Consider the following 55,956-nt stretch of genomic DNA (forward strand, 5'->3'; position numbering starts at 1 on the left):
GTGATTCTTCATCCTGCTCAACGGCCTCGTCGTTAAAGAACGCCAGCGCGCGGCTGGCATCCAGCCCTTCATAATTCAGCAGGCTGCGGCTGCTGTCCACGACCCCGGCCAGCACAAATTCAAAGCCGGTCCTCGCGGAGAGGATTTCCTGCTCGCGGGCAAACAGCTCAAGCCAGCGAGAGCCAATGTTGCCTTTTCCGAACAGCATCAGGCCAATGCGCTTCTCGGCGCGGAACAGCGACTTGTGCAGCCCCTGAATCAGGCTTTCGGTCGGGCCAACCCGCAGCACCGCTACCAGGCTGATGCCGTCTTCGGACTGCCAGATAAACTCAACCGGATGATCTTTTAACTGCTGCCAGAAACGGTGGCTGTGCAGCGGATTGCGGCAAACACCTGCCCCGACCATCGCTACCAGCGCCAGCCCTTCCCGCAGACGCAGTTCGCCCTGTAAAGCCGCATCCTGCAGAATGTGCAGCGCACTTCCGGCTACTTCCGAGGTATAGCAAAGCTGGAGCAGGTTACGGTCAGGATGCACGCCAATAGAGAGCGGCCGCACCTGAGCGCGTTTTAGAATCAGATCCAGCTCTTTTTGCGCCAGCTTGAAGTCCTGATGCGACGGCACCTGGTACTCAATCAGGCAAACGTCGTCGTGGCTGGTAACAATACGTGCGCCGGTACCGGAAGCGAGTACACGCTCAATGCGTGTGGAACCCTGTTCCGGGGAATAACTGCAGCGCAATTGAAGATCGATATCGCTGCCGGAGACCGGCTGCAAAGTACGGGCATGCAGCACCGGAGCGGCAAGGCGAGCCAGCTCGCTGGCTTCATCAAGGCGCAGCAGCGGCAGCAGGCAGGCATCTTTCACTTTGCGCGGATCCGCGCTGTAAACGCCGGCTACGTCGCTCCAGATGGTCACGCGGGAAACCCCGGCCAGCGCGCCAATTTGCGTTGCGGAATAGTCGGAGCCGTTACGGCCCAGCAGCACGGTTTCACCGGCTTCGTTGCTACAGATAAAGCCGGTAACCACCAGGCGTTTATTCGGATGCTGGGCAAGCAGGTTTTGCAGCAGCGGCCAGGAGCGCCCTTCATCGACCTGCGGCTGCGCAGCACGCTCGGCACGCATAAAATCGCGCGCATCCAGCCATGCGGCTTCTACGCCCTGTAAATTCAACACCGCCGACATCAGGCGTGCAGACCAGACTTCGCCGTGCCCAACCACTTCGGCGTAGACCGCATCGGTCATTTTGCCATCCAGCAGGCCAGCGAGGCGCTCCAGATCGTGGACAAAATCGCTAATCAGGCCGTCGGCAATATCCGGCGGCAGCAGTCCGCCGATAAGGTCGCTCTGATAGCGACGCAGCGTCTGCTGAACCTGATGGGCGGAAAGCCTGTCGCTCTGGCTCAACTTGAGCCAGTTAATCAACTGGTTAGTAGTACTACCGGCGGCCGAAACCACCATCATGTCACCCGGTCTGGAATACTCGGTCATGATACCCGCCACGCGCAGGTAACACTTCACATCGGCGAGACTGCTGCCACCAAACTTGTGCAGTTGACGAACCGGCGTCCCTGCTGGTGCTGAAACACTCATGCTTACCCCTCGGCAGCGACCCGGAAGGCATTTTCCAGATCGGCAATTAAATCTTCACTATCTTCTATACCCGTTGAAACACGTAGCAGCGTCTCAGAAATACCGGCGGCGGCACGCGCCTCCGGAGCCATGCCCGCATGGGTCATGGTTGCGGCGTGAGAAATCAGGCTCTCAACGCCCCCCAGCGATTCCGCCAGGGTAAACAGCGACAGGCCGCTCAGGAAACGACGTAGCGTTTGCTCATCGCCGTCCAGTTCAAAACTCAGCATCGCCCCAAAGCCTTTTTGCTGGCGAGCGGCAATCTCGTGGCCCTGGTTTTCCGGCAGGGAAGGATGATACAGCTTTTTCACCAGCGACTGCTGCTTAAGGAACTCAACAATCGCCTGGGCGTTACGCTGGGCCACTTCCATACGCGGCGACAGGGTACGCAGGCCGCGCAGCAGCAAATAGCTGTCAAACGCGCTACCGGTTACGCCGATATTATTCGCCCACCATGCCAGTTCGGTGACGGTTTCAGGATCCTTCGCAATCACTACGCCAGCAACCACATCCGAGTGGCCGTTAAGGTATTTGGTGCAGGAATGCAGCACCAGGTCGGCTCCCAGCTCCAGCGGATTTTGCAGCGCCGGACTCAGGAACGTGTTATCCACCACGCTAACCGCACCCGCTTCGCGAGCGGCGGCGCAGATTTTCGCAATATCTACGACGCGCAACAATGGATTACTTGGACTTTCTACCAGTACCAGCCTGGGTTTTTCCGCCAGCGCAGATTTTAAAGCTTCTTCGTTACCCTGATCGACGAATAAAACGCGATAAGCCCCACGTTTTGCAAGACTATCAAACAGGCGATAGCTGCCGCCATAGCAGTCATGAGGCGCTACCAGCAGATCGCCGGGCTTGAGGAACACCGTCGTCACCAGGTGAATCGCAGACATGCCGGTATTGGTCATTACCGCACCCGCGCCACCTTCCAGTTCCGCCAGCGCGCGCTGCACTACATCACGCGTCGGGTTGCCACGGCGCGAATAGTCATGGGCACGCGGCTCGTTAAAGCCGGTGAAATTATAGGTGCTGGACAAATGGATAGGCGGAACGACGCAGCCGTACTGCTCGTCATCATTCAAACCGCTACGTACTGCTATAGTTGCCTGTTTACGCGTCATGGTGTTCCCGATCCTTGCTGGTCGAATAAAAGTCAGGCCTCAGAGTAAACAACCCCGATATAGACGTCAATACATCTGGACATCTAAACCTCTTTGCGTATAGATTGAGCAAAAGACAAATAGCCGTTAAAATTATGCGTTTTAGAGTGTATGTGTCTGAGTTTCGCGCTCGGTAAAGGGTTATCCTACGCTGTACACTAAAAGAGATAATCGTCAGCGCCGCGGGTATGCCCGGCTTTGGCACATTTTCATAGATTAAGAGGATTAGGTATCTCATGGCTGAATGGAGCGGCGAATATATCAGCCCCTACGCTGAGCACGGTAAGAAGAGTGAGCAAGTAAAGAAAATTACGGTTTCCATTCCTCTGAAAGTGTTGAAGATCCTCACCGACGAGCGCACTCGTCGCCAGGTGAATAACCTGCGTCATGCGACCAACAGTGAACTGCTGTGCGAAGCTTTTCTGCACGCATTCACCGGCCAGCCGCTGCCGAACGATGCTGACCTGCGTAAAGAACGCAGCGATGAGATCCCGGAAGATGCCAAGGTCATTATGCGTGAACTGGGTATCGATCCGGATACGTGGGAATATTAAGCTCGATGGTTAAGGCGCCGAAAGGCGCCTTTTCTTTATCCGTTTGCCGGATTGCGGGCACAAAAAAGGCACCCTTGGGTGCCTTTCTCTTTCCAGCTCGCGAAACTTATTTTTTCGCGCCTGGTACGCTGAAGCGCTTGTTGAAGCGATCAACACGGCCGCCGGTAGCAACATCACGTTGTTTACCAGTGTAGAACGGGTGGCATTCGCCACATACGTCCAGGTTCAGGTCGTGACCCGCGGTAGAGCGGATTTTGATAACGTTACCGCAAGAGCAGTTTGCAGTAATTTCTTCGTATTTAGGATGGATATCTTTTTTCATGGTAAACCTCGGTAAAGGCCGCGTCGCTCTTCCAGCCCTAACGCCAGACACCACGCGATGTTAATAATTAGGTTTTTTCGATACCAAAACTGCGCATCAAAGGCGGCGAATCATACAGAGATTAACCTGCCGGTGCAAACTGATCCGCATTTTTGCAAGCACACAGTGTACACTAATACGTCATTTTTTTCAGCCTGGACGCTTTCATGCCCGTAGCCCATGTCGCCCTGCCGGTTCCTCTGGCCCGCACCTTCGATTATCTGCTTCCCGCGGGCATGCAGGTCAATGTCGGCTGCCGCGTGCAGGTGCCATTTGGCAAGCAGCGCCAGGCTGTCGGCATAGTTATGGCCGTCAGCGATAACAGCGATCTTCCTCTTGAGAAGCTCAAGCCGGTCGCCGATGTACTCGACGGCGTTTCGCTGTTCACCTCTTCTCTGTGGCGCGTTCTGCTGTGGTCGGCGGAGTATTATCATCACCCGATTGGCGAAGTGCTGTTTCACGCTCTGCCGATATTGCTTCGCCAGGGCAAACCCGCTCACCACGCTCCGCTCTGGTATTGGTTTGCGACCGAAGAAGGAAAAGCAGTCGATCTCAATAGCCTGAAACGTGCGCCCAAACAGCAGCAGGCGCTGGCGGCGCTGCGTCACAATATCATCTGGCGGCATCAAATTGGCGAGCTGGAGATAAACGAACCCGGCCTGCAGGCGCTACGGACCAAAGGGCTGTGCGACCTGAAAAGCGCGGCCCCGGAAGAAGAGGACTGGCGTAAAAACTATTCCGTTGCCGGAGAGCGTTTAAGGCTGAATACCGAGCAGGCCACCGCCGTTGGAGCCATCCACAGCGAGTCCGACCATTTTTCCGCCTGGCTGCTGGCAGGTATCACCGGCTCGGGGAAAACCGAGGTTTACCTTAGCGTACTGGAGAACGTGCTGGCCCAGGGCAAGCAGGCGCTGGTTCTGGTTCCCGAAATTGGCCTGACGCCGCAAACTATTGCCCGCTTCCGCGAGCGTTTTAACGCCCCGGTTGAAGTGCTGCATTCCGGGCTAAATGACAGCGAAAGATTAAACGTCTGGCTGAAAGCACGCAGCGGCGAGGCGGCAATCATTATTGGTACGCGCTCTTCGCTGTTTACCCCTTTCTGCCGCCTCGGCGTTATCGTTATCGATGAAGAGCACGACAGCTCCTACAAGCAGCAGGAAGGCTGGCGCTATCACGCTCGCGATCTCGCCGTCTATCGCGCTCACGCAGAAGATATCCCCATCATCCTCGGTTCCGCTACGCCAGCGCTGGAAACGTTACATAACGTCGAGTTGGGGAAATATCGCCAGCTGCGGCTCACCAAACGAGCCGGAAACGCGCGGCCTGCACATCAGCAGGTGGTTGACCTGAAAGGCCAGCAGCTGAAATCAGGGCTGGCTCCGGCGCTGATCAAAAAGATAGGTGAGCACCTGGCCGCAGACAACCAGGTGATTCTGTTTCTTAACCGCCGGGGCTTTGCTCCTGCGCTGCTGTGCCATGAGTGCGGGTGGATAGCAGAATGCACGCGCTGCGATCACTATTACACGCTGCACCAGGGGCAGCGGCATCTGCGCTGCCACCACTGCGATAGCCAGCGGGCCATTCCGCACCAGTGTCCTCAGTGCGGTTCAACGAACCTGGTCCCCGTGGGGATGGGTACGGAACAGCTTGAGCATAGCCTTGAGCCGCTGTTTCCGAACGTACCAATTTCCCGTATCGATCGCGATACCACCAGCCGCAAAGGGGCGCTCGAGCAGCAGCTTGCAGAAGTGCATCGCGGCGGGGCGCGTATCTTAATCGGCACCCAGATGCTGGCCAAAGGGCACCACTTTCCTGACGTCACGCTGGTTGCGTTGCTGGACGTAGACGGAGCGCTGTTTTCGGCTGACTTCCGCGCCGCCGAGCGTTTTGCTCAGCTTTACGTTCAGGTTTCCGGCCGCGCCGGGCGCGCGGGAAAACAGGGTGAGGTGCTGCTGCAAACGCATCACCCCGACCACCCTCTGCTACAAACGCTGCTCACAAAAGGTTATGACGCTTTCTCCAGCCAGGCGCTCGGCGAACGTAAGACGGTGTTCTTACCGCCGTACACCAGCCATGTGCTCATCCGCGCTGAGGATCAGAATAACCAGCAGGCACCGCTGTTTTTACAGCAGCTTCGCAACCTGCTGGAAGCCAGCCCGCTGCGGGATGAACAGCTCTGGATTATGGGACCCGTTCCGTCGTTGCAGGCTAAACGAGGCGGTCGCTTCCGCTGGCAAATTTTGCTCCAGCATCCTTCCCGAGCGCGCCTGCAAAAGCTGATTAGCCACTCGCTGGCTTTGGTTAATACGCTGCCCGAGGCGCGCAAGGTGAAATGGATGCTGGATGTCGACCCTATCGACGGCTAGTTATGAGAAGCGGATCGAAAAATCTAATGCTCATCACATTTCTTGTGAAAAAATTGTAACCGCTTACAGCCAACTTCTGCTAAGAATGTGATGACTGTCAGATACGCAGGATGCGTTGACGACGGCGGTGTGCATGTGAGGAGAAGAAGTGAAGCCGAAGAAACAGGTGGCCAATGCCACCATGAAAGATGTGGCCGTGCAGGCGAAAGTGTCTACTGCGACGGTGTCCCGCGCCTTAATGAACCCTGATAAAGTCTCTCAAAGCACCCGTAACCGCGTGGAGCAGGCGGCGATTGAAGTGGGCTATTTGCCCAGCTCTTTAGGCCGCAGTATCAAACGCAGTGAGTCGCGCACTATCCTCGTCATCGTGCCTGATATCTGCGATCCGTTTTTTAGCGAAATCATACGCGGCATTGAAGTGACCGCCGCTTCGCAGGGTTATCTGGTGCTGATTGGCGACTGCGCCCACCAGAATCAGCAAGAAAAAACCTTTATCGACCTGATTATCACCAAACAGATTGATGGCATGCTGCTGCTCGGATCCCGCCTGCCGTTTGATGCCAGCAAGGAAGAGCAGCGCAACCTGCCGCCGATGGTAATGGCGAACGAATTTGCCCCGGAGCTGGAATTGCCGACGGTGCATATCGACAACCTCACCGCAGCCTTCAACGCCGTTTATTACCTCCAGGAGCTGGGCCACAAACGCATCGCCTGCATTGCCGGTCCCGAAGAGATGCCGCTGTGCCACTATCGCCTACAGGGCTATGTCCAGGCGCTGCGCCGCAACGGGCTTGTGGTCGATCCTCACTATATTGCGCGCGGCGACTTCACCTTTGAAGCGGGCGCCGCGGCTCTGGCGCAGCTAATTGAACTCCCGGAACCGCCAACCGCCATTTTCTGCCACAGCGACGTCATGGCGCTGGGCGCGCTTTCTCAGGCTAAGCGTAGCGGCCTGAAAGTACCGGAAGATTTATCGATCATGGGCTTCGACGATATCGCGCTATCGCAGTTTTGTGACCCGCCCCTCACCACAGTGGCACAACCCCGCTTCGATATAGGCAGGGAAGCTATGCTGCTACTGCTGGACAACATGAACGGCGAAGATGTTAACAGCGGATCCCGGCTGCTGGACTGTGACCTTATTGAGCGCGGCAGCACCGCTGCTCCCGGCAGCAGAAAATGAGCCGTTTTAGGACTCCATAAACTGGTCAAAGCCCCGCCCCTTAAGTAACATGGCGGACTGATAAACGAATAAAGACAGCGAAACGATAGTGGCACAACGAGATTATGTAAGCCGCGGGCAGTCGGCAGGGACGCGGCGCAAGAAAAGTACATCCCGCAAAAAGCAACGTAGTCTGCCATCCGTCTCTCCGACAATGGTAGCCATTGCGGCGGCTGTCGTGGTGGCCTTCGTCGGCGCCCTTTACTTTATTACTCACCATAAAAAAGAAGAGAGCGACACGCTTCCCGGCCATAAAGTGACCGGAAACGGCCTGCCGCCAAAACCGGAAGAACGCTGGCGTTATATTAAAGAGCTGGAGAACCGCCAGCCGGGCGTGCGCACGCCTACGGAACCGACCGCCGGTGGCGAAGTGCAAAACCAGAGCCAGTTAACCAACGAACAACGTCAGTTGCTTGAGCAGATGCAGGCGGATATGCGCCAGCAGCCAACGCAGCTGAATGAAGTGCCGTGGAACGAGCAGACGCCTGCCCAACGCCAGCAAACGCTGCAGCGCCAAAAGCAGCAGATACAGCAAACTCAGCCGGTACAGCAGCAGTGGAATACGCAAACGCAGCAGCAACCGCGCGTTCAGCAACGCGTAGCCGAGCAGCCTTACCAGCAGCCACGCAGCGCGCAGCAAACTACCCAGCCTTACCAACAGCCGCGTACCGTGCAGCAGCAACAGCCGAAGGCCACCGCCAGCAGCAATCAGCAGCCTTACCAGGATCTGTTGCAAACGCCGCCGCACAGCCAGCAAAAGCAGCCTCAGCAGCCAAAACCGGCCCAGCGTGAGACGCAGCAAGCCGCACCAATAACGCGCGAGCCGGAAGTGGCGAAGCAGGCCGCTCCTGCGACCCAGGAGAAGAAGGATGAGAAGCGCTGGATGGTTCAGTGCGGCTCATTCAAAGGCAGCGAGCAGGCGGAAACCGTTCGTGCGCAGCTGGCGTTTGAAGGCTTTGACTCCCGCATTACCACCAATAACGGCTGGAACCGCGTAGTGATTGGCCCAATCAAAGGTAAAGATAATGCCGATATCACTATCAACCGCCTGAAGATGGCCGGCCACACCAGCTGCATTCGTCTTGCTTCCGGGGGTTGAAACCCCAAAATTGCCCCCCATTTATATTGGCATTAGGCCCTGCGTAACGCGCAGGGCTCGTGTTTAGCTGATGCAAAAGGGGTCTGCCCGTGACAACAATAGTAAGCGTACGCCGTAACGGCCAGGTGGTGATTGCCGGTGATGGCCAGGCCACACTGGGTAACACCGTAATGAAGGGCAACGTCAAAAAAGTCCGCCGCCTGTACAACGACAAAGTGATCGCCGGTTTTGCCGGGGGTACGGCGGATGCCTTCACGCTGTTCGAGCTGTTTGAACGTAAGCTTGAGATGCACCAGGGCCATCTGGTGAAAGCGGCCGTTGAGCTGGCGAAAGACTGGCGTACCGACCGAATGTTGCGCAAGCTCGAAGCGCTGCTGGCGGTGGCCGACGAAAACGCCTCTCTGATTATCACCGGCAACGGCGACGTCGTTCAGCCGGAAAACGACCTGATTGCTATCGGCTCCGGCGGCCCGTACGCCCAGGCCGCAGCCCGCGCCATGCTGGAAAACACCGACATGAACGCGCGCGATATCGCTGTCAAGGCGTTGGATATTGCAGGCGATATCTGCATTTATACCAACCACTTCCATACCATCGAAGAATTACCGTCTAAAGCGTAAGGATCTCCCATGTCTGAAATGACCCCACGCGAAATTGTCAGCGAACTGAACAAACACATTATCGGCCAGGATAACGCCAAACGTTCCGTTGCAATCGCCCTGCGTAACCGCTGGCGCCGCATGCAGCTTGATGAAGAGCTGCGTCACGAAGTGACTCCAAAAAATATTCTGATGATTGGCCCAACCGGCGTAGGTAAAACCGAAATCGCCCGTCGCCTAGCAAAACTGGCTAATGCGCCGTTCATCAAAGTTGAAGCGACTAAGTTCACCGAAGTTGGCTATGTTGGTAAAGAAGTGGATTCTATCATCCGCGATTTGACCGATTCGGCCATAAAAATGGTGCGCATGCAGTCCATCGAGAAAAACCGTTATCGCGCCGAAGAAATGGCCGAGGAACGCATTCTCGACGTGCTGATCCCGCCGGCGAAGAATAACTGGGGCCAATCCGAAACCCAGCCAGAGCCGTCTGCGGCACGCCAGTCATTCCGTAAAAAGCTGCGCGAAGGCCAGCTGGATGACAAAGAGATTGAAATCGATCTCGCCGCTGCGCCAATGGGCGTAGAGATTATGGCGCCTCCGGGTATGGAAGAGATGACCAGCCAGTTGCAGTCCATGTTCCAGAACCTCGGCGGCCAGAAGCAGAAGCCGCGTAAGCTGAAAATCAAAGATGCACTGAAGCTGCTGGTGGAAGAAGAAGCCGCGAAGCTGGTGAATCCGGAAGAGCTGAAGCAGGACGCTATCGATGCGGTTGAGCAGCACGGTATCGTGTTCATCGACGAAATCGACAAAATCTGTAAGCGCGGCGGCAACAGCTCTGGCCCGGACGTGTCCCGCGAGGGCGTACAGCGTGACCTGCTGCCGCTGGTGGAAGGCTGCACCGTTTCGACCAAGCACGGGATGGTGAAAACCGACCACATTCTGTTTATCGCTTCCGGTGCATTCCAGGTCGCCAGCCCGTCAGACTTGATCCCTGAGCTGCAGGGTCGCCTGCCGATCCGCGTAGAGCTGCAGGCGCTGACGGTTGACGATTTTGAGCGCATCCTGACCGAGCCAAATGCCTCCGTGACCGTCCAGTACAAAGCGCTGATGGCGACCGAAGGCGTGAATATCGACTTCACCGAAGACGGTATTCGCCGTATTGCCCAGGCCGCATGGCAGGTGAACGAGTCTACCGAAAATATCGGTGCCCGCCGTCTGCACACCGTACTTGAGCGCCTGATGGAAGATATCTCCTATGACGCCAGCGATTTGAACGGCCAGTCTATCGTGATTGATGCGGAATATGTTGGTAAGCATCTGGATGAGTTGGTTGCAGATGAAGACCTGAGCCGTTTTATCCTATAATCCGGCTAACGCATTTTCTTCATTTGAAATGGAGGGCTTATGCCCTCCATTTTTTTATCTAAACTGGCAACCAAAACTATGAGCAATTCGCAACCTATTAGTGTCACCCAGGCCTGGCTGGAAAGCCTGCGCCCACGCACGCTGCCTCTGGCATTTGCTTCAATAGTCTGTGGCTCTGCGCTGACCTGGTGGCAGGGCGTATTCGATCCCGCCGTTGCGCTGCTGGCATTGTTAACCGCCGGGCTGCTGCAAATCCTGTCAAACCTCGCCAACGACTATGGCGATGCCGTTAAGGGTAGCGACACCGAAGACCGCATCGGGCCTCTGCGCGGCATGCAGAAAGGAGTGATTACCCAGGCCCAGATGAAACGCGCGCTGGTGATAACGGTGGTGCTTATTTGCCTCTCCGGTCTGTCTCTGGTGGCGCTTGCCTGCAACACCTTTGCTGATTTTATGGGCTTCTTGCTGCTCGGCGTGCTGTCTATCGTTGCCGCCATCAGCTACACCGTTGGCACCCGCCCTTATGGCTATATGGGCCTGGGGGATATTTCAGTGCTGGTATTCTTCGGCTGGATTAGCGTGGCCGGGACCTGGTATTTGCAGGCTCATTCGCTGGCACCTTTAGTTATTCTGCCCGCAACCGCGTGCGGCCTGCTGGCAACAGCGGTGCTGAATATTAATAACCTGCGCGATATCGACAGCGACCGTGAGAACGGTAAAAACACGCTGGCGGTTCGCCTTGGTCCGGTTATCGCCCGCCGCTACCATGCCTGCCTGCTGGTTGGCGCGCTGGTCTGCCTCGCGTTGTTTAACCTCATCTGGCTCAAAAGCCTGTGGGGCTGGCTGTTTGTGCTGGCGGCACCGCTGCTGATAAAACAAGTCGCCTACGTGCTGCGCGAGCGGGAACCCGTTGCAATGCGCCCGATGCTGGAACGTACCGTCAAAGCGGCGCTGCTGACTAACCTGCTGTTCGCGCTTGGCGTGGTGCTCAGCACCTTTGGCTGATGACTGACAAATATCAATTAACAATTGATGATTTTGCCAACAGTTAACAGAACGCGATATACTGACAGCTCCTGCAGCAAAAGAACCTTAATCCTATGAAATACGATACTTCTGAGCTTTGTGACATCTACCAGGAAGAGGTCAACGTCGTTGAGCCGTTGTTCTCCAATTTTGGTGGCCGCTCGTCATTCGGTGGGCAAATCATCACGGTGAAATGTTTCGAGGACAACGGGTTGCTGTACGATCTGCTCGAAGAGAATGGCCGTGGACGCGTATTGCTGGTAGACGGCGGCGGATCAGTACGTCGCGCGCTGATCGATGCTGAACTGGCTCGCCTTGCCCTGCAAAACGAGTGGGAAGGCATTGTGGTTTACGGCGCGGTACGCCAGGTGGACGACCTTGAAGAGCTGGATATTGGCATTCAGGCCATTGCGGCTATTCCGGCGGGTTCCGCTGGCGAAGGCATCGGCGAGAGTGACGTACGCGTTAATTTCGGCGGCGTAACCTTCTTCTCCGGCGACCATCTGTATGCCGACAACACCGGAATTATTCTCTCCGAAGATCCGCTGGATATCGAATAGTCCAGCTGATGCATAGCAAAACGGGCGCCTGAGGCGCCCGTTCTTTTTTACCCGCAGGGAGTAATTACACTTCTTCCATTTTGCCCAGCAGCGCATGCAAACGCTCCTGCCAGACGTGCTGTTGTTCTTTCAGGCTGCCGTTTTCACGCACCAGCTCTTCCTGATTGCTCTGCGCCTGCTGTACTTCCTGAGCCAGGCTGTTATTTTTCTCTTTCAGCTCTTCGATTTCCATCTGTAACAGCGTAATCGTGTCAACCGCCTGCTGAACTTTTGCTTCCAGTTTCTCAAACACTTCAAATGACATTTCGAACTCTCCTGAATTGCAAGGCGTAGATGGATGGCTATCCTCGTCCCGATTCTTCGGCGACGCCTTTATGAACGTATGCGCACACGTAGCGTAACTCGATTGTAAGTAGCGCGGATGCCCGTGTCCAGCGGCTTACGGCGCTCTTTGCGTAACATGACGTTTTTCAGTCTATGCCGAAAGCATGGGCGGGTTACTCGTCTGAATTGTTAAAAAAATCGTTGTGCTCACGGGGCATTTCGGCCCGTTACACGTGAGGATGTGCTCACTTTTTAGCGCGAAAACGCTCATTTTCTTGACGCACCACGCACATTTTAAGTTCGATATTTCTCGTTTGTGTTCGTTAACGATAAATTAACACCGTGCCTACATGGCATAAAGGGTGGCAAGGACGCTCGACTAACAATAATCATCAATTTGCCTTCAGGACCCGACTATGAGTCAGACAGCTACAACAACCTTAAAAGGCCAGTGCATCGCCGAATTCATGGGTACCGCGTTGTTGATTTTCTTCGGTGTGGGATGTGTTGCTGCATTGAAAGTGGCAGGAGCCACCTTCGGGCAGTGGGAAATCAGTATCATCTGGGGCTTAGGGGTAGCGATGGCTATCTATATGACCGCAGGGGTATCTGGCGCACATCTTAACCCGGCGGTGACGATTGCACTATGGCTGTTCGCCTGTTTTGACGGACGCAAAGTCGTGCCGTTTATTATTTCACAATTCCTTGGCGCGTTTTGCGCCGCAGCGTTGGTTTATGGCTTGTATTACAATCTGTTCTTCGATTATGAGCAGACGCATCATATGGTTCGCGGCAGCGTAGAAAGCCTGGATTTAGCCGGTATCTTCTCCACCTATCCTAACCCGCACATTAACTTTGTGCAGGCGTTTGCCGTAGAGATGGTGATTACCGCTATTCTGATGGGCGTGATCCTCGCCCTGACCGATGACGGCAACGGCGTGCCGCGTGGCCCGCTGGCTCCGCTGCTGATTGGCCTGCTGATTGCGGTTATCGGCGCCTCTATGGGGCCACTGACGGGGTTTGCGATGAACCCGGCTCGTGACCTTGGGCCGAAAACCTTCGCATGGCTGGCAGGCTGGGGCGACGTAGCCTTCACCGGCGGGAAAGATATTCCTTACTTCCTGGTGCCGCTGTTCGCTCCAATCGTCGGCGCGTCGCTTGGCGCATTCGGTTACCGTAAATTGATTGGCCGCCACCTTCCTTGCGATGTCTGCGTTGTCGAAGAAGATAAACCGGACAGCAAGGCGACCACTCAGCAAAAAGCACTGTAATACTGACTTCAGGACATGATTATGACTACAGAGAAAAAATACATCGTCGCTCTCGACCAGGGAACCACCAGCTCGCGTGCCGTTGTCCTGGATCATGACGCCAACATCATCAGCGTTGCGCAGCGTGAATTTGAGCAAATCTATCCTAAGCCAGGCTGGGTAGAGCATGACCCGATGGAAATCTGGGCCACCCAAAGCTCCACGCTGGTAGAAGTGTTGGCCAAAGCCGATATTAACTCTGACGAAATTGCCGCTATCGGTATCACTAACCAGCGCGAAACGACCGTGGTCTGGGAGCGTGAAACAGGTAAGCCGATTTACAATGCGATTGTCTGGCAGTGCCGCCGTACCGCAGATATCTGTGAAGAGCTGAAGCGCAACGGCATGGAAGAGTATGTTCGCCACAATACCGGCCTGGTCGTTGACCCGTATTTCTCCGGCACCAAGGTGAAGTGGATCCTCGACCACGTAGAAGGTTCACGCGAGCGCGCTCGCCGCGGCGAACTGCTGTTCGGTACCGTGGATACCTGGCTTATCTGGAAAATGACCCAGGGACGCGTTCACGTTACCGACTACACGAATGCCTCTCGTACTATGCTGTTCAACATTCACGAGCTGGACTGGGACGACCGTATGCTGGAAGCGCTGGATATCCCGCGCGAAATGCTGCCTGAAGTCCGTAAGTCGTCAGAAGTTTATGGCCAGACCAACATCGGCGGTAAAGGCGGCACGCGTATTCCTATCGCCGGTATCGCCGGTGACCAGCAGGCGGCCCTGTTTGGCCAGCTGTGCGTCAAAGAAGGTATGGCGAAGAACACCTACGGCACCGGCTGCTTCATGCTGATGAACACCGGTGAAAAAGCGGTAGCCTCCACCAACGGCCTGCTGACTACCATCGCCTGCGGCCCTAAAGGCGAAGTGAACTATGCGCTGGAAGGCGCGGTGTTTATGGCCGGGGCGTCAATTCAGTGGCTGCGTGATGAGATGAAACTGATTGGCGATGCATTTGACTCCGAATATTTCGCTAACAAGGTGAAAGATACTAACGGCGTGTACGTGGTTCCCGCGTTTACCGGCCTCGGCGCACCTTACTGGGACCCGTATGCCCGCGGCGCGATTTTCGGCCTGACCCGTGGCGTGAACTCCAACCACATCATTCGCGCAACGCTTGAGTCTATCGCTTACCAAACCCGCGATGTGCTGGAGGCCATGCAGGCCGACTCCGGTATTCGTCTGCACGCCCTGCGCGTGGACGGCGGTGCGGTAGCAAACAACTTCCTGATGCAGTTCCAGTCCGATATTCTCGGCACGCGCGTTGAGCGCCCTGAAGTACGCGAAGTTACCGCCCTGGGTGCGGCCTACCTCGCCGGTCTGGCAGTCGGTTTCTGGCAGAATCTCGACGAACTGCAGGAAAAATCGGTCATCGAGAAAGAGTTCCGTCCGGGGATTGAAACTACCGAGCGTAACTATCGCTATGCTGGCTGGAAAAAAGCGGTTAAACGCGCCCTTGCCTGGGAAGATCACGAAGAACAGTAATCTCTCAAAAGGCCCCTCTCAGGGGCCTTTTTCATTAGCTGCCCTGCCCGGCGGTTTCCCGCCCCCTTCCCCGCCTGTGCTAAACTCCCCGGCAATTCTGTTTGCTAAATGAGTCTGCTATGAAACGAGAACTTGCCATCGAATTTTCCCGCGTGACCGAAGCCGCAGCGCTTGCTGGCTACAAATGGCTTGGCCGGGGCGATAAAAACGTCGCCGACGGCGCGGCCGTAAATGCAATGCGTATCGTGTTAAACCAAATCAATATCGACGGTGAGATTGTCATCGGCGAAGGGGAAATCGACGAAGCGCCAATGCTCTACATTGGCGAGAAAGTCGGCACCGGAAAAGGCGACGCGGTAGATATTGCCGTAGACCCAATTGAAGGCACACGCATGACGGCAATGGGCCAGGCCAACGCTCTGGCCGTACTAGCCGTCGGCGATAAGGGCACCTTCCTCAACGCGCCCGATATGTATATGGAAAAGCTGATTGTCGGCCCGGGAGCCAAAGGCGCTATCGACCTTAATCTCAGCCTTAGCGACAACCTGCGCAATATTGCCACCGCGCTGAACAAGCCGCTCAGCGAACTGACGGTCACCATTCTGGCTAAACCTCGCCACGATGCGACGATTAAAGAAATGCAGCAGCTTGGCGTGCGCGTATTTGCCATTCCCGACGGTGACGTAGCCGCATCCATTTTGACCTGCATGCCGGATAGCGAAGTGGACGTGCTGTATGGCGTCGGCGGCGCACCGGAAGGTGTTGTTTCCGCGGCGGTGATCCGCGCGCTGGACGGCGACATGCAGGGCCGCCTGCTGGCTCGCCATCACGTAAAAGGCGACAGCGAAGAGAATCGCCGCATCGGCGAACAGGAGCTGGCGCGCTGCAAAGCAATGGGCATTGAGGCCGGACGGGTATTAGCGCTCGACGAAATGGCTCGCAATGACAACGTTATCTTCTCCGCCACCGGTATCACCAAAGGCGACCTGCTTGACGGGATCACCCGCAAAGGCAACATGGCAACCACCGAAACCCTGCTGATCCGCGGCAAATCCCGTACCATCCGCCGCATTCAGTCGATTCATTATCTCGATCGTAAAGATACCGAAGTACAGAAGCATATTCTGTAACGCTTCTCATTTGTTGGTTCGAGCTTTCCGGCTCGTTTGGGCTGGAAATGTCTCTGCAACCTGGTGAAGATAGGCAAAAAGCAACGACTGGAGAGCAACATGGCGGATTGGGTTACAGGTAAAGTCACCCGGGTTCAAAACTGGACAGATTCTCTCTTTAGCCTGACGGTTCACGCCCCGGTCCCCCCGTTTACGGCCGGGCAGTTTACCAAGCTTGGGTTAGAGATAGACGGCGAGCGCGTGCAGCGTGCCTACTCCTACGTCAACGCCCCGAGTAATCCCGACCTCGAATTCTATCTGGTCACCGTGCCGGAGGGTAAACTCAGCCCACGCCTGCATGCCCTGCGGCCCGGCGATGAAGTTCAGCTGGTAAGCGAGGCCGCCGGGTTCTTCGTCCTCGAAGAAATTCCCGACTGCAAAACGCTGTGGATGCTGGCGACCGGCACCGCGCTCGGCCCCTATCTGTCTATTCTCCAGGAAGGCAAAGACCTTGAGCGCTTTGAAAATATCGTGCTGCTTCACGCCGTGCGCTACGCCAGCGATTTAAGCTATCTGCCGCTAATGCTGGAGTTGCAGGAACGTTATCAGGGCAAAGTACGTGTTCAGACCGTGGTTAGCCGCGAAACGGTATCCGGCTCTCTCACCGGACGCGTACCGGCGCTGATTGAAAGCGGGGAGCTTGAAAAGGCTGTCGGCCTGCCGATGGATACCGAAACCAGCCATGTGATGCTGTGCGGTAACCCGCAGATGGTGCGTGATACCCAGCAACTACTGAAAGATACCCGGCAGATGAGCAAACATCTGCGTCGCCGACCGGGCCATATGACTGCGGAGCATTACTGGTAATTCAGCGGAATTTAACTTCGCTGGTCTCTTTACCAAAGCGATTCTCGCCCTGGGTGCCAATAAACGCGCCCAGGTCCATGATGACCATCACCAGAATCAACGTCGGGATGAAGCGCCCAAGCCCCCACTGCCACAAAGTACCAAAGGTCTCCCAGTTCCCTGCCAGCAGCAGCCACGCAGGAATGAACAGCAGCGCCCACCAGCCTTTTTTATCCCTGTCGTGCAGCCGCTTGACGATAACCGCGGCAGTCGGAATAAGCGAACCGGTGAGGAAGAAGCCCGCCGTGGAGTAAGGCATGATTTCCGCCCCTGCCAGGGTAAACAGAATAATCAGGCCGATAATCCAGGCTCCAATCCAGATCCAAAAATCGCGGCGCCCAATGCGCCCTTTAAAAGAGAACAACCATTGCTGTATGGTCATGGGTAAGGTCCTTATTATTTTATCGCGGCGTAGTGTACCCTGGTCGCGACCCGTTTTGACAAGCCAACGGATTGCCGATTTAATCGGGAAGACAAATTACAGGAGAAGTGTGTCGATGAAATATCTGCTACCTGCCCTCGTGCTGCTGGCGCTGCCTCTGGCGGTGAGCCGGGCGGATCCTCCGTCAGATACGGCTTCTCAGCTCCCGGCCGCGCCTTACCTGCTGCCGGGCGCCCCAACGTTCGATCTGACCATTACCCAGTTTCGCGGCAAATTCAATATCGATAATCCTTCGTTGCCGTTAAACGAGTTTCGCGCCGTTGAAAACAGCCGCGATAAAGCTAACCTGACGCGAGCCGCGACCAAGATCAACGAAAACCTCTACGCCTCGGCGGCGCTGGAGCGCGGAACGCTTAAGGTTAAATCGATACAGATAACCTGGCTGCCGATTCAGGGCCCGGAACAAAAGGCCGCTCGCGGCAAAGCGCTGGAGTATATGGCCGCGATTATTCGTAGCTTCACGCCTTCGCTTTCAAAAGCACAGAGCCAGCAAAAACTGACCAAATTACTGAGCGACGGCAAGAATAAACGCTATTTTTCGCAGAACGACGGCGCCATTCGCTATGTTGTAGCGGATAACGGCGAAAAGGGGCTTACCTTCGCGGTTGAACCGATTAAGCTGGCGCTATCTGAGGCGCTAAACAACGGCGAATAAATGCTCTATACTGTTTCACAGACCAAGCTGCCCATAGGGCAGTGATTCTTTTTATTGCTTACCGCGTGGAGAATTAAAATGCGACATCCTTTAGTGATGGGTAACTGGAAACTGAACGGCAGCAAACACATGGTTCACGAGCTTATCGCCAACCTGCGTAAAGAGCTGTCCGGCGTTGACGGCTGTGGCGTAGCTATTGCCCCACCAACTATGTATCTGGACCTGGCAAAACACGCTGCTTCCGGTAGCCACATCATTCTTGGCGCGCAGAACGTTGACGTGAACCTGTCCGGCGCGTTCACCGGTGAAGTTTCCGCAGAAATGCTGAAAGATATCGGCGCTAAATACATCATCATCGGCCACTCCGAGCGTCGTACTTACCACGCAGAGTCTGATGAGTTCATCGCGAAGAAATTCGCCGTGCTGAAAGAAGCTGGCCTGACTCCGGTTCTGTGCATCGGTGAAACCGAAGCAGAAAACGAAGCTGGCAAAACTGAAGAAGTTTGTGCTCGCCAGATTGACGCCGTTCTGAAGACTCAGGGCGCGGCTGCTTTCGAAGGCGCGGTTATCGCTTACGAACCAATTTGGGCAATCGGTACCGGCAAATCTGCTACCCCAGCTCAGGCTCAGGCAGTACACAAATTCATTCGTGACCACATTGCTAAAGCTGACGCTAAAGTGGCTGAGCAAGTGATCATCCAGTACGGCGGTTCCGTTAACGATAAAAACGCAGCCGAGCTGTTCGCTCAGCCGGATATCGACGGCGCGCTGGTTGGCGGTGCTTCTCTGAAAGCCGACGCCTTCGCCGTTATCGTTAAAGCTGCGGCTGAAGCGAAAAAAGCGTAATCCCGCACTCGATTAAACGAAACGGCTCCGCTTGCGGAGCCGTTTTTTTATAGCTTATGCAACAGCCGGAACCAACCGTAGTCCAGCGGCAAAAGCAGCAGAAAAGTCACGACGGCCAGCGCCAGGCAAAGCTTCATTCCCTCTTTCGCAGGAACCTTCCCCAGCCCCATCGCCACCACAATCGGCGAGGCCATATACGGCAGCAGCGGCGTGGAATATCCCAGAACCTGAATCATAATGACCGACAGCAGCGGGAACCCGGTTGCCTGAGAGAAACTTTCGGCAAAAGTGGTGTACAGCGCAGGCACCCCGTTGGCGGTAACGATAAAGTTGAGCAGGCTGGTAATGCCGGTCAGCGCGGCAAAACTGGTAAAAGGTTTATCCGCATCCAGCGGCATTATCGCCATCAGTTTTTCACCTACGATAGCGCCAAGCCCGATATGCGTAACCGTAGTTGCCAGAGCCAGAATGCCCGCCACATAGAAACAGGTCCGCACATTTACCCCGCTGGCAAACTCCTCGCTTGTAATAAACCCGATACGCGGCAGCAGCGTAATACAGGCGGCCACCAGCCCTATCCATGCCGGACCAATGCCGTGCCAGCTTTCCGTTACCCACAGACCAAGAACTACCGCGAGCAGCCACGCCAGACGCTTCTCATCAAAGCTCATCGGCTCCGGATGCTCAATATGCTGCGGCGGCTGAGGCCTGCCGGGAAATAGCCAGCAGATAAGGCCAATCAGTATTAGTCCTTTAAGAATGCCCAGCACCGGCGTATGCAGCAGCAGGTATGGCAGATAATTGAGATGCAGACCGTAAGAGCCCTCTGCGGCGCCGCTCATTACCAGATTAGGGACGTTGGCGGGCAAAATCGTTGCTGAAAGCTGGAATGTCCCAAACCCCACGGCCAGCGCCAGACCGTACCAGGCTCGGGTCCCCTCACCAATAGCGGCTCGCCTGGCCATGGCGGCAACAATCGGCATCAGCAGGGCAATCCGCCCCATATTAGAAGGCATGACAAAAGCCAGCGCGTAGCTAAGCAAGACCACGCTGCCAACCATATGGAGCCAGGAGTCGGTAAGCCGGGCGGAAAGCGCACGGGCGACCCTGTCGGCAAGGCCGGTTTTACGAATCGCAATTCCCAACACAAAACCGCTGAATACCAGCCAGAAAGCGGAAGAGGCAAAGCCGCTAAAGATAACCCCGGCAGGAGCAATCTTTGCCACCATCGCGGCGGCAAAAAACAGCAGAGCAGTGAGGTATTCAGGCAGGGCCGATGTCGCCCAAAGGATGATAGTCACCAGCACAATCATTCCGGGCAGGAAAAGTGGGTCTGAAAACCAGAGTGACATACCTGTCTCCTGTAGAGTTTTTCAGCACTCTACGGGAAGATATTCAGCGAGTAAATGTAAGACGATGGAAACAAAAATGGCCCCGCAGGGCCATTCTGATTAACGTTTACTGATTTGGTCGAAGCTGCCGCCGTTGGAGAAGTGTTCCTGCTGGGCCTTAGTCCAGCCGCCGAACTCTTCGTCGATGGTATACAGCTTGAGTTTAGGGAACGCTTTTTCGTATTTCTTCGCTACATCAGGATCGCGCGGGCGATAGTAGTTTTTCGCGGCAATTTCCTGCCCTTCCGGAGAGTAGAGATACTTCAGGTAGGCTTCCGCCACCGCCTGAGTGCCTTTCTTCTCCACGACTTTATCAACGACCGATACGGTCGGCTCCGCCAGAATCGATTCACTTGGCGTCACGATTTCGAATTTATCTTTGCCCAGTTCATTGGTCGCCAACAACGCTTCGTTTTCCCACGCAATCAGCACGTCGCCAATCCCGCGCTCTACAAAGGTATTGGTTGAGCCACGAGCGCCGGAGTCCAGCACCTCAACGTTCTTAAACAGCGCTTTTACGAAGTCCTGAGCTTTTGCCTGATCGTTATTGTTGTGATGCAGCGCGTAACCCCATGCGGCTAAATAGTTCCAGCGTGCGCCGCCGGAGCTTTTCGGGTTAGGCGTAATAACCGAGACGCCCGGTTTTATCAGGTCGTTCCAGTCATGGATTTGTTTCGGGTTGCCTTTACGCACCAGGAAAACGATGGTGGAAGTGTACGGCGCGGAGTTGTCCGGCAGCCGCTTGATCCAATTTTTGTCGATACGGCCACGCTCGGCAATCGCATCAACATCATAGGCCAGCGCGAGGGTGACAACGTCCGCCTCAATGCCGTTGATAACCGAAGTCGCCTGCTTGCCGGAGCCGCCGTGAGACTGGCGCACGGTCACGGTATCGCCGGTCTGCTGCTTCCAGTGAGCGCTAAACGCTTTGTTATATTCTTCATACAGTTCACGAGTCGGATCGTAAGACACGTTAAGTAGCTGAATATCCTTTGCCAGCACGCCGCCAGAAGCCAAAAGTAATGTTAAACCCACGCCCCACTTATTCATCGCTCGTTCTCTTTATGAAGTTTGATGAACCCAGCGTGCCAGAAACTATTTCTGACATTAAAGAATAAAAAAAGATTGGCTATAACTTTTGGAGATATAACAACCCATAAAAAAACCGGGCCAGGCCCGGTTTCTGAGAAAAATACTCTTAGTACAGCTTCTTAGCGCAGTCCAGCCAGTCACCTTTGAACGGACGCTTCATGTTTTCGATGGCGTCAATAATGTCATGGTGAACCAGTTTTTCATTCTGGATGCCGACGCAACGGCCACCGAAGCCTTGCAAAAGCAGCTCGATAGAGTAAGCGCCCATGCGGGAAGCCAGAATGCGATCGTAAGCTACCGGAGAACCGCCGCGCTGAATGTGGCCCAGAACGGTCGCGCGGGTTTCACGCTTGGTTTCGGTTTCGATATATTTCGCCAGCTCGTCCACGTCGCAGATGTGCTCGGTGATAGCCACTATCGCGTGTTTCTTACCTTTGGCAATCCCGGCTTTAATTTCTGCCACCAGATCTTCACGGCTGAATTCTACTTCTGGCAGTACCACAAACTCGCAGCCACCGGCGATAGCCGCAGCCAGAGTCAGGTCGCCACAATAGCGGCCCATCACTTCCACAATGGAGATACGCTGGTGGGAAGAAGAGGTGTCACGCAGGCGGTCAATGGCTTCAACGACGGTTTCCAGCGCGGTGAAATAGCCGATGGTGTAGTCGGTGCCTTTGATATCGTTATCAATGGTGCCAGGCAAGCCGATGCACGGGAAGCCCATTTCGGTCAGGCGCATCGCGCCCAGGTAGGAACCGTCGCCGCCGATAACAACCAACGCATCGATACCGCGCTTTTTCAGGTTATCGATAGCCACTGCACGAACATTTTCGTCGCGGAATTCCGGGAAGCGAGCTGAACCCAGGAATGTGCCGCCACGGTTGATCATGTCGGACACGCTATAGCGGTCCAGCTGCACCATACGGTCTTCATACAGGCCCAGGTAGCCGTCATAGACGCCCATGACTTCCAGACCTTCTGACAATGCCGCACGCACTACGCCGCGAATTGCCGCATTCATGCCCGGCGCATCACCGCCACTCGTCAACACACCAATTTTTTTGATCATGACTACCTCTGAACTTTGAAAGCAAAATTAATCCTGGTGCCGGAAACCGCTGCGGGCAATCCGAAGCCTCGACTCTGCAGCAAATAGTATAACAACGGCTTCCTGCTGAATTGATTCAGGTCAGGCCAACTGGCGGTACTTTGTGCAAAAACTGCCCGTTAGCACCAACCTTCCAACGTAAAACTAAAGCTCGAAATGTCCCTGTCGCCCGGTCGGTACAACCGAGCAAGGATCCTGGTGGATAATGACATCCGACCCCGGAAAATGATGAAGGATCGCCTGTTCCACCTGTTCGGCGATAATATGCGCCTGAACCAGCGGCAAATTATCTTCCATTTCAATATGAAGCTGTATAAAGCGGGTCGGCCCTGACTGCCGCGTTCGAAGATCGTGTGCCCCTCTTACCCCGGGCCACGTATTCACGATATCGATAATAGCCTGGCGCTCCTCATCCGGTAACGCCCGATCAAGCAGCGATTGCACGGCTTCATAACCCATTTGCAGCGCGCTATATAAAATGTAGACGCCAATGCCCAATGCAAACAGCGAATCCGCGCGGTGCCAGCCGTACCAGGACAGAGCCAGCGCAATAAGAATTGCGCCATTCATCATAACATCAGACTGATAATGAAGCATATCTGCCCGGACGGCCTGGCTTTGAGTTTTTCGCACCACCCAGCGCTGAAAGGTCACCAGAATTAAGGTACTTAACAGCGCAACGACCGTCACGGCGATGCCGATACCGGGATCCTTCATTGGGGAAGGGTCGGCAAGATGCTGAATACCTGTCAAAAACAGGAATAATGCCGACCCTGAGATAAACATGCTTTGCGCAAGCGCGGCAAGCGACTCTGCTTTGCCATGGCCGAAGGTGTGTTCTTCATCTGCCGGTTGCAGTGAATAGCGCACCACCAGCAGATTGGTCAGCGAGGCGGCAATATCGACCAGCGAGTCCACCAGCGCCGCCAGAATACTGACCGAACCGGTGTACCACCAGGCAAAAATTTTAATGATCAGCAGCAGCAAGGCCATGGCGGTCGCTGCTATTGCGGCCCGGCTAACCAGCTGCCCATATTGTTGATTCATGGAGGCTCCCGCAGGTGAATGCGGCTAGTATAGCGGATCCCGCTCTGAGCTTTGGGCAAAAAAAACCCGCCTGGGTAGGCGGGGAAGACAGGGATGGTGTCTATGGCAAGGAAAACAGGGTTTGTTACTGGTTACTACGGTTACTGCTACTACTCATTGCCTGCAGCGAAATGCTCTGCTGCTGGTCCGACAGTTCACGGAGATTATCCATGCGCTGCTGGTGTTTCTCATTTAAAGCGGACTGCTGTTCCGGGCTTAACAAGTGGTACATTTGGTTGCGTACTTTTGCCATCTCTACCTGGCGGGCAACCTGTTCTTGTGCCATTTTTTCAGCCTGGGCTTTTACTGCCGCTTCATCAAATTTATCTGCGGTGATCAGCCTATGCATGATCTCCATTTCGCTAACATTAACGGGTGGGCTATCATGCCTTGCCCGTTGCATAAGATCGCGCATCTGTTGGCGCTGCTGTTCGGTCAAACTTATGCCGTCAAACATATGATTCTGAGCGTTACTGCGCTTTGCCAGATTGTCGCTTTGCGGCCAGTTAACGCCGGTCTGTAAATCAGCGGCCTGGCTGGCTAAAGAGATAAACGCCAGCGTTGAGGCCATGACGGCAGCGGTAACATTGCGCATCACTTGCTCCCAAAATCTTTTGTGCTGCGATTCAACGAGAGCCAGTCTACGATTCCCGCTGCAAACTAGCGTCAGGGGGTGTAAAACAACGTAAAGTCATGGATTAGCGCCGCTTGATGACGTAATTTCTGCCTCGGAGGTAATTTCACAATGAATAAAATCCTGTTAGTTGATGATGACCGAGAGCTGACTTCCCTGCTAAAGGAATTGCTCGACATGGAAGGTTTTGACGTAACTGTCGCCCACGACGGCGAGCAAGCGTTGGCCCTTCTGGACGACAGCATCGACCTGTTATTGCTCGACGTAATGATGCCGAAGAAAAACGGTATCGATACCTTGAAAGAGCTTCGCCAGACACACCAGACACCAGTCATTATGCTTACCGCACGCGGGAGCGAACTTGACCGCGTACTCGGCCTTGAGCTGGGTGCCGATGACTATTTGCCAAAACCCTTTAACGACCGCGAGCTGGTTGCGCGTATTCGCGCCATCCTGCGTCGCTCACACTGGAGCGAGCAACAACAAAACAGCGACAGCAGTTCTCCAACGGTAGAGGTGGACGGGCTGAGCCTGAACCCGGGCCGTCAGGAAGCGAGCTTCGATGGCCAGGCGCTGGATTTAACCGGCACCGAGTTCACCCTGCTCTATCTTCTGGCCCAGCATCTTGGTCAGGTAGTTTCACGTGAACATCTTAGCCAGGAAGTCCTCGGTAAACGCCTGACGCCATTCGATCGCGCAATCGATATGCATATTTCCAACCTGCGCCGCAAATTGCCGGATCGCAAAGACGGTCACCCGTGGTTTAAAACATTACGTGGTCGCGGCTATCTGATGGTTTCCGCTTCATGATAAGTAGCCTTACCGCGCGCATTTTTGCCATCTTCTGGCTGACGCTGGCTCTGGTACTGATGTTAGTTTTAATGCTGCCAAAGCTGGATTCACGCCAGATGACCGAGCTGATGGAGAATGAGCAACGTCAGGGCTACATGATTGAGCAGCACGTCGAAGCCGAGCTGGCGACCGATCCGCCCAATGATTTAATGTGGTGGCGGCGTCTGTTTCGCGCCATCGACAAATGGGCACCTCCTGGCCAGCGCCTGCTGCTGGTCACCAGCGAAGGGCGAGTCATTGGCGCCCAACGCAACGAAATGCAGATCATCCGTAACTTTATCGGCCAGTCCGATAACGCCGATCATCCCCAGAAAAAGAAATATGGCCGGGTTGAGCTTGTTGGCCCATTTTCGGTACGAGATGGCGAAGATAACTACCAACTTTATCTAATTCGCCCCGCCAGCAGCTCACAGTCCGACTTTATCAACCTGCTGTTCGACCGGCCTCTGCTGTTGCTGATTGTCACCATGCTGGTGAGCTCTCCGCTGCTGCTGTGGCTCGCATGGAGCCTGGCAAAACCGGCTCGTAAGCTGAAAAACGCGGCGGATGAGGTTGCGCAGGGGAATTTGCGTCAGCATCCTGAGCTGGAAGCCGGGCCGCAGGAGTTCCAGGCCGCAGGCGCCAGCTTTAACCAGATGGTGACCGCGCTGGAAAGAATGATGACGGCGCAGCAGCGGCTGCTGTCCGACATCTCTCATGAGCTTCGTACTCCGCTCACTCGACTGCAGCTTGGTACTGCCCTGCTTCGCCGCCGCAGCGGTGAGAGTAAGGAGCTGGGGCGTATAGAAACCGAAGCTCAGCGGCTGGATGGCATGATCAACGATTTACTGGTTATGTCGCGTAATCAGCAGAAAAACGCGCTGGTTAGCGAAACCATGAAGGCAAATCAGATCTGGACGGAAATGCTGGATAACGCCGCTTTCGAAGCCGAACAGATGGGTAAATCTCTGGAAATTACCTATCCACCCGGTCCGTGGCTGATGTACGGCAACCCAAATGCGCTGGAAAGTGCGCTTGAGAATATCATTCGCAACGCGCTGCGCTACTCGCATACTAAAATTGCCGTTAACTTCTCCGTGGATAACCAGGGCATTACGGTGACGGTTGACGATGATGGCCCGGGCGTTAGTCCGGAAGATCGCGAGCAAATTTTCCGCCCGTTCTACCGCACCGATGAAGCACGCGACCGCGAATCCGGCGGCACCGGCCTTGGCCTCGCTATCGTTGAGACTGCGGTACAGCAGCATCGCGGCTGGGTCAAAGCAGATGACAGCCCGCTAGGCGGCCTGCGCCTGACGCTCTGGCTGCCGCTTTATCACCGTTAACAAGCAGGCTCTACGGAGCCTGTTTTCATTTCTGCTTAGCAGCAATTTTGCTATTCTGCGCCCCTTGTCGATGGGGGTTGTATGTTAAATATCGTTTTGTTTGAGCCAGAAATTCCGCCCAATACCGGGAACATTATTCGCCTGTGCGCAAATACCGGGTTTCGGTTGCACATCATTGAGCCAATGGGATTTCCCTGGGATGATAAGCGCCTGCGTCGCGCCGGACTGGATTACCACGAATTTACTACCGTTCTGCGCCATCGCGACTACAGCGCGTTTCTGGAGGCAGAAAAGCCCCAGCGCCTGTTTGCTTTAACCACCAAGGGAACGCCAGCCCACAGCGCGGTGAGTTATCAAGAAGGGGATTATCTGATGTTTGGCCCGGAAACCCGCGGGCTACCTGCCGAGATCCTGAATGCGATGCCGCCGGAGCAAAAAATTCGCATCCCGATGATGCCCGACAGCCGCAGCATGAACCTGTCGAACTCGGTTTCTGTTGTAGTGTATGAAGCCTGGCGCCAGCTGGGATACCGCGGTGCCGTTCTCAGAAGCTAGATACCATCTCCGAACTCGAAGCCGATGCTGTTGAAGTGCTGATCCATATCCATCGACGGCTTGTCGCTTTCCGGTGTGCCGACGATTCTTGCCGGTACGCCAGCGGCAGTGGTATGCGGTGGAACCGGCTGTAACACGACGGAACCCGCGCCAATTTTAGCGCCCGTTCCCACTTCAATATTGCCGAGGATCTTCGCCCCGGCGCCAATCATCACGCCTTCACGGATCTTCGGATGGCGGTCGCCGCTGGTTTTCCCGGTGCCGCCCAGCGTCACAGATTGCAGAATCGAGACGTCATTTTCTACTACCGCCGTTTCACCGATCACAATGCCGGTAGCGTGGTCGAGCATAATCCCGCAGCCAATTTTTGCCGCCGGATGAATATCCACCTGGAAAGAGACGGAAACCTGATTCTGCAAGAAAATCGCCAGCGCCTGGCGCCCTTCGAGCCAGAGCCAGTGCCCGATGCGGTAAGCCTGCAGCGCATGGAAGCCTTTGAGGTAAAGCAGCGGCGTGGAGTATTTATCCACCGCCGGGTCTCGGGTGCGCACCGCCTGAATATCACAGGCCGCAGAGGCTATCATTTGCGGGTCGGCCGCATAAGCCTCTTCAACAACTTCACGAATCGCAATCGCCGGCATGATGGGCGAAGCCAGTTTGTTGGCAAGCATATAGCTCAGCGCATTCCCGAGGTTTTCATGCTTGAGCAGCGTCGCGTGATAAAAACTGGCCAACATGGGTTCACAATCCGCTAGCGCGCGCGCTTCGGCTTTAATATTGCTCCACACCAAATCCAGTTCTTCAGATGACATTGCTCTCTCCAGACAGAAAAACAACGCCCGACACCAGGGTCGGGACGTTTCAGTTATTGCGGTGAATTAAACGATCCGTCAGTTGCCGCTTCGTTCATCCTTACGGGTACGACCAAGCAACGTTAATGCTGCCTCGCGCGCGTTTTTTCCGCAATACAATACCTGATAAATTTCCTCGGTTATTGGCATTTCAACACCTACCCGCGCTGCCAGCTCGCGAACTTCTTTGGTGTTGCGATACCCTTCAACCACCTGGCCGATTTTCTGCTGCGCACCGTCCACATCCATACCCTGACCCAGCATCATGCCAAAGCGACGGTTGCGGGATTGGTTATCGGTACAGGTCAGCACCAGGTCACCCAGGCCCGCCATCCCCATAAAGGTTTCAGGCGAAGCGCCAAGCGCGCTGCCCAGACGCGTCATCTCTGCAAGACCACGGGTAATGAGCGCGGTACGAGCGTTAGCGCCAAAACCGATGCCGTCAGACATCCCTGCGCCGATGGCAATAACGTTCTTCACCGCCCCGCCCAGCTGTACGCCGATAAAATCGGGATTGCTGTAGACGCGGAAGCTTTTACCACAGTGCAACAGATGCTGGAGGTCGTCCGCAAACTGGTCGTCTGTCGCCGCCAGAGCAATAGCCGTCGGCAAACCTGCGGCCAGCTCTTTAGCAAAAGTCGGCCCGGAGATAACGGCCAGTGGCACATCATCGCCCAGCGCTTCGCGAGCAACATCCTGCAATAAGCGGCCCGTTTCTGCCTCAAGGCCTTTAGTTGCCCAGACAATACGCGCATCGTGGCGCATCAGAGGTTTGATTTGGCGCAGCACCTGCCCGAACACATGACTCGGGACAACAACCAGAATATTGCGGCTGGCCGCCAGGGCAGTGGCTAAATCACTCTCCAGATGGAGCGTATCGGGGAAAGGAACATCCGGCAGGAACGCAACATTACAGCGATCGGCCTGCAGCGTTGCGATATGTTGAGCATCGTGCCCCCACAACACAACGTGGTGGCCGTTTCTCGCCAGGGTGATGGCGAGAGCGGTGCCGTAAGAACCGGCACCGATCACAGTCATTGAAGCATTAAGGCTGTTCATCAGGCATCCTGATGGTTTTCAGCACCTTCGCCAGCTTGCTGCTGCAGATAGCTCATGAACAGCGCATCGAAGTTAACCGGTGCAAGGTTCAGCTGAGGGAAAGTACCGCGAGAAACCAGGCTAGTGATACATTCACGCGCATACGGGAACAGAATGTTCGGGCAGTATGCACCCAGGCAATGCGCCAGCTGAGAACCATCGATACCTTCAACGGAGAAAATACCGGCCTGCTGCACTTCGCACAGGAAAGCGGTGTCTTCGCCAAGCGTTGCGGTCACGGTTACGCGCAGCACCACTTCATACACGTTATCAGCCAGCTGGCTGGACGCGGTATCGAGATCCAGTTTAACTTCCGGCTGCCAGTCTTTTTGGAAAACGTGCGGCGCATTTGGTGCTTCAAAAGAAACATCCTTGGTGTAAACGCGCTGAATCTGGAAAGCCATTTCTGCATTATTTTGTTCTGACATTGTTAACCCTTAAAATTTAAACGTCCTTAATCTGCGATACACGGCAGACAAACCGCACTAGCTCAGCAGGGGATCGAGTCCACCACGCGCATCCAGTGCGTACAAGTCATCGCAACCGCCAATGTGCTGTGCATCAATAAAAATCTGCGGAACCGTGGTGCGGCCACTGCGCTTGATCATCTCTTCACGCTTAGCAGCATCGCCGTCGATAGGCAATTCCTGGAACGTCACCCCTTTGCTATTGAGCAGAGCTTTTGCGCGGTGGCAAAACGGGCAGGTCGCTTTAGTGTAGAGTTCAATATTCGCCATGGTTTACCTCAGTCTGTTCCAGATTATTTACCGCGAACCAGCGGCAGGTTTTCCCCGCTCCAGCCGGCGATGCCTTCTTTCAGCAGTGATACCTGCTCAAAACCTGCTTTATTTAACAGTGCGGCAGACTCTTGTGAAGAGACGCCGTTGGCGCACACCACAATCACCGGCTTCGCTTTGTGTTTTTCCAGCTCACCGAAGTTGCCGCTTTTGATTTCAGTTGGCAGCACGTTCAGCGAGTTAGCAATGTGGCCTTTACGGAAATCGTCACGCTGGCGCACATCAACAACTACCGCGTCTTCTTTGTTAATTAAGCGGGTAGCTTCACCACGGGTAATGACTTTAACTTTGGAGGTTAACCCCTTAAAGGTCATGAAAAGTACCGCGGCCAGCAAACCGACCCACGCCAGACTAAGTATGGGGTGACGGCCAACGAATTGCATAATTTCTTGCATGGGGGGTAGTAACTCCCGACTAAGTAATGATGAGAAAACCAGGTGGGGAGTATACCTTCGCGTTGTGGCAATTACAGCCAGTCTGAATAATGTTATGTGGATTCTGCGTGCTGTTACGGAAAAAAAGAACCGGACTGAAGCAATCCGATCGCCATCCAACCCCTTTCTTTGATCTTCTGCGGCTATTTGCCGGGATCGCCTGTAGTAAAATTACGCAAATTTTTTGTCTTTGACTCAGAGGTTGTTGCAATGTCGGTTACTAAAAAACCTATGGTTCTGGTGATTCTCGATGGCTACGGCCACCGTGAAGAGCAGCAGGATAATGCCATTCTTAATGCTAAAACTCCGGTGATGGATAGCCTGTGGGCTCAACGCCCGCATACCCTGATCAACGCTTCAGGGCTTGAAGTTGGCCTGCCTGACGGGCAAATGGGTAACTCCGAAGTTGGCCACGTAAACCTGGGCGCAGGGCGTATTGTTTACCAGGACCTGACTCGCCTGGACGTTGAAATTAAAGAACGTACTTTCTTTGCTAATCCGGTGCTTACCGCTGCCGTTGACAAAGCAGTTGCCGCAGGAAAAGCCGTTCACATTATGGGGCTGGCTTCCGCAGGCGGCGTTCATAGCCACGAAGATCACATCCTTGCGATGATCGAGCTGGCGGCCGAGCGCGGGGCCGAAGCTATCTATCTGCACGCTTTTCTCGACGGCCGCGATACGCCGCCGCGCAGCGCTGAATCTTCGCTGAAAAAATTTGCTGATAAATTTGCCGCTCTGGGCAAAGGCCGTGTCGCCACCGTGATTGGCCGCTACTACGCGATGGACAGGGATAACCGCTGGGATCGCGTTGAACTGGCTTATGACCTGATGACTCAGGCCAAAGGTGAATACCAGGCCGAAACGGCGGTCGCCGCTCTGGAAGCCGCCTACGCGCGTGATGAGAATGACGAATTCGTCAAACCAACCGTTATCCGCGCCGCCGGTGAAGCCGAGTCCATCATGAACGACGGCGATGCGCTGATCTTCATGAACTTCCGTGCCGACCGCGCCCGCCAGATTACCCGCGCCTTCGTTAACGCCGATTTTGACGGCTTCAGACGTAAAAAAGTCGTTCAGTTTGGTGATTTCGTGATGCTGACTGAATACGCTGCGGATATTAAAACTGCCTGTGCTTATCCACCAGCTTCCCTGAGCAATACCTTCGGCGAGTGGATGGCGAAGCACAACAAAACCCAGCTGCGTATTTCCGAAACCGAGAAATATGCTCACGTTACCTTCTTCTATAACGGCGGTGTGGAAGAGCCGTTTGCCGGTGAAGACCGCGTGCTGGTGAACTCACCGAAAGTAGCAACCTACGATTTGCAGCCGGAAATGAGCTCGGTAGAACTGACCGACAAGCTGCTTAGCGCCATCAACAGCGGTAAGTACGATACCATCATCTGTAACTACCCGAATGGCGATATGGTTGGCCACACCGGCGTTTATGAAGCGGCTATTTCTGCGGTCGAAGCGCTGGATAACTGCGTTGCTCAGGTGGTTAAAGCCGTTGAAGCCGTTGGCGGCCAGTTGCTGATCACCGCAGACCACGGCAACGCCGAACAAATGCGCGATCCGGCTACCGGCCAGGCGCACACCGCCCACACCAGCCTGCCGGTTCCGCTGATTTATATTGGCGAGAAAAATCTGAAAGCGGTAGAAGGCGGCAAGCTGTCCGACATCGCGCCAACCATGCTGAGCCTGATGGGCATGGAAATCCCGCAAGAGATGACTGGCAAGCCGCTGTTCATCGTGGAATAATCCCTCCCCATGAGGGGAAAGGCGATTTTTTCAAACACCTGGGCTGTGAAGCCCGTTATCTACGCCAGCGTGCTCAGCGCTGGCGTCTTGTTATGCTCTTTTTCCAGTCACGCCGATGACAAACAGCAGCTACAGTCTATTCAGCAGGATATCGCCGCCAAAGAGCGCGCGGTACGCCAGCAGCAGCAACAGCGATCGGTTCTGCTGGCTCAGTTGAAGACTCAGGAAGAAGCGATTTCTGCCGCCAGCCGTAAGCTGCGCGAGACGCAAAACACGCTCGCTGATTTAAATAATCAAATTGCCACCCTGAATAACTCTCTCGCAAAGCTGCAAAAACAGCAGGCAACCCAGGAACGCAACCTGGCGGCCCAGCTGGATGCCGCATTCCGTCAGGGGCAGCATACCGGTCTTCAACTGATCCTCAGCGGTGAGGAAAGCCAGCGTGGCCAGCGCCTGCAGGCCTATTTTGGCTATCTCAATACCGCACGCCAGCAGACCATCGAAGAGTTAAAACAAACCAAAGCGGAAGCTGCGCAGCAAAAGTCCGAGCTGGAAGGTAAACAAAGCGAACAGCAAACGCTGCTTTATGAGCAACAGGCGCAGCAGGCCAAACTAGAAAGCGCACGCAACGAACGCAAGAAAACCCTCGCCGGGCTGGAGTCATCCATCCAGCAAGATCAGCAGAAACTGAGCGAGATGCGCCAAAACCAGAGCCGCCTGCAAAGCCAGATTGCCCGCGCGGAAGCCGCAGCCAAAGCCCGTGCCGAACGCGAAGCGCGAGAAGCAGAGCAGGTTCGCGACAAACAGCAGCAGGCGTCGAACAAAGGCACCACCTACAAGCCGACCGAAAGCGAGCGTTCGCTGATGTCCAGAACCGGCGGGCTGGGCTCCCCTCGCGGCCAGGCGTACTGGCCGGTTCGCGGTTCGTTACTTCATCGTTATGGCGAACAGCTGCAAGGTGAACTACGTTGGAAAGGTATCGTTATCGGCGCGTCAGAGGGAACGGAAGTTAAAGCCATTGCTGACGGGCGCGTTATTCTTGCCGACTGGCTGCAGGGCTACGGCCTTGTGGTGGTAATCGAGCATGGTAAAGGCGATATGAGTCTCTACGGCTACAACCAGAGCGCATTGGTCAGCGTGGGCACCCAGGTGCGCGCGGGCCAGGCTATCGCGCTCGTGGGTAGCAGTGGCGGCCAGGGCCGTCCGTCACTCTATTTCGAAATTCGTCGCCAGGGCCAGGCAGTGAATCCACAACCGTGGTTGGGAAGATAAGTTTTGCCTCAGTTTCGCACCTTTTTTTTCGCCGCCGCCAGCGGGCTAATGCTGGCAACAACCGCCTGGGCCGGTAAGCTCTCGATAGTTATCGATGATTTTGGCTATCGCCCTCAGCAGGAAAATCTGGTTCTGGCTCTGCCGACCAATGTCTCCGTCGCCGTCCTGCCCAACGCTCCTCACTCCCGTGAAATGGCCACCAAAGCTCATACTGCCGGTCATGAAGTGCTTATCCATCTGCCAATGGCTCCGCTGAGCAAGCAGCCTCTGGAGAAAGATACGCTGCGCCCGGATATGAGCAGCGAGGAGATAGAACGCATTATTCGTGATGCGGTGAATAAAGTGCCTTACGCGGTCGGGATGAACAACCATATGGGCAGCGCTATGACCTCCAGCCTGTTCGGCATGCAAAAGGTCATGCAGTCCCTGGAGCAATATAATCTCTACTTCCTCGATAGCATGACCATCGGCAACAGCCAGGCCACGCGCGCCGCGGCCGGAACCCGGGTGAAAGTGATTAAGCGTAAAGTGTTTCTCGACGATACCCAGAACGAAGCGGATATTCGCTTCCAGTTTAATCGGGCGATCCAGCTGGCCCGTAAAACTGGCTCGGCCATTGCTATCGGCCACCCGCATCCAGCGACCGTTCGTGTATTGCAGCAGATGATTTATAACCTGCCGCCGGACATCACTCTGGTGAGGCCGAGCAGCCTGCTGAACGAGCCTCAAATTGACACCTCCACGCCGAATACCGCGCAGCCGGGCAAGCAACAGCCACCACGTAACCCGTTCCGGGGCGTGAAAATTTGTAAGCCGAAAAAGCCGCTTGAGCCGGTGTATGCGACGACCTACTTCAAAGTATTGAGCGAGAGTATTAGCGAAAGTTCGCTGGTGAAATATTTACAACATCAGTGGCAGGGCTGGGGTAAGCAGGCCTGATTGCGGAAGAAGCCAGAGGACTTATGTCCTCTGGCTGCACGATTAATCCCAGCTCAGGATGACTTTACCGGATTGCCCGGAACGCATCGCATCAAAGCCTTTCTGGAACTCATCAATTGAGAAGCGGTGGGTAATGATTGGCGAAAGATCCAGACCGGACTGAATCAGAGCCGCCATTTTATACCAGGTTTCAAACATTTCCCGCCCGTAGATACCTTTAATAAACAGCCCTTTAAAGATAACTTTTGTCCAGTCGATAGACATATCGGACGGTGGAATACCCAGCATCGCAATGCGGCCGCCGTGGTTCATAGTGTCCAGCATGGCGCGGAACGCAGGAGGTGCACCGGACATCTCCAGACCGACGTCAAATCCTTCGGTCATCCCCAGCTCGCTCATCACGTCCTGCAGGCTTTCTTTGCTGACGTTAACCGCGCGGGTAATACCCATCTCACGAGCCAGCTCCAGGCGATATTCGTTCACGTCGGTAATGACAACGTTACGCGCCCCAACGTGTTTTGCTACCGCAGCCGCCATGATACCAATTGGGCCAGCTCCGGACACCAGCACGTCTTCGCCCACCAGATCGAACGAAAGTGCGGTATGCACTGCGTTGCCGAATGGGTCAAAGATAGAGGCCAGGTCATCGGAGATATTGTCCGGGATTTTGAACGCATTAAAGGCCGGGATAACCAAATACTCGGCAAAACAGCCAGGGCGGTTCACGCCAACGCCGGTAGTATTGCGGCACAGGTGGGTACGCCCGCCACGGCAGTTACGGCAGTGGCCACAGGTGATGTGCCCTTCGCCAGAAACGCGGTCGCCAATTTTAAAACCTTTCACTTCCTGACCAATACCCACCACTTCGCCCACGTATTCGTGGCCGACAACCATCGGCACTGGAATCGTTTTTTGCGACCATTCGTCCCAGTTATAGATGTGCACGTCGGTGCCGCAGATGGCGGTTTTACGGATTTTGATTAACAAATCGTTATGGCCCATTTCCGGCTTGGGCGCATCCGTCATCCAGATACCTTCTTCTGCTTTCAGTTTTGCTAATGCTTTCATGACCGCTCCCTTAAGCGATAACGCCTAATTGCTTACCGATGCGCGTAAATGCATCCACCGCACGTTCAATTTGCTCAGGGGTATGCGCCGCCGACATTTGGGTGCGAATACGCGCCTGACCTTTTGGCACCACCGGGTAGAAGAAGCCGGTGACGTAAATACCTTCTTTTTGCAGTTCACGAGCAAAGTTTTGCGCCACTACCGCCTCGCCCAGCATCACCGGAATGATGGCGTGGTCAGCCCCTGCGAGGGTAAAGCCCGCAGCGCTCATTTTTTCACGGAACAGGCGGGCGTTAGACCACAGACGCTCACGCAGGTCGGCGCCGGAAGCCAGCATCTCGAGCACTGTAATGGAGGCGGCAACAATGGCCGGAGCCAGAGAGTTGGAGAATAAATACGGACGGGAACGCTGACGAAGCCACTCAATCACTTCTTTGCGGCCTGCGGTATAGCCGCCGGATGCGCCGCCGAGCGCTTTGCCCAACGTGCCGGTGATGATATCCACGCGATCCATCACTTCGCAGTATTCATGTGTCCCGCGCCCGTTTTCGCCGACAAAACCGACGGCATGGGAGTCATCCACCATCACCAGCGCGTTGTATTTGTCCGCCAGGTCACAAACGCCTTTCAGGTTGGCAATCACGCCGTCCATGGAGAACACGCCGTCGGTAGCAATCATGACGTGGCGAGCACCGGCCGCACGCGCTTCTTTGAGTCGAGCTTCCAGTTCCTGCATGTCGTTGTTGGCATAGCGGTAGCGCTGGGCTTTGCACAAGCGAACGCCGTCGATGATTGACGCATGATTCAGCGCGTCAGAAATGATGGCGTCCTCCGGGCCGAGCAGCGTTTCAAATAGCCCGCCGTTGGCGTCAAAGCAGGAGGAATACAGAATCGCATCATCCATTCCAAGGAATTCCGCCAGCTTGCCTTCCAGCGCTTTGTGGCTGTCCTGAGTTCCGCAGATAAAACGCACAGAAGCCATACCAAACCCGTGCTTGTCCATTCCCTGCTTAGCCGCTTCAATCAGCTGCGGGTGGTTAGCCAGTCCCAGATAGTTGTTGGCGCAGAAGTTGATAACGTGGCTACCGTCGGCAACGGTGATATCCGCATTCTGGGCGGAGGTGATAATACGCTCTTCTTTAAATAACCCTTCCGCACGAGCCGTCTCGAGCTGGGAGGTCAACTGCTTGTAAAAATCTTCGCGCATCGCGATTCTCCAGGCATGGCAAATTTCGGCACATATTACCCAAACCTATACCAGGAGACGAGATGACGCTTCAGGGAATCTGATTTTTGCAGGATAAATCACGTAACAAAACGTGGACAGCAGCCCTGTTGACCGGGATAAATGACACATCAAAAAAAAGCATAATATCTTGAATTTATTGTACTTATTGAAAGCATCATAAATTAGCATAAATAAAAGGCCAGATAACTTCAGCGCTATCGGGCCAGCTCAAATAACATTCATCAGGATTATAATTAACTCCAGGGCGACTATTTCCTCGAAAGAAAAATTCTCAGCGCCTGCAGCCTGGCCCCCAAAGCTGAGCGTTTGAAGCAACGGAACAAATCGAACCATTTTCCCCTCCCAAGATAGTTAAGGGTAAATAATTCAGGTTGCTTGTAATAACACATAACAAAGATCCCCTGGTCATCATCAACAATATTATGTTTCAGAGTTATTTTTTGACTTTCCATGACCAGAGGATAAAACTCTTTCCATTTATCCTGAGAGCCAACAATAGCACCACCGATAATATAGACATGGTTACCAATCATGAAATCAAATGCCTGCTGCAATGACTTCACATTTAGCCCTTTCTTGATGGTGAATAGATGCATGGTATTTTTATTAAATGGGAAATCCCAAATTTTTAAACCACGAGTCACTTTTAGCTCACGGCAATAACCAAAATCAACCCATGCAACCAGTGGAGTCTTTACCAATCCAGAATTAATAGCTTTATTGACAAAGTAGGTCTTTAGATTACAGACCAATACGTACTCTGGAGACCAGTACTCTGGGTTTTTTAACTGCCTGGTCTCTAATTTATTCGTAAATGCTTCGTCATGTTGGATTTTCTCAATGAGACCACGAATATGTTTAAATTTATTTTTTATATCAATGGCAATAACTGTCGTAGGTTTTCCCTGTCGAATTGCTTCAACCCTTTCCTTAAGATCTGGTGAGGTGAAAACGACCATATCATTTTCTAAAGCAGCCAATCGCTCGAAATAATTAAAATAGACGTCAACAGAGCGGGCAAGTTGATCACGGAACCCTTTATTAGCAGTCCACTCCCCTCTACCAATATCAAAATATGCCGTTACAATCGTGGTAGATGATTTCATCGCCAATAAAAACCATTAATATAAAGAAATATATTATATCACAATCACTTACTCCCTGTACACAGTACGTTTTATGCGCAGAGTTCAACCTTATTAGCAGCTTTCAATTAAATAACTTTCCCGATAAAAATTGAAAGCATAGCCAATAGCCCGTCAATGTAACTCTCCGAGACAGTTGGTTTACCTCACCGTGTAAATGGCTGAAGGGATGCAAATGTGATGGTATGATTATGCACATTCAGGTCTGAGATTGTCTCTGACTCCATAATTTGAAGGTTACAGTTATGATCATCGTTACTGGCGGCGCCGGAATGATCGGCAGCAACATTGTTAAATCCCTGAATGATCAGGGCTACCGGGATATCCTGGTTGTCGACAATCTGAAGGACGGCACCAAGTTCGCCAACCTGGTTGACCTGGATATCGCCGACTATATGGATAAGGAAGACTTCCTGATCCAGATTATGGCCGGTGAAGAGTTTGGCGATATCGAAGCTATCTTCCACGAAGGTGCCTGCTCTTCCACCACCGAGTGGGATGGCAAGTACATGATGGATAACAACTATCAGTACTCCAAAGAGGTGCTTCACTATTGCCTGGAGCACGAAATTCCGTTCCTGTATGCCTCTTCCGCAGCCACTTACGGCGGCCGCAATAAAGACTTTATTGAATCCCGCGAGTTTGAGCAGCCTCTGAATGTTTATGGCTACTCAAAGTTCCTGTTCGACGAATATGTACGCCAGATCCTCCCTGAAGCCAACTCACAGGTTACCGGCTTCCGCTACTTCAACGTCTACGGACCGCGCGAAGGCCATAAAGGCAGCATGGCAAGCGTAGCATTCCACCTTAATACCCAGTTAAACAACGGCGAGAACCCAAAACTGTTTGAAGGCAGCGACAGTTTCAAACGTGACTTCATCTATGTGGGCGACGTGGCTGCGGTCAATCTGTGGTTCTGGCAGAATGGCGTGTCAGGTATTTTCAACTGCGGAACAGGCCGTGCAGAGTCCTTCCAGGCCGTAGCGGATGCCGCACTGGCGTTCCACAAGAAAGGCAGTATCGAGTACATTCCTTTCCCGGATAAGCTGAAAGGCCGCTACCAGGCTTACACCGAAGCCGACTTAACAAACCTGCGCGCCGCCGGCTACGACAAGCCGTTTAAAACCGTAGCCGAAGGGGTTGCGGAGTATATGACATGGTTAAATCGTGACGCATAAGCAGGCCAACTGAAGCATGAAAATTCTGGTGATTGGCCCGTCATGGGTGGGCGACATGATGATGTCGCAAAGTCTCTATCGCACGCTCAAGGCGCGTTATCCCCAGGCGATAATTGATGTGATGGCACCCGCGTGGTGCCGTCCATTATTATCCCGCATGCCGGAAGTTAACGAGGCAATAGCTATGCCGCTCGGCCACGGCGCGCTGGAAATCGGCGAACGTCGCCGTCTTGGCCACAGCCTGCGTAATAAGCACTACGATCGCGCTTACGTCCTGCCAAACTCGTTCAAGTCCGCTCTGGTTCCCTTCTTTGCCAAAATTCCTCATCGTACCGGCTGGCTAGGCGAAATGCGTTATGGCCTGCTCAACGACAGCCGGAAGCTGGACAAAGAGGCGTGGCCGCTAATGGTGGAGCGCTATGTCGCTCTTGCATACGACAAGGGCGTGATGCAATCCGCCAAAGACTTACCCCAACCGCTGCTGTGGCCTAAATTACAGGTTAATGAGGGTGAGAAGACGCAGACCTGCGCCGCCTTCAATCTCGACCAGCAGCGCCCGATGATAGGTTTTTGTCCTGGTGCAGAGTTTGGCCCGGCTAAACGCTGGCCACATTATCATTACGCGGATCTGGCAGCCAAACTCATCGATGCTGGCTATCAGGTCGTGCTATTTGGCTCAGCCAAAGACAAAGATGCGGGTAACGATATTCTCGCCACGCTTACTACCGAACAGCAGGCCTGGTGCCGTAATCTTGCCGGTGATACTCAGCTTGAACAGGCCGTTATCCTGCTCTCCGCCTGCCAGGGCGTAGTGACTAATGATTCAGGCCTGATGCACGTTGCCGCCGCGCTAGGGCGCCCCCTGGTGGCGCTATATGGCCCAAGCAGCCCTGACTTCACGCCGCCGCTGTCCCACAAAGCAAAAGTAATCCGCCTGATTAGCGGCTACCATAAAGTACGCAAAGGTGATGCGGCAGAAGGGTATCACCAGAGCCTGATTGATATTACTCCGGACAGCGTGCTGGTCGCGTTAACCGAGCTGTTAACTACCAGTAAGGAAGACTAATGCGGGTGCTTCTGGTCAAAACGTCCTCAATGGGCGACGTACTGCATTCCCTTCCCGCGTTGACCGACGCGATGCATGCAATTCCGGGTATCAAATTCGACTGGGTTGTTGAAGAAGGTTTCGCTCAGATCCCCGGCTGGCATCCTGCCGTGGAGAATGTGTTTCCGGTCGCTATCCGTCGCTGGAGAAAGAGCTGGTTTGCTTCTGAGACGCGCGCCGAGCGCAAAGCATTCTACCAGACCCTGAAAGCCAGGAAATATGACTGCATTATCGACGCTCAGGGCCTGGTAAAGAGCGCGGCTCTGGTGACTCGTAATGCGCATGGCGTTAAACATGGCATGGACTGGAACAGCGCCCGCGAACCTTTAGCCAGCCTGTTCTACAACGTAAAACACAGCGTTGCCAAACAGCAACATGCCGTTGAACGTGTGCGTGAGCTTTTTGCCAAAAGTCTGGGCTTTAGCAAGCCGCAAACTCAGGGCGATTACGCCATCGCGCGGCATTTCCTGAACAATCTGAACGCCGATAACGGCCAATATGCCGTATTCTTACATGCGACCACTCGGGATGATAAACACTGGCCGGAGACGAACTGGCGAGAGCTAATTGGTCTGCTGGAGGATTCAGGGATTCGCATTAAGCTGCCGTGGGGAGCGCCTCATGAAGAAGCACGTGCAAAAAGACTGGCAGAAGGGTTTGATTTTGTTGATGTGTTACCGAGGATGACGCTCGAGGAAGTGGCTAAAGTGCTGGCGGGGGCAAAATATGTCGTTTCCGTTGATACAGGATTAAGTCATCTTACCGCAGCATTAGACCGGCCAAATGTGACGCTTTACGGACCGACAGATCCGGGTCTCATTGGTGGGTATGGGAAAAATCAGGTCGAGTGCCGATCGCCGAGCAACAGCCTTGGAGATTTGACTGCCTCTACCGTATTTAATCAACTTACGGCTAAAGTTTAAGCACTCGAATTTCGACAGCGGAGAAGAGATGGCCCATATATTATTTTTTTCTAATGAGAAAAAAAACTGGACCTTATACTGGAATAGAACGCTAGTGTTCTTGTTTATCGCCACCTATTTTTTAGGAAATATCACTCGTTATAAACATCTCATTGTTATACTGATGGCGATAACAACAATTTCATATCTTTGCAGGCAACCACGGCACTTCTTACCTGTTTTCAAAACATTTCTCTTCTACAGCGTTGCTTTTTTAACCGTTGCTGTATTACTTTCTCTACTACAAACCCCTGATTTCAAAGCCAGTTTGAAAGAGATCAGCAGGTCTGTTTTAGAAAACACACTATTATGTACTATCGCTATCCCTGTTTTGCTAAGAAATGAAAGCAAAGAGTTAATTTCAAAGCTAATTTTCTTTTCTTTCATCACGGCACTGAGCTTACGCTGCTTATCAGAGCTCATATTTTATTATCAGGATTATAAACAAGGAATTATGCCGTTTACAGATTACCGACATCGTAGTATTTCTGATTCGATGGTATTTCTCTTCCCGGCCCTACTCAGTATGTGGTTAATCAAATCACTAAAATACAGGATTGGATTCATTCTGCTGAGTCTGGTTTATCTATTTCTTATTTTAGGCACACTTTCACGGGGTGCATGGCTTTCCGTATTAGTTGTTAGCCTTATATGGATTTTATTAAATAAACAATGGAAATTATTATTTACAGGAATCATAATTTCAGCGATTGCGCTGGCAGCAATTTTCTCACATAAGCAAATATCTGCAAATCTGACATTTAAGCTTCAGCAAACCGACGGTTCTTATCGCTATACAAATGGCACACAAGGCAGTGCCTACGATCTTATTATGGAAAACCCCATTACTGGATACGGTTTTGGGAACATCGCCTATAAAGACATCTACAATAAGCGTGTTGTTGATTATCCTAATTGGACGTTTCGTGAATCTATTGGACCCCATAACTTAGCACTATTTGTCTGGTTTGGTACCGGTTTACTCGGATTAGCTGGCCTGTTACTGATTTATGCAGCAATTACAAAAGAGTGCCTCGCAAATGCGTTTGAGAGAAGCCAGCACTCTCAAATAAATGCATACATGATCATTTTATTATCATTTATCGGCTATTTCATTATTCGAGGCAATGTTGAGCAAATACAGTTGGACCTGTTAGGTATACTGGTTGGTTTTCTGATAGTCATGAAAAATAAATAATAAAACCTCAAAAATAAAAAAGGCTACATTCCGTAGCCTTTTTTATTAATGAAACCAGTTATGAATAACTTCCTCAAAATGTTGTGTGACGCCATCCCAGCTAAAATGTTCATATACATAGCTCTGACCACGTTTAGCAACAATGTCTATATCATTGCTTTGCAACGTACTCATTACATCCTGAGCAATAGAGTCCGCCGTCATTGGTTCTCGCAGATGAAAACCTGTTTCTCCCTTCCTGGCGAATTCAACCATACCGCCACGAGTACTAACCAACACGGGTTTACCTGCTCCCATTGCCTCGATGGCCACCATACAGAATGGTTCCTTGAACTGAGACGGAATAACAACTAAATCAGCAAGAGGGTAGTAACGGTGTATTTGCTCGGGTGCTATACTTCCCAGCATGAGGCATTGGTTCTGCAAACGTTCAGCAATCTCAACAACTTCACGTTGATAGGCACCATTCTCACCCTTATTCACTTCCTGGTGATCGCCAACCACCACAAGCTTTAGATTTTGATGCTTCGCAGTGAGTTTTTCAAATGCCTGCATCAACAGTAAGACACCTTTATCCGGTACAATACGCCCCGCATAGAAGATAACCTTATCCTTATCAGTAATACCCAAACATGCTCTGGAAACCGACTCATAAGAGGACTGATAAATATCTAAATCAATTCCATTAGGTACAATCACAATATCTGCATCTGGCAAATACTTCTGATAGTAATCCTTCAGGAAAAAACTCGGTACAATCATTTTTACATCTTGCTCAAGCATTTTAGGCTCGAACGCATTATGCATATGAATGACGATTTTTTGTTGTGGAGCACGCTGTCGAATCTGGTGATACAGCTTCATACTGTTATGCACAACAACGACACTTTCATCTGTTATATGAAAGTCTTTTGCAATATTCAGTATTCGTTGTGAGTACGGCAGCGGGTCAAGGCGGGTCCACTTCTGGAAGAGACGCTTATAGATTCGACTAAAACCAATTCGATGGATGCTGCAGTTATCGTTTACCGGAGTAAAATCCGCATATCCTTCGTTTTTAATACACACTAACCGGTTTGGAATTGATGTTCTCTGTGCTACCTGATACATCCATGTTTCGACAGCTGCGGCTCCACGAGGAGGAATAGAGAAAATAGGTGTCACAGTAAATATAATTTTATCAACCATAAAACCTTAACCTTTCATTAAATTATATTTTGCTGCTGCTAAGAGGCCACTTATTACTTTACCCTGATAAAGCAGGTGTTTATATTTCTCTCTATACTCATGTTTTTTCACAGCAGCCTGGTAAGGTATTCCTTTCCATGGTGAAAGCTCATAAACCGTACGGAAAAACTGTGCTGCCGGATAATCAACCCAATCATGCCACGGCTTAGTCACACCGGTGTAATGTATAAAAACAGTATCCTCTTTGATAAAGTTCTTATAGTAACCACTTTCTTTTTTCTCAAACTCTGACTTCAAAGAGTAAATAGTATTATATTCCCCTGGTAATATCTTTGCATGATTCAGGAACATAATATTTAAAATATCCTGATCAGGGTATTTTAATTTATCTACAATATCTTCATCGGCGAGTAAATTAAAAAACTTTGCTGTCAACTCGGACTTTAACCATTGCTTTAAATTAATATACATTACTCCAGAATTAAAATAATGCCCTTCAAATTCTGAATTCTGTAACCGTACGGCACTCTTTCTCTGCATTGAATCGACGTCAATCACCACAGCGCCATACTCTTCATTAAATTCTAAAGAGACAAGATCTTGTAGGGATCCTTTACATGTAACGTCAGCATCCAGATAGAGTAAACTATCAAGGCGCTCAGAGAAATAATCAAATGAAAGCAAACGATAATATATAGATACAGGCCAAATGTTGGTTCTGGGCAGCGAAATCAGCGGTGCAGAATCAATATGATATAATTTAATAACAGTTTTATACTGCTCTGCTAATTGTGTTAAAAGCTCAATATAGTCATTATCTAAATAGTCAGCAATAATATGAAAGGTAAAATCAGTATCATGCTGTTTATTATTTTCAAGAATTGATGCAATAGATATTGCAGCACCAACCTGATAATTCCTATCAATTCCCCAAGAAATATTAAAAGTCGAGCGATCTTCACGTTTTTCAGTGCGACGATCCAGAACGATTATATTTTTAAATTGAGTAAGTTTTTTAAAATCCAATTTTAATAACCTTTCATCACAACTCATTGTGCAGTATAAAATTATGATTATATATTACAGCCGTCAGTTTATTATTCTTTGCATTTAGCAACGTAGTAATTAATATAATTCATAATGCCATGGAAGTAGCGCTTTTGATTAAATTGATGCTTAGCAGAGTATCTATATTGATGACTATTTATTGGCTTAAGAAGCTCAACACTCTGCCATGGCGAGGCTGCTTTAGCCGTCAGGAAGCTCAGAGAAACAGGATAACTCGCCCAGTTATGCCATGGCTTTGTTGGCCCTACATAATGAATAAAAACGGTTTCATCATTGACGGGATTAACAACGTTATCTTTCAACTCATAATTTATGCTGAAACGTGTATTATATTTCCCATTAATGAAATTAACTTTCCCAACCAACAGTACATTTAGTACGTCTTGATCGAGATGAGTTATTTTCTCAACCCACACCGGATCACGCAACATTTCTATTGCTTTAGCGGAAATATTATTCGCATTCCACTCATTAATATTAATAAGCAGAAAGCCTGCATTGAAGTAGCCGGAAATCAACTCTGGGGTCGAAAGTGTAATTGAACGATTAGTCCACCAATCAATGTCTCTTTCAACAACTACTGCGGCAATTTCTTTATCCGAAAAAGTATAGCTCGCTAACTCCTGGATGCTTCCTTTACAAGCAATATCCGCGTCCAGATAGAGAAGCTTATCAAGCTTGCCATAAAGATAATCAGCAATAATAAACCTAAAATAAGTCGCGTAACTCCAGTTTTTTGTGCTGGGCAAGGACTTAAGTTTTTCGCAGTTAATCACATAAATATGAATACATGTTTTATATTGCTTAGCTAATGCCGAGAATCGAATTTTATCATCTTCACTGAAATGATCAGTGAAAACATGGAACTCAAAGCATGCTGACGGATTACTCAACAGGATTGATGAAATAGCTACGCCACATCCAAAAAGAAAATTCTTATCAATACCAAAAGCTATATTTAAAACATCATCAGCATTCGCTCTCTGATGATTGAATTCGAAAGCCGAAAGGATGATATCTTCATCACTGAATTGAGACATTTTTAATTCTTATCCAATTTAAATGAATAGGTCACTGGAACCTTTAAGGTTCACTTTACAGGCAGCTATAACGATTTACGAATCGTTCTTTCCTTTATTTTGTTCGCTTTTTCTTCCGCTTTAGCCAACAGTGCATGTTCTGTTTCTATCATCTCTCTCAGAGGCTGATTAGAATAGCGCTTCATAAACCGCCAAATATCCCGCTGAGTCAGCCCAATATTCATCGATGAGAAGTAAAGTCCGATGAGATCCTTGTCCCGCCAACGGAGAGGAACTTTTGAACGAATCTGCGCGCGATGCAGGTCAATTACCGAAATCTTTAAGTCGCTTTCCTGGCCATCAAACGGCAGATGCAATAAAAAGTGGCAAATGTAGCAATCACGATGGTTCACGCCGCCGCCGTGCATTTTGCGCACCATAGCGGCAACACGCCCGATCAGCATCCGCTTCACTTTCACATCAGGCGGGTTAGTTGCCCAGTCGGCGCAGTAATCTTCGAGGCTAATTGTTGGGGTCAGATCTTCGGTAATGATAAATGACGTCTTATTGATTGGATTCAGCCCTTTTTCACCAAATCCAACGCCCTGCATCGTGTCCACATCCAGCGCCTTCAGGCGATGAATAGCCTTCCATTCACGGTCGGCACCCAGGACCGGCATACGGAATGAAATAAGGTTTTTTACGACTTCTTTAAAGGCAGTGCCCTGGTGCCATTTCAGGAAATAGCTCTTTCCTGCGGCTTCGAAGCGAAGCGTGCGCCGGGTTTCCAGCTCGCGAAAAACCTCACCCTGAAGCTTTTTAACTTCAGCAAAAACATCCTTACCCCGCCAAAGGGAGGCAAAAGGCTCTTTTAAATCAACCACGCGGCTCCCCCACAATAATGTCAGCTGCTTTTTCTGCCAGGCTATAAATGTCCTGGGTGCAGGCGTAATGACGGGCATGTTCGGCCCAAAGCTGGCGCTGCCCTGTGTTCGTCAGAGCGCCAGATAAAGCCTCATTTAGCGACTTTTGATTAAACGGCTCGGCAATCACCCTGCCGCATTTTGCATCCGCAATATAATGCGCGTAGCCGCAAACCTCCGTCACAAGGATAGGCAATCCGGCTGCAATAGCCTCGAGCAGCACAATCCCGGCCGCCTCCTGATAGGCAGGGTGGATAAGCAAGTCGGCGGCAATCATCAGTTCAGAGACGTCATTTCGTCCGGAAAAGAAACGAACCCGGTTTTCCACGCCACGTTTTTGCGCTAATGCCTTAAAGCGCCCAGGTTTATCCTGGCCGACGACAAATAACGTTGTTCTGTTGCGAATAGCTTCTGGCAAAGCAGCAAGCGCCTCAATAGAGCGATCGACCCCTTTACGCGAAAAATCGGAACCTACCTGCAATACAAGGTAGTCCTCTGCGCCAATCTCATTTTTTTCCCGATAACGATCCCGGCTTCCTGGCTGATGGTTATCGAATCTACGATCGGGATAGATGCCGGGAGGAAGGATCAGGAAACGGGAGGATTCCGTGCCGTAGTGTTTTTCAAAGTCAGCGATTTGCTTATCCGTCAGCATAAGCAGTTTTGTCGGTTTTCCCTGCTCGAATGTGGCTCGTTCGAACTCCGCATAGTGCCGATAGCGGGAAGTCAGGCGGTAAAAGAAACCTTTTTCTTTTGCCACTTTCTCAGCGTAACAAACGTCGGCGGCGTAATAAACATCCAGGCCCGGCATTTTATTAAAGCCAACCACCCGCGCGACCGGATGCTGGCTAAGATGCGCCTTCACCCACTGATAATATTCGGCATTTCGGCCATGGTTTGTCTTTGAGTGAACCGGGACGGTAATAATCTCAAATTCTTCAGGCTTATCCCCTTGCCAGGACTGCACGTAAACGCGAACAGCATGACCACGCGCTGCAACCGCCTGCGCAATACGCATGAAGTCCCGCTGCAGGCCACCAAAGGGAAAATATTTATACAGGCAAAAAGCAACGGTCATAGTGTTCCGCCAGTTTGTGGCTCTGCCTCAGTTACGGGGAGCATTTTTGAAACGGCGGCAATCACATCCTCTGCGGGGATAACCGACATGTATTTTTTATTCCGATCGAGCTGAGCGCGAGGGGGCATCGGTTGATAGTTACCCGCCCAGAACTGGGTAATCTGCTCGCTCCATGGACGCCAGTAAATATGATCCGTTGCGCCAAACAGGCTAATTACCGGCGTTTTCACCGCAGCAGCAATATGCCCGGGAGCAGAGTCAACGCCGATGAACAATGCCGCGTGATCGATTAATGCGCCCAACTCGGGGAAACTCGTCTTGCCGGCGAGCGCCACAATCGGGGGGCGCTGGCAACCCTGTGCAATTTCGTTAACGCAGGCAAGGTCGGCAGCGCCTGGGCCGGAAGTCAATACAACCGGAAACCCCTTATCCTGCAAGAAATCAATAACCCGTGAAAACTTGTCGTTATCCCAGCATTTAAACAGCTGCCGGGCAGTCGGCTGGATGACAACATAGTTATCTCTGACACCTTGCTCATCCAGCATTCCACGAATCTTCTGCCAGTCCGCCGGGGCATAAAACAGGGTCGTTTCGGTACAGAAATCGGTAATGCCCAAAGGAGCCAGAACGGAAAGACTGGCTTCAACCACATGATCGCCAACAACAGGAGCAAGATGGGTGAAGCTATTTTTCCAGAACGATGATTGCCGATGATCGTAATCCTGGGAAATTTTTACCGCCGGGCCAAGGCAACGAACCATCATTGCCACGCTCCACTGATCGGTCAGGTTTACTATCAGATCATATTGGTTCTTTCGCAGGCGGCTTATCAGCGAGAGGAAATTACTGATTTTCTTTCCGGTCTTTACGCCTTTGTTGCTTATACCGTAACTTGCATTGATTTCTGGGTTTCCAGAAAGAATCGGAATCGTATCCTGATACTGCAGGACATCTATTTTTGCTTCAGGATAGTTGCGCTTGAGGGTACCGATCACGGGCGTTGTCAGCAACATATCGCCGTGAAAGCGCATTTTTATCACCAGAATTCTTTTAAATGTCGTATTCACCGTCGGCTCTTAATATCAGCAATACTGAAAAACAAAAAAACACGCTACCGCCCCAGGCTCAACAGCTACCTGTCCACTGACAACGTGTTCATTTTTATATCTAGTGTATCACTTATTCCCGGCCATTCCGAAACGAATATCCCTAAGCATAACAACATGATAAGAATAGAAATATTGTTACGTGCACATCATGACGAAAGGCTATTTCCGGTCAATTTTAGCCCCTTTATAGCTAACCTAAGCAGAAAGCGAAAACCCGGGAGCGCACCATCCCGGTGCAATGCGCATAGCTTTTAAGCCAAATAGGGGAAAAGTAATGGCAAAGCTCAGGTTAAATACATAGAATCCCCAGCACATTCATAATGTCAGTCATGTCCTATGCTTCAGTTGCTTTACACCACACTGCTTTACCTCATACAGCCACTCATCTGGCTGCGATTGTGGGTGCGCGGTCGTAAAGCTCCCGCATACCGCAAACGCATCGGCGAACGCTACGGTTTCTATAAAAAACCGCTTAAGCCAGGCGGCATCATGCTGCATTCCGTTTCCGTCGGGGAAACGCTCGCGGCCATACCACTGGTCCGGGCCCTGCGCCATCGCTACCCTGAGCTCCCGATTACCGTCACCACTATGACACCAACGGGCTCGGAGCGGGTTATGTCCGCTTTTGGGGAAGACGTTCAGCACGTCTACCTGCCTTACGATTTACCCTGCGCGCTCAACCGTTTTCTGAATAAAGTCGATCCGAAGCTGGTGCTGATTATGGAAACAGAGCTGTGGCCAAACCTGATAGCAGCATTGCATAAACGCTACATTCCATTAGTCATAGCCAACGCCAGGCTTTCTGCTCGCTCCGCTAAAGGTTATGCAAAACTGGGCCAGTTTGTCCGCACGCTGCTGCAGCGCATTACGCTGATCGCTGCACAAAATGAAGAAGACGGCGAGCGCTTTGTCGCGCTTGGTGCAAAGCGCAGCCAGCTAACGGTAACAGGCAGCCTGAAATTTGATATTTCAGTTACGCCTCAGCTTGCCGCCCGGGCGGTAACGTTACGCCGCCAGTGGGCACCTCATCGCCCGGTTTGGATAGCAACCAGCACGCATGAAGGTGAAGAGAGCATTATTCTTCAGGCCCATCAAACGCTGCTCAAACAATTCCCTAATTTGTTGCTGATTCTCGTGCCACGTCACCCGGAACGCTTCCCGGACGCCGTAAACCTGGTGCGAAATGCCGGATTAAGTTACACAACGCGCTCATCCGGCGAAGTCCCGTCCTCAGGTACTCAGGTTGTTATCGGCGATACGATGGGTGAGTTAATGCTGCTGTACGGCATCGCAGACTTAGCTTTTGTGGGGGGCTCATTAGTAGAAAGAGGCGGCCATAACCCTCTGGAGCCTGCTGCACACGCCATTCCCGTATTGATGGGGCCACACACTTTTAACTTCAAAGATATCTGTGCCCGCCTGTCACAGGCAGACGGCCTGATTACAGTGATCGACGACCAGTCATTAGTAAAAGAGATTGCGTCTTTGCTCACCGATGAAGATTATCGTAACTTCTATGGCCGCCATGCCGTGGAAGTGCTCTATCAGAATCAGGGCGCCTTACAGCGCTTGCTACAGCTGCTGGAACCCTATCTCCCCCCAAAAACACACTAAGGTCTGATATGCAAAAGCGGGCAATCTATCCGGGAACCTTCGATCCCATCACCAACGGCCATCTTGATATCATTACCCGTGCTGCCAGTATGTTTGATCGGGTGATCCTTGCGATTGCTGCCAGCCCCAGCAAAAATGCTTTATTTACGCTGGAAGAGCGTGTTGCTCTGGCACAACAGGCCGTGGCGCATCTTCCCGGCGTTGAGGTGATCGGCTTTAGTGATTTAATGGCAAATTTTGCCCGTAAGCAGCGGGCAAATGTGCTGGTTCGTGGTTTGCGCACCGCCGCTGATTTTGAATATGAGATGCAGCTGGCGCATATGAACCGCCATTTAATGCCGGAGCTGGAAAGCGTATTTCTGATGCCGTCGAAAGAGTGGTCGTTTGTCTCTTCTTCACTGGTAAAAGAAGTGGCCCGCCATCACGGAGACGTCGCCCACTTCCTGCCGGAGCATGTTTGCAAAGCTCTTATCGAACGGCTTAAATAATTACCGCTGGCAGCGGCGGCAATAATAAGTGCTGCGCTGCCCGTGCTTACCGGCAACAATCGGCGCACCACATACCCGGCACGGTTCACCTGCCCGGCCATAAACTTGCAGTTCCTGCGCAAAGTATCCCGGTTTACCATCAGACTGAAGAAAGTCTTTTAGCGTTGTCCCGCCCTGCTCAATTGAACGCAGCAGTACCGCTTTGATCGTCGCGACTAAAATTTCAGACTCACGTTTCGAGAGTGAATTTGCTGCCCTGTCAGGGTGGATCCCGGCGGCAAACAGCGACTCGCTGGCATAGATATTCCCCACGCCAACCACAAGTTTGTTATCCATTAACCACGGTTTGATCGCCGTTTTCTTTTTCGCCGATTTCTCACGCAGGTAATCAGCGTTAAATTCATCGCTCAGCGGTTCTGGCCCAAGATGAGACAGAACATTACTGCCCTCAAGCTCTTTAGCCCATAACCACGCCCCGAAACGGCGCGGGTCTGTATAGCGCAGAACTTTGCCGTTACTCATAACCAGATCAACATGATCGTGCTTCTCTGCGGGAAGCTCGTCCTGAAGGATCCTCAGGCTACCGGACATACCAAGATGGATGATTATCCAGCCGTCCGGCAGTTCCAGCAGTAAATACTTTGCCCGACGCTGTACGCTCAGCACCGGCTTATCGCTCAGGGCATGAATTTCATCTGATACCGGCCAACGCAAACGTGAATTGCGTACCACGGCATGCAAAATCGTTTGGCCGACCAGATGCGGTTCAATACCGCGGCGGCTGGTTTCAACCTCTGGTAATTCAGGCATCGCTCCTCCGGGAAACAGGCATAAAAAAACCCGGCTTGAGCCGGGTTTCTTCAACAAAGTTACCAGAATTATTTAATTTTGGCTTCTTTGTAAATAACGTGCTGACGGACAACTGGATCGAACTTTTTCAGTTCCAGTTTTTCCGGCTTAGTACGCTTGTTCTTCGTGGTGGTATAGAAGTGACCAGTACCAGCAGAAGAAACCAGCTTGATTTTCTCACGAATACCTTTAGCCATGATTTATTTCCTCTAAGTACTTAGTACTTTTCGCCACGGGCACGCAGTTCAGACAGAACTGTATCGATGCCTTTCTTATCAATTACACGCATACCTTTAGCAGATACGCGCAGGGTGACAAAACGCTTCTCGCTCTCAACCCAAAAACGGTGAGAGTGCAGGTTCGGCAGGAAACGGCGTTTAGTCGCGTTCAGTGCGTGGGAACGGTTATTACCGGTCGCCGGACGCTTGCCAGTAACTTGGCAGACTCGGGACATGTCTATTCTCCAAAAATCAAATTAGCTCGAGCTTCGTATAGGGTTAGGCGCCTCGTCAGGCTGCAAGCCTGGTCCCTGGCGGTTCAATGTGAACCACAGTGCCAGGCGCATAATGCCAAACCCGAGATTCTCAAAGGTGGCGTAGTATACGCTGTGTGAGGCATGTGCTCAAGTCCCGAACAGACAAAGATCCCTATGGATCGCGCTCATTGGCCTAAATCCACCCTCGCTCAGCGAAAGAAACGTACTCTCCATGGCCAATAACCAGATGATCAAGCACCTGAATCTCCATAAACAGGCAGACTTTAACGATACGCTCTGTTATGGCCCGGTCGGCTTTGCTCGGCTCAGCCTTACCTGAAGGGTGGTTGTGCGCCAGTATAATAGCTGCGGCGTTACATTTCATCGCTTCGCGCACAATTTCTCGCGGATGAACCTCAACGTGCCCCAGCGTACCGGCAAAAAGGCGCTCACATTTGATGGCCTGATGCTGATTATTCAGAAACAACACCAGAAAAACCTCTCGTTCTTCGGTCATTATCTGGCTTTGGATGTATTCGCGCACCTTCCCAGGGTTGAGCAGAGAAAGCTCACTCACTCCCTGAGAAGAGTAATAGCGCCTTGCCAGCTCGGCTATTGCATTCAGTTGGGTATATTTTGCAACACCGATTCCGTTCACTTTTTCGAAATGAGAAAAGTCGGCTGACAGTAGGCGATGCAGTGAACCAAACTCACGCAATAACATGTTGGCAAAAACCAGAACGTGCATCCCCCGGCACCCGGTTCGCAAAAACAGCGCCAACAGTTCGGTATCGGTTAGCGAACTGACGCCAAACTTCAGCAACTTTTCACGCGGCAACGTCGATTTTTCAATAGCATTATTCCCTTTCATGGCATCCCCTCCTGGCTTACCCACGCTATAGTGCGACGTTTTTTCTTATCGGGCGATTCCGGATTACTGTCTTGCGTAATGCCTCGCAAACAGCAAAAAGTCCCCTGCCGGGGATTGTGATAAAATAGCCTCCTGAATGTGACTTCCAACGGATAAAAATCATGATGGGGCTTTCCGGCAAGAAAATTGTTCTTGGTGTCAGCGGCGGTATTGCTGCTTACAAAACACCTGAGCTGGTGCGTCGTCTGCGCGATCGCGGAGCGGATGTACGAGTGGTAATGACCGAGGCGGCGAAGGCCTTTATCACACCATTAAGCTTACAGGCCGTCTCCGGATATCCGGTGTCGGACAGCATGCTTGACCCGGCTGCCGAAGCGGCAATGGGCCACATCGAACTGGGAAAATGGGCTGATTTAGTCATTATTGCTCCCGCCACCGCAGACCTGATTGCCCGCATCGCAGCAGGGATGGCAAACGACCTGGTCAGCACCATCTGCCTTGCTACTGCGGCACCGGTTGCGGTCGTTCCCGCCATGAACCAGCAAATGTACCGGGCAGCGGCAACCCAACATAATCTTGGCGTACTCGGCTCTCGTGGCCTGCTGATTTGGGGGCCGGATAGCGGCAGCCAGGCGTGCGGCGACATCGGCCCGGGGCGTATGCTGGACCCGTTAATACTCGTCGACATGGCAGTGGAGCATTTCTCGGTAGTCAAAGATCTGCAACATCTGAACGTCATGATTACCGCCGGCCCCACTCGCGAGCGGTTGGATCCCGTTCGGTACATTACCAATGACAGCTCCGGTAAAATGGGCTTTGCTATCGCCGCAGCCGCAGCCGCCCGCGGAGCAAACGTGACTTTAGTTGCCGGGCCGGTAACTTTGCCAACGCCTGCCGGGGTAAATCGGGTAGATGTAACAACCGCGCTGGAAATGAACGAAGCCGTACAACGGCAGGCCACAAGCCAGCAGATTTTTATCGGCTGTGCGGCCGTTGCCGATTATAGGGCAGCCACCGTTGCTGAAGAGAAAATCAAAAAGCAACGTGATGAAATTACTCTAAAAATGGTGAAAAACCCGGATGTGGTTGCCGGCGTTGCCGCACTTTCAGAAGGTCGCCCCTATGTTGTAGGGTTTGCCGCCGAAACAAATAATGTGGAAGAATACGCCCGGAAAAAGCGCGCTGCTAAAAACCTCGACCTGATCTGTGCTAATGACGTATCTAAGCAAAATCAGGGGTTTAACAGCGACAGCAATGCATTACACCTTTTCTGGCAGGATGGAGATAAAGTCTTACCGCTTGAGCGTAAAGAGCTCCTTGGCCACCTTTTACTGGACGAGATCGTTACCCGCTATGATGAAAAAAATCGACGTTAAAATTCTGGACCCGCGCGTTGGCCAACAATTTCCGCTGCCGACCTACGCCACCTCCGGTTCAGCCGGTCTTGACCTGCGCGCCTGTTTAGATGACGCCGTAGAGTTGGCTCCAGGTGCAACAACGCTGCTGCCTACCGGCCTGGCTATTCACATTGCCGATGCATCCCTGGCGGCGGTGATTCTCCCGCGTTCAGGCCTGGGTCATAAACATGGCGTTGTGCTGGGCAACCTGGTGGGTTTAATCGACTCCGATTATCAGGGGCAGTTGATGGTTTCCGTGTGGAACCGTGGCCAGAACAGCTTCACCATCCAGCCTGGCGAGCGCATCGCGCAAATGGTCTTTGTACCTGTGGTACAGGCAGAATTTAATCTGGTCGAAGATTTTGATGCCAGCGACCGTGGCGAAGGCGGCTTTGGCCATTCTGGCCGCCAGTAATACCGTTTTATAAACGTAACCCTACCGCGTAGATAACGTTATAACAGACCGCAAACCAGGCGTTTGCGGGCGCGGTGCGGTGCTTGCCTGACAAGGTAATTTTCAGGGGTATTTTAGAACATGGCAGAAAAACAGACCGCGAAAAGGAATCGTCGCGAGGAAATACTTCAGTCTCTGGCCCAAATGCTTGAATCCAGCGACGGCAGCCAGCGCATTACCACCGCGAAACTTGCGGCAACGGTTGGCGTGTCCGAAGCGGCGCTCTATCGGCATTTTCCCAGCAAGATGAAAATGTTCGATAGCCTGATTGAGTTTATCGAAGACAGCCTGATTACCCGCATTAACCTGATTTTGAAAGATGAGAAAGATACGCTGGCTCGCCTGCGGCTAATCGTTCTGCTGGTGCTGGGTTTTGGTGAACGTAACCCGGGGTTAACCCGCATTCTTACCGGCCATGCGCTGATGTTTGAACAAGATCGCCTGCAGGACCGCATCAATCAGCTGTTTGAGCGTATTGAGGTTCAGCTGCGTCAGGTAATGCGCGAAAAGAAAATGCGTGAAGGCGAAGGGTTTACTACCGATGAAGCCCTGCTGGCAAGCCAGCTACTGGCTTTCTGTGAAGGGATGCTTTCGCGTTTTGTTCGCAGCGACTTCCGCTATCTGCCCACGGATGATTTCGATACCCGCTGGCCGCTGATTGCCGCACAGCTGTACTAAGAAAAGGGCCTAATGGCCCTTTTCTTTTCTGGCTTATACGCCGTACTCTTCGCGATACTTACGCACCGCAGCAAGTTTGTCGGCCATTTCTGGTTTCTCTTCCAGATAGGCAATCAGGTCCTTCAAAGTGATGATAGAGATGACCTGGCATTTATAATCACGCTCAACCTCCTGAATTGCAGAAATATCGGCGCGCCCGCGTTCTTGCCTGTCGAGAGAAATCAAAACACCCGCAAGGCTGGCACCGTTAGCGGCAATGATTTCCATCGACTCACGAATGGCCGTTCCGGCGGTTATCACGTCATCCACCAGCATTACACGCCCCTGCAGCGGGCTACCGACCAGATTGCCACCCTCGCCGTGATCTTTCGCTTCTTTACGGTTGAAGCAATAAGGCACATCACGCTCATGATGCTCGGCCAGCGCAACCGCGGTGGTGGTCGCGATAGGGATGCCCTTATAGGCCGGGCCAAACAGCAGGTCGAAGTCGATACCGGAATCCATCAGCGCGGCGGCATAAAAACGCCCCAGTAACGCCAGATCGCGCCCGGTATTAAACAGCCCGGCGTTGAAGAAATAGGGGCTGGTACGCCCGGATTTCAGCGTAAATTCGC

General features: G+C 52.5%; 58 protein-coding genes (2 of these 58 only partly in view). 29 read left to right on the forward strand and 29 right to left on the reverse strand.

What is annotated here, in order from left to right:
* Positions 1-1,591 carry the 5' portion of a bifunctional aspartate kinase/homoserine dehydrogenase II gene (locus ACG1VR_RS22405; protein ID WP_016538936.1) on the reverse strand. The gene continues 842 nt to the left of window position 1, outside the view, so 1,591 of the gene's 2,433 nt are visible here — the first part of the coding sequence; the start codon lies at positions 1,589-1,591; its stop codon lies beyond the left edge, outside the window.
* A 2-nt stretch (positions 1,592-1,593) separates the two neighbouring features.
* The gene (gene metB, locus ACG1VR_RS22410) at positions 1,594-2,754 is read right to left on the reverse strand and encodes a cystathionine gamma-synthase (protein ID WP_395489820.1); all 1,161 of its coding nucleotides are present in this window, start codon (positions 2,752-2,754) and stop codon (positions 1,594-1,596) included.
* Between the two features lie 275 nt (positions 2,755-3,029).
* Here metB and metJ point away from each other — a divergent pair, with 275 nt between their 5' ends.
* The gene (metJ, locus tag ACG1VR_RS22415; RefSeq protein WP_008457553.1) at positions 3,030-3,347 is read left to right on the forward strand and encodes a met regulon transcriptional regulator MetJ; all 318 of its coding nucleotides are present in this window, start codon (positions 3,030-3,032) and stop codon (positions 3,345-3,347) included.
* Between the two features lie 106 nt (positions 3,348-3,453).
* Here metJ and rpmE read toward each other — a convergent pair whose 3' ends face one another.
* Positions 3,454-3,669 (reverse strand): 50S ribosomal protein L31, encoded by a 216-nt coding sequence (gene rpmE / locus ACG1VR_RS22420; protein WP_016538934.1) that lies wholly within the window; start codon positions 3,667-3,669, stop codon positions 3,454-3,456.
* Positions 3,670-3,875: 206 nt separating this feature from the next.
* Here rpmE and priA point away from each other — a divergent pair, with 206 nt between their 5' ends.
* The 7 genes from priA to rraA all read left to right on the forward strand — a co-directional run bounded on the left by priA (position 3,876) and on the right by rraA (position 11,945).
* Positions 3,876-6,074, forward strand: coding sequence for a primosomal protein N' (priA, locus tag ACG1VR_RS22425; protein WP_395489821.1), 2,199 nt, complete (start codon positions 3,876-3,878; stop codon positions 6,072-6,074).
* A gap of 148 nt (positions 6,075-6,222) precedes the next feature.
* Complete coding sequence (gene cytR, locus ACG1VR_RS22430; protein ID WP_016538931.1) at positions 6,223-7,257, forward strand: DNA-binding transcriptional regulator CytR; 1,035 nt, start codon at positions 6,223-6,225, stop codon at positions 7,255-7,257.
* An 88-nt stretch (positions 7,258-7,345) separates the two neighbouring features.
* Positions 7,346-8,395 (forward strand): cell division protein FtsN, encoded by a 1,050-nt coding sequence (ftsN, locus tag ACG1VR_RS22435; RefSeq protein ID WP_395489822.1) that lies wholly within the window; start codon positions 7,346-7,348, stop codon positions 8,393-8,395.
* Positions 8,396-8,484: 89 nt separating this feature from the next.
* Complete coding sequence (hslV, locus tag ACG1VR_RS22440) at positions 8,485-9,015, forward strand: ATP-dependent protease subunit HslV (RefSeq protein ID WP_039899013.1); 531 nt, start codon at positions 8,485-8,487, stop codon at positions 9,013-9,015.
* A gap of 9 nt (positions 9,016-9,024) precedes the next feature.
* Positions 9,025-10,359, forward strand: a complete 1,335-nt coding sequence (gene hslU, locus ACG1VR_RS22445) for an HslU--HslV peptidase ATPase subunit (protein ID WP_016538928.1) — start codon at positions 9,025-9,027, stop codon at positions 10,357-10,359.
* A gap of 78 nt (positions 10,360-10,437) precedes the next feature.
* Positions 10,438-11,364, forward strand: coding sequence for a 1,4-dihydroxy-2-naphthoate polyprenyltransferase (menA, locus tag ACG1VR_RS22450; protein ID WP_172568652.1), 927 nt, complete (start codon positions 10,438-10,440; stop codon positions 11,362-11,364).
* 95 nt (positions 11,365-11,459) lie between these two features.
* The gene (gene rraA, locus ACG1VR_RS22455) at positions 11,460-11,945 is read left to right on the forward strand and encodes a ribonuclease E activity regulator RraA (protein WP_008457535.1); all 486 of its coding nucleotides are present in this window, start codon (positions 11,460-11,462) and stop codon (positions 11,943-11,945) included.
* A gap of 64 nt (positions 11,946-12,009) precedes the next feature.
* Here the strand turns inward: rraA and zapB are convergent, their stop codons facing one another.
* Entirely contained in the window at positions 12,010-12,249 is a 240-nt protein-coding gene (zapB, locus tag ACG1VR_RS22460; RefSeq protein WP_016538926.1) for a septal ring assembly protein ZapB, read from the reverse strand.
* A 436-nt stretch (positions 12,250-12,685) separates the two neighbouring features.
* On the opposite strand from zapB, the gene ACG1VR_RS22465 reads away from it, so the two are divergent.
* The 4 genes from ACG1VR_RS22465 (at position 12,686) to fpr (ending at position 17,052) form a co-directional block, all read left to right on the forward strand.
* On the forward strand, positions 12,686-13,540 hold the full coding sequence (locus tag ACG1VR_RS22465; protein ID WP_016538925.1) for an MIP/aquaporin family protein: 855 nt from the start codon (positions 12,686-12,688) through the stop codon (positions 13,538-13,540).
* 21 nt (positions 13,541-13,561) lie between these two features.
* Positions 13,562-15,076, forward strand: a complete 1,515-nt coding sequence (gene glpK / locus ACG1VR_RS22470) for a glycerol kinase GlpK (protein ID WP_039899011.1) — start codon at positions 13,562-13,564, stop codon at positions 15,074-15,076.
* A 119-nt stretch (positions 15,077-15,195) separates the two neighbouring features.
* Complete coding sequence (gene glpX / locus ACG1VR_RS22475) at positions 15,196-16,206, forward strand: class II fructose-bisphosphatase (protein WP_395489823.1); 1,011 nt, start codon at positions 15,196-15,198, stop codon at positions 16,204-16,206.
* A gap of 99 nt (positions 16,207-16,305) precedes the next feature.
* On the forward strand, positions 16,306-17,052 hold the full coding sequence (gene fpr / locus ACG1VR_RS22480; protein ID WP_039899009.1) for a ferredoxin--NADP(+) reductase: 747 nt from the start codon (positions 16,306-16,308) through the stop codon (positions 17,050-17,052).
* A gap of 1 nt (position 17,053) precedes the next feature.
* Here fpr and ACG1VR_RS22485 read toward each other — a convergent pair whose 3' ends face one another.
* Positions 17,054-17,473 (reverse strand): DUF805 domain-containing protein, encoded by a 420-nt coding sequence (locus tag ACG1VR_RS22485; protein ID WP_016538921.1) that lies wholly within the window; start codon positions 17,471-17,473, stop codon positions 17,054-17,056.
* A 115-nt stretch (positions 17,474-17,588) separates the two neighbouring features.
* Between ACG1VR_RS22485 and ACG1VR_RS22490 the strand changes: the two genes are divergently transcribed.
* Both ACG1VR_RS22490 and tpiA read left to right on the forward strand, forming a co-directional pair.
* Positions 17,589-18,188 (forward strand): YiiQ family protein, encoded by a 600-nt coding sequence (locus ACG1VR_RS22490; protein ID WP_039899007.1) that lies wholly within the window; start codon positions 17,589-17,591, stop codon positions 18,186-18,188.
* 78 nt (positions 18,189-18,266) lie between these two features.
* Positions 18,267-19,034 (forward strand): triose-phosphate isomerase, encoded by a 768-nt coding sequence (gene tpiA, locus ACG1VR_RS22495; protein ID WP_039899006.1) that lies wholly within the window; start codon positions 18,267-18,269, stop codon positions 19,032-19,034.
* Between the two features lie 47 nt (positions 19,035-19,081).
* Here tpiA and ACG1VR_RS22500 read toward each other — a convergent pair whose 3' ends face one another.
* The 5 genes from ACG1VR_RS22500 to cpxP all read right to left on the reverse strand — a co-directional run bounded on the left by ACG1VR_RS22500 (position 19,082) and on the right by cpxP (position 24,306).
* Positions 19,082-20,386 (reverse strand): SLC13 family permease, encoded by a 1,305-nt coding sequence (locus ACG1VR_RS22500; protein ID WP_395489824.1) that lies wholly within the window; start codon positions 20,384-20,386, stop codon positions 19,082-19,084.
* A 99-nt stretch (positions 20,387-20,485) separates the two neighbouring features.
* Positions 20,486-21,475: a sulfate ABC transporter substrate-binding protein gene (locus ACG1VR_RS22505; protein ID WP_016538916.1), complete on the reverse strand. Its 990-nt coding sequence runs from the start codon at positions 21,473-21,475 to the stop codon at positions 20,486-20,488.
* Between the two features lie 148 nt (positions 21,476-21,623).
* The gene (gene pfkA / locus ACG1VR_RS22510; protein WP_016538914.1) at positions 21,624-22,586 is read right to left on the reverse strand and encodes a 6-phosphofructokinase; all 963 of its coding nucleotides are present in this window, start codon (positions 22,584-22,586) and stop codon (positions 21,624-21,626) included.
* A 183-nt stretch (positions 22,587-22,769) separates the two neighbouring features.
* Positions 22,770-23,672, reverse strand: a complete 903-nt coding sequence (gene fieF / locus ACG1VR_RS22515; protein WP_016538913.1) for a CDF family cation-efflux transporter FieF — start codon at positions 23,670-23,672, stop codon at positions 22,770-22,772.
* A 124-nt stretch (positions 23,673-23,796) separates the two neighbouring features.
* Positions 23,797-24,306 (reverse strand): cell-envelope stress modulator CpxP, encoded by a 510-nt coding sequence (cpxP, locus tag ACG1VR_RS22520; RefSeq protein WP_395489825.1) that lies wholly within the window; start codon positions 24,304-24,306, stop codon positions 23,797-23,799.
* A gap of 150 nt (positions 24,307-24,456) precedes the next feature.
* Here cpxP and cpxR point away from each other — a divergent pair, with 150 nt between their 5' ends.
* From cpxR to trmL, 3 genes are all read left to right on the forward strand, one after another.
* Positions 24,457-25,155, forward strand: a complete 699-nt coding sequence (gene cpxR, locus ACG1VR_RS22525; protein WP_016538911.1) for an envelope stress response regulator transcription factor CpxR — start codon at positions 24,457-24,459, stop codon at positions 25,153-25,155.
* A complete protein-coding gene (cpxA, locus tag ACG1VR_RS22530) occupies positions 25,152-26,522 on the forward strand; it encodes an envelope stress sensor histidine kinase CpxA (protein WP_016538910.1) in 1,371 nt (456 codons plus the stop codon). Before cpxR ends, cpxA begins: the two co-directional genes overlap by 4 nt.
* A gap of 81 nt (positions 26,523-26,603) precedes the next feature.
* Entirely contained in the window at positions 26,604-27,077 is a 474-nt protein-coding gene (gene trmL / locus ACG1VR_RS22535; RefSeq protein WP_016538909.1) for a tRNA (uridine(34)/cytosine(34)/5-carboxymethylaminomethyluridine(34)-2'-O)-methyltransferase TrmL, read from the forward strand.
* On the opposite strand, the gene cysE is transcribed toward trmL, so the two are convergent.
* From cysE to ACG1VR_RS22560, 5 genes are all read right to left on the reverse strand, one after another.
* Positions 27,074-27,889 (reverse strand): serine O-acetyltransferase, encoded by an 816-nt coding sequence (gene cysE, locus ACG1VR_RS22540; RefSeq protein ID WP_016538908.1) that lies wholly within the window; start codon positions 27,887-27,889, stop codon positions 27,074-27,076. The two genes, trmL and cysE, sit on opposite strands and share 4 nt — an antisense overlap.
* 78 nt (positions 27,890-27,967) lie before the next feature.
* On the reverse strand, positions 27,968-28,987 hold the full coding sequence (gene gpsA, locus ACG1VR_RS22545; protein ID WP_016538907.1) for an NAD(P)H-dependent glycerol-3-phosphate dehydrogenase: 1,020 nt from the start codon (positions 28,985-28,987) through the stop codon (positions 27,968-27,970).
* Positions 28,987-29,454, reverse strand: a complete 468-nt coding sequence (gene secB / locus ACG1VR_RS22550) for a protein-export chaperone SecB (RefSeq protein WP_395489827.1) — start codon at positions 29,452-29,454, stop codon at positions 28,987-28,989. The genes gpsA and secB overlap by 1 nt, the downstream gene beginning before the upstream one ends.
* 57 nt (positions 29,455-29,511) lie before the next feature.
* Positions 29,512-29,763: a glutaredoxin 3 gene (gene grxC, locus ACG1VR_RS22555; RefSeq protein ID WP_016538905.1), complete on the reverse strand. Its 252-nt coding sequence runs from the start codon at positions 29,761-29,763 to the stop codon at positions 29,512-29,514.
* Between the two features lie 23 nt (positions 29,764-29,786).
* The gene (locus ACG1VR_RS22560) at positions 29,787-30,218 is read right to left on the reverse strand and encodes a rhodanese-like domain-containing protein (protein WP_016538904.1); all 432 of its coding nucleotides are present in this window, start codon (positions 30,216-30,218) and stop codon (positions 29,787-29,789) included.
* Positions 30,219-30,467: 249 nt separating this feature from the next.
* Here ACG1VR_RS22560 and gpmM point away from each other — a divergent pair, with 249 nt between their 5' ends.
* Genes gpmM through ACG1VR_RS22575 form a run of 3 tightly spaced genes read left to right on the forward strand, consistent with a single transcriptional unit; the run spans position 30,468 to position 34,226 of the window.
* Positions 30,468-32,015, forward strand: coding sequence for a 2,3-bisphosphoglycerate-independent phosphoglycerate mutase (gene gpmM / locus ACG1VR_RS22565; RefSeq protein ID WP_395489828.1), 1,548 nt, complete (start codon positions 30,468-30,470; stop codon positions 32,013-32,015).
* 9 nt (positions 32,016-32,024) lie between these two features.
* On the forward strand, positions 32,025-33,287 hold the full coding sequence (envC, locus tag ACG1VR_RS22570) for a murein hydrolase activator EnvC (protein ID WP_395489829.1): 1,263 nt from the start codon (positions 32,025-32,027) through the stop codon (positions 33,285-33,287).
* 48 nt (positions 33,288-33,335) lie between these two features.
* Positions 33,336-34,226, forward strand: coding sequence for a divergent polysaccharide deacetylase family protein (locus tag ACG1VR_RS22575; protein WP_395491136.1), 891 nt, complete (start codon positions 33,336-33,338; stop codon positions 34,224-34,226).
* A gap of 42 nt (positions 34,227-34,268) precedes the next feature.
* Here ACG1VR_RS22575 and tdh read toward each other — a convergent pair whose 3' ends face one another.
* The 3 genes from tdh to yibB all read right to left on the reverse strand — a co-directional run bounded on the left by tdh (position 34,269) and on the right by yibB (position 37,649).
* Positions 34,269-35,294, reverse strand: coding sequence for an L-threonine 3-dehydrogenase (tdh, locus tag ACG1VR_RS22580; protein WP_016538899.1), 1,026 nt, complete (start codon positions 35,292-35,294; stop codon positions 34,269-34,271).
* Between the two features lie 10 nt (positions 35,295-35,304).
* Positions 35,305-36,501, reverse strand: a complete 1,197-nt coding sequence (kbl, locus tag ACG1VR_RS22585; RefSeq protein WP_172568660.1) for a glycine C-acetyltransferase — start codon at positions 36,499-36,501, stop codon at positions 35,305-35,307.
* Positions 36,502-36,791: 290 nt separating this feature from the next.
* Complete coding sequence (gene yibB / locus ACG1VR_RS22590) at positions 36,792-37,649, reverse strand: protein YibB (RefSeq protein ID WP_395489830.1); 858 nt, start codon at positions 37,647-37,649, stop codon at positions 36,792-36,794.
* Between the two features lie 284 nt (positions 37,650-37,933).
* On the opposite strand from yibB, the gene rfaD reads away from it, so the two are divergent.
* Genes rfaD through rfaL form a run of 4 tightly spaced genes read left to right on the forward strand, consistent with a single transcriptional unit; the run spans position 37,934 to position 42,131 of the window.
* On the forward strand, positions 37,934-38,866 hold the full coding sequence (gene rfaD, locus ACG1VR_RS22595) for an ADP-glyceromanno-heptose 6-epimerase (RefSeq protein WP_016538897.1): 933 nt from the start codon (positions 37,934-37,936) through the stop codon (positions 38,864-38,866).
* Positions 38,867-38,882: 16 nt separating this feature from the next.
* Positions 38,883-39,932, forward strand: coding sequence for an ADP-heptose--LPS heptosyltransferase RfaF (gene rfaF / locus ACG1VR_RS22600; RefSeq protein ID WP_395489831.1), 1,050 nt, complete (start codon positions 38,883-38,885; stop codon positions 39,930-39,932).
* Positions 39,932-40,894, forward strand: a complete 963-nt coding sequence (gene rfaC, locus ACG1VR_RS22605; RefSeq protein ID WP_395489832.1) for a lipopolysaccharide heptosyltransferase RfaC — start codon at positions 39,932-39,934, stop codon at positions 40,892-40,894. The genes rfaF and rfaC overlap by 1 nt, the downstream gene beginning before the upstream one ends.
* A gap of 28 nt (positions 40,895-40,922) precedes the next feature.
* Complete coding sequence (gene rfaL / locus ACG1VR_RS22610) at positions 40,923-42,131, forward strand: O-antigen ligase RfaL (protein ID WP_395489833.1); 1,209 nt, start codon at positions 40,923-40,925, stop codon at positions 42,129-42,131.
* A 45-nt stretch (positions 42,132-42,176) separates the two neighbouring features.
* Here the strand turns inward: rfaL and ACG1VR_RS22615 are convergent, their stop codons facing one another.
* The 6 genes from ACG1VR_RS22615 to rfaQ form a co-directional block, all read right to left on the reverse strand.
* Entirely contained in the window at positions 42,177-43,319 is a 1,143-nt protein-coding gene (locus tag ACG1VR_RS22615) for a lipopolysaccharide N-acetylglucosaminyltransferase (protein WP_395489834.1), read from the reverse strand.
* 6 nt (positions 43,320-43,325) lie between these two features.
* Positions 43,326-44,345 carry a glycosyltransferase family 8 protein gene (locus ACG1VR_RS22620; protein ID WP_395489835.1) on the reverse strand — a complete coding sequence of 340 codons (1,020 nt, stop codon included), beginning with the start codon at positions 44,343-44,345 and terminating at the stop codon, positions 43,326-43,328.
* Positions 44,346-44,416: 71 nt separating this feature from the next.
* Complete coding sequence (gene waaO / locus ACG1VR_RS22625; RefSeq protein WP_395489836.1) at positions 44,417-45,427, reverse strand: lipopolysaccharide 3-alpha-galactosyltransferase; 1,011 nt, start codon at positions 45,425-45,427, stop codon at positions 44,417-44,419.
* A 65-nt stretch (positions 45,428-45,492) separates the two neighbouring features.
* Entirely contained in the window at positions 45,493-46,290 is a 798-nt protein-coding gene (gene rfaP / locus ACG1VR_RS22630) for a lipopolysaccharide core heptose(I) kinase RfaP (RefSeq protein WP_172568668.1), read from the reverse strand.
* Positions 46,283-47,407 (reverse strand): glycosyltransferase family 4 protein, encoded by a 1,125-nt coding sequence (locus ACG1VR_RS22635; protein WP_395489837.1) that lies wholly within the window; start codon positions 47,405-47,407, stop codon positions 46,283-46,285. The genes rfaP and ACG1VR_RS22635 overlap by 8 nt, the downstream gene beginning before the upstream one ends.
* Positions 47,404-48,438 (reverse strand): lipopolysaccharide core heptosyltransferase RfaQ, encoded by a 1,035-nt coding sequence (rfaQ, locus tag ACG1VR_RS22640; protein WP_395489838.1) that lies wholly within the window; start codon positions 48,436-48,438, stop codon positions 47,404-47,406. Before rfaQ ends, ACG1VR_RS22635 begins: the two co-directional genes overlap by 4 nt.
* Positions 48,439-48,852: 414 nt before the next feature.
* Between rfaQ and waaA the strand changes: the two genes are divergently transcribed.
* Entirely contained in the window at positions 48,853-50,130 is a 1,278-nt protein-coding gene (gene waaA, locus ACG1VR_RS22645; protein WP_016538885.1) for a lipid IV(A) 3-deoxy-D-manno-octulosonic acid transferase, read from the forward strand.
* Between the two features lie 8 nt (positions 50,131-50,138).
* On the forward strand, positions 50,139-50,618 hold the full coding sequence (gene coaD / locus ACG1VR_RS22650; RefSeq protein WP_016538884.1) for a pantetheine-phosphate adenylyltransferase: 480 nt from the start codon (positions 50,139-50,141) through the stop codon (positions 50,616-50,618).
* Here coaD and mutM read toward each other — a convergent pair whose 3' ends face one another.
* The 4 genes from mutM to radC all read right to left on the reverse strand — a co-directional run bounded on the left by mutM (position 50,619) and on the right by radC (position 52,813).
* Entirely contained in the window at positions 50,619-51,428 is an 810-nt protein-coding gene (gene mutM, locus ACG1VR_RS22655) for a bifunctional DNA-formamidopyrimidine glycosylase/DNA-(apurinic or apyrimidinic site) lyase (protein ID WP_016538883.1), read from the reverse strand.
* 68 nt (positions 51,429-51,496) lie between these two features.
* Positions 51,497-51,664, reverse strand: coding sequence for a 50S ribosomal protein L33 (gene rpmG / locus ACG1VR_RS22660; protein ID WP_001051798.1), 168 nt, complete (start codon positions 51,662-51,664; stop codon positions 51,497-51,499).
* A 20-nt stretch (positions 51,665-51,684) separates the two neighbouring features.
* Complete coding sequence (gene rpmB / locus ACG1VR_RS22665; RefSeq protein WP_008457442.1) at positions 51,685-51,921, reverse strand: 50S ribosomal protein L28; 237 nt, start codon at positions 51,919-51,921, stop codon at positions 51,685-51,687.
* Positions 51,922-52,135: 214 nt separating this feature from the next.
* On the reverse strand, positions 52,136-52,813 hold the full coding sequence (gene radC, locus ACG1VR_RS22670) for a DNA repair protein RadC (RefSeq protein ID WP_172568674.1): 678 nt from the start codon (positions 52,811-52,813) through the stop codon (positions 52,136-52,138).
* Between the two features lie 164 nt (positions 52,814-52,977).
* On the opposite strand from radC, the gene coaBC reads away from it, so the two are divergent.
* The 3 genes from coaBC to slmA all read left to right on the forward strand — a co-directional run bounded on the left by coaBC (position 52,978) and on the right by slmA (position 55,342).
* Positions 52,978-54,189: a bifunctional phosphopantothenoylcysteine decarboxylase/phosphopantothenate--cysteine ligase CoaBC gene (gene coaBC / locus ACG1VR_RS22675; RefSeq protein ID WP_395491137.1), complete on the forward strand. Its 1,212-nt coding sequence runs from the start codon at positions 52,978-52,980 to the stop codon at positions 54,187-54,189.
* Positions 54,167-54,625: a dUTP diphosphatase gene (gene dut / locus ACG1VR_RS22680; protein ID WP_016538880.1), complete on the forward strand. Its 459-nt coding sequence runs from the start codon at positions 54,167-54,169 to the stop codon at positions 54,623-54,625. Before coaBC ends, dut begins: the two co-directional genes overlap by 23 nt.
* Before the next feature lie 120 nt (positions 54,626-54,745).
* Positions 54,746-55,342 carry a nucleoid occlusion factor SlmA gene (gene slmA, locus ACG1VR_RS22685; protein ID WP_016538879.1) on the forward strand — a complete coding sequence of 199 codons (597 nt, stop codon included), beginning with the start codon at positions 54,746-54,748 and terminating at the stop codon, positions 55,340-55,342.
* A gap of 33 nt (positions 55,343-55,375) precedes the next feature.
* On the opposite strand, the gene pyrE is transcribed toward slmA, so the two are convergent.
* Positions 55,376-55,956, reverse strand: the 3' portion of a protein-coding gene (pyrE, locus tag ACG1VR_RS22690; protein WP_016538878.1) for an orotate phosphoribosyltransferase. 61 nt of this gene lie beyond the right edge of the window; the window shows 581 of its 642 coding nt (coding positions 62-642); its start codon lies off the right edge, out of view — the gene reads right to left on this strand; the stop codon is at positions 55,376-55,378.

It is taken from the genome of Cedecea davisae (assembly GCF_044095835.1).
In the GTDB taxonomy this organism is placed as follows: Bacteria; Pseudomonadota; Gammaproteobacteria; order Enterobacterales; family Enterobacteriaceae; genus Cedecea; species Cedecea davisae.

What these genes read in the sequence shown, in the direction of transcription:
- metB (WP_395489820.1), bottom strand. Translation starts at nt 2,754, where the DNA reads ATGACGCGTAAACAGGCAACTATAGCAGTACGTAGCGGTTTGAATGAT.
- metJ (WP_008457553.1), top strand. Translation starts at nt 3,030, where the DNA reads ATGGCTGAATGGAGCGGCGAATATATCAGCCCCTACGCTGAGCACGGT.
- rpmE (WP_016538934.1), bottom strand. Translation starts at nt 3,669, where the DNA reads ATGAAAAAAGATATCCATCCTAAATACGAAGAAATTACTGCAAACTGC.
- priA (WP_395489821.1), top strand. Translation starts at nt 3,876, where the DNA reads ATGCCCGTAGCCCATGTCGCCCTGCCGGTTCCTCTGGCCCGCACCTTC.
- hslU (WP_016538928.1), top strand. Translation starts at nt 9,025, where the DNA reads ATGTCTGAAATGACCCCACGCGAAATTGTCAGCGAACTGAACAAACAC.
- menA (WP_172568652.1), top strand. Translation starts at nt 10,438, where the DNA reads ATGAGCAATTCGCAACCTATTAGTGTCACCCAGGCCTGGCTGGAAAGC.
- rraA (WP_008457535.1), top strand. Translation starts at nt 11,460, where the DNA reads ATGAAATACGATACTTCTGAGCTTTGTGACATCTACCAGGAAGAGGTC.
- zapB (WP_016538926.1), bottom strand. Translation starts at nt 12,249, where the DNA reads ATGTCATTTGAAGTGTTTGAGAAACTGGAAGCAAAAGTTCAGCAGGCG.
- ACG1VR_RS22465 (WP_016538925.1), top strand. Translation starts at nt 12,686, where the DNA reads ATGAGTCAGACAGCTACAACAACCTTAAAAGGCCAGTGCATCGCCGAA.
- glpK (WP_039899011.1), top strand. Translation starts at nt 13,562, where the DNA reads ATGACTACAGAGAAAAAATACATCGTCGCTCTCGACCAGGGAACCACC.
- glpX (WP_395489823.1), top strand. Translation starts at nt 15,196, where the DNA reads ATGAAACGAGAACTTGCCATCGAATTTTCCCGCGTGACCGAAGCCGCA.
- fpr (WP_039899009.1), top strand. Translation starts at nt 16,306, where the DNA reads ATGGCGGATTGGGTTACAGGTAAAGTCACCCGGGTTCAAAACTGGACA.
- ACG1VR_RS22485 (WP_016538921.1), bottom strand. Translation starts at nt 17,473, where the DNA reads ATGACCATACAGCAATGGTTGTTCTCTTTTAAAGGGCGCATTGGGCGC.
- ACG1VR_RS22490 (WP_039899007.1), top strand. Translation starts at nt 17,589, where the DNA reads ATGAAATATCTGCTACCTGCCCTCGTGCTGCTGGCGCTGCCTCTGGCG.
- tpiA (WP_039899006.1), top strand. Translation starts at nt 18,267, where the DNA reads ATGCGACATCCTTTAGTGATGGGTAACTGGAAACTGAACGGCAGCAAA.
- ACG1VR_RS22500 (WP_395489824.1), bottom strand. Translation starts at nt 20,386, where the DNA reads ATGTCACTCTGGTTTTCAGACCCACTTTTCCTGCCCGGAATGATTGTG.
- ACG1VR_RS22505 (WP_016538916.1), bottom strand. Translation starts at nt 21,475, where the DNA reads ATGAATAAGTGGGGCGTGGGTTTAACATTACTTTTGGCTTCTGGCGGC.
- pfkA (WP_016538914.1), bottom strand. Translation starts at nt 22,586, where the DNA reads ATGATCAAAAAAATTGGTGTGTTGACGAGTGGCGGTGATGCGCCGGGC.
- fieF (WP_016538913.1), bottom strand. Translation starts at nt 23,672, where the DNA reads ATGAATCAACAATATGGGCAGCTGGTTAGCCGGGCCGCAATAGCAGCG.
- cpxP (WP_395489825.1), bottom strand. Translation starts at nt 24,306, where the DNA reads ATGCGCAATGTTACCGCTGCCGTCATGGCCTCAACGCTGGCGTTTATC.
- cpxR (WP_016538911.1), top strand. Translation starts at nt 24,457, where the DNA reads ATGAATAAAATCCTGTTAGTTGATGATGACCGAGAGCTGACTTCCCTG.
- cpxA (WP_016538910.1), top strand. Translation starts at nt 25,152, where the DNA reads ATGATAAGTAGCCTTACCGCGCGCATTTTTGCCATCTTCTGGCTGACG.
- trmL (WP_016538909.1), top strand. Translation starts at nt 26,604, where the DNA reads ATGTTAAATATCGTTTTGTTTGAGCCAGAAATTCCGCCCAATACCGGG.
- cysE (WP_016538908.1), bottom strand. Translation starts at nt 27,889, where the DNA reads ATGTCATCTGAAGAACTGGATTTGGTGTGGAGCAATATTAAAGCCGAA.
- gpsA (WP_016538907.1), bottom strand. Translation starts at nt 28,987, where the DNA reads ATGAACAGCCTTAATGCTTCAATGACTGTGATCGGTGCCGGTTCTTAC.
- secB (WP_395489827.1), bottom strand. Translation starts at nt 29,454, where the DNA reads ATGTCAGAACAAAATAATGCAGAAATGGCTTTCCAGATTCAGCGCGTT.
- grxC (WP_016538905.1), bottom strand. Translation starts at nt 29,763, where the DNA reads ATGGCGAATATTGAACTCTACACTAAAGCGACCTGCCCGTTTTGCCAC.
- ACG1VR_RS22560 (WP_016538904.1), bottom strand. Translation starts at nt 30,218, where the DNA reads ATGCAAGAAATTATGCAATTCGTTGGCCGTCACCCCATACTTAGTCTG.
- gpmM (WP_395489828.1), top strand. Translation starts at nt 30,468, where the DNA reads ATGTCGGTTACTAAAAAACCTATGGTTCTGGTGATTCTCGATGGCTAC.
- envC (WP_395489829.1), top strand. Translation starts at nt 32,025, where the DNA reads ATGAGGGGAAAGGCGATTTTTTCAAACACCTGGGCTGTGAAGCCCGTT.
- ACG1VR_RS22575 (WP_395491136.1), top strand. Translation starts at nt 33,336, where the DNA reads ATGCTGGCAACAACCGCCTGGGCCGGTAAGCTCTCGATAGTTATCGAT.
- tdh (WP_016538899.1), bottom strand. Translation starts at nt 35,294, where the DNA reads ATGAAAGCATTAGCAAAACTGAAAGCAGAAGAAGGTATCTGGATGACG.
- kbl (WP_172568660.1), bottom strand. Translation starts at nt 36,501, where the DNA reads ATGCGCGAAGATTTTTACAAGCAGTTGACCTCCCAGCTCGAGACGGCT.
- yibB (WP_395489830.1), bottom strand. Translation starts at nt 37,649, where the DNA reads ATGAAATCATCTACCACGATTGTAACGGCATATTTTGATATTGGTAGA.
- rfaD (WP_016538897.1), top strand. Translation starts at nt 37,934, where the DNA reads ATGATCATCGTTACTGGCGGCGCCGGAATGATCGGCAGCAACATTGTT.
- rfaF (WP_395489831.1), top strand. Translation starts at nt 38,883, where the DNA reads ATGAAAATTCTGGTGATTGGCCCGTCATGGGTGGGCGACATGATGATG.
- rfaC (WP_395489832.1), top strand. Translation starts at nt 39,932, where the DNA reads ATGCGGGTGCTTCTGGTCAAAACGTCCTCAATGGGCGACGTACTGCAT.
- rfaL (WP_395489833.1), top strand. Translation starts at nt 40,923, where the DNA reads ATGGCCCATATATTATTTTTTTCTAATGAGAAAAAAAACTGGACCTTA.
- ACG1VR_RS22615 (WP_395489834.1), bottom strand. Translation starts at nt 43,319, where the DNA reads ATGGTTGATAAAATTATATTTACTGTGACACCTATTTTCTCTATTCCT.
- waaO (WP_395489836.1), bottom strand. Translation starts at nt 45,427, where the DNA reads ATGTCTCAATTCAGTGATGAAGATATCATCCTTTCGGCTTTCGAATTC.
- ACG1VR_RS22635 (WP_395489837.1), bottom strand. Translation starts at nt 47,407, where the DNA reads ATGACCGTTGCTTTTTGCCTGTATAAATATTTTCCCTTTGGTGGCCTG.
- rfaQ (WP_395489838.1), bottom strand. Translation starts at nt 48,438, where the DNA reads ATGCGCTTTCACGGCGATATGTTGCTGACAACGCCCGTGATCGGTACC.
- waaA (WP_016538885.1), top strand. Translation starts at nt 48,853, where the DNA reads ATGCTTCAGTTGCTTTACACCACACTGCTTTACCTCATACAGCCACTC.
- coaD (WP_016538884.1), top strand. Translation starts at nt 50,139, where the DNA reads ATGCAAAAGCGGGCAATCTATCCGGGAACCTTCGATCCCATCACCAAC.
- mutM (WP_016538883.1), bottom strand. Translation starts at nt 51,428, where the DNA reads ATGCCTGAATTACCAGAGGTTGAAACCAGCCGCCGCGGTATTGAACCG.
- rpmG (WP_001051798.1), bottom strand. Translation starts at nt 51,664, where the DNA reads ATGGCTAAAGGTATTCGTGAGAAAATCAAGCTGGTTTCTTCTGCTGGT.
- rpmB (WP_008457442.1), bottom strand. Translation starts at nt 51,921, where the DNA reads ATGTCCCGAGTCTGCCAAGTTACTGGCAAGCGTCCGGCGACCGGTAAT.
- radC (WP_172568674.1), bottom strand. Translation starts at nt 52,813, where the DNA reads ATGAAAGGGAATAATGCTATTGAAAAATCGACGTTGCCGCGTGAAAAG.
- coaBC (WP_395491137.1), top strand. Translation starts at nt 52,978, where the DNA reads ATGGGGCTTTCCGGCAAGAAAATTGTTCTTGGTGTCAGCGGCGGTATT.
- dut (WP_016538880.1), top strand. Translation starts at nt 54,167, where the DNA reads ATGATGAAAAAAATCGACGTTAAAATTCTGGACCCGCGCGTTGGCCAA.
- slmA (WP_016538879.1), top strand. Translation starts at nt 54,746, where the DNA reads ATGGCAGAAAAACAGACCGCGAAAAGGAATCGTCGCGAGGAAATACTT.